This window comes from Anaerostipes sp. AF04-45 (assembly GCF_003461725.1).
Classification (GTDB): domain Bacteria; phylum Bacillota; class Clostridia; order Lachnospirales; family Lachnospiraceae; genus Anaerostipes; species Anaerostipes caccae.
In genome coordinates this window covers 57,672-114,009 of record NZ_QTXQ01000006.1, presented here as the reverse complement: position 1 = coordinate 114,009, position 56,338 = coordinate 57,672, and the positions used below count along the sequence as shown (strand labels likewise).

64 protein-coding genes (2 of these 64 only partly in view) are annotated in these 56,338 nt (G+C 45.2%); 50 read left to right on the top strand and 14 right to left on the bottom strand.

The genetic code is table 11. The annotated features are described in order from the left end of the window. Positions 1-2,552: the 3' portion of a DNA polymerase I gene (gene polA / locus DWV34_RS10640; protein ID WP_118476211.1), read on the top strand. 91 nt of this gene lie to the left of the window's left edge; the window shows 2,552 of its 2,643 coding nt (coding positions 92-2,643); its start codon lies beyond the left edge, outside the window; its stop codon occupies positions 2,550-2,552. Beyond that, on the top strand, positions 2,553-3,152 hold the full coding sequence (gene coaE, locus DWV34_RS10635) for a dephospho-CoA kinase (protein ID WP_006567301.1): 600 nt from the start codon (positions 2,553-2,555) through the stop codon (positions 3,150-3,152). On the opposite strand, the gene DWV34_RS10630 is transcribed toward coaE, so the two are convergent. From DWV34_RS10630 to DWV34_RS10620, 3 genes are all read right to left on the bottom strand, one after another. Continuing rightward, positions 3,149-3,913 carry an N-acetyltransferase gene (locus DWV34_RS10630; protein WP_006567300.1) on the bottom strand — a complete coding sequence of 255 codons (765 nt, stop codon included), beginning with the start codon at positions 3,911-3,913 and terminating at the stop codon, positions 3,149-3,151. The genes coaE and DWV34_RS10630 overlap by 4 nt on opposite strands. A 73-nt stretch (positions 3,914-3,986) precedes the next feature. Further along, a complete protein-coding gene (locus tag DWV34_RS10625) occupies positions 3,987-4,877 on the bottom strand; it encodes a DUF3298 and DUF4163 domain-containing protein (protein WP_009289877.1) in 891 nt (296 codons plus the stop codon). Then, positions 4,870-5,361: an RNA polymerase sigma factor gene (locus tag DWV34_RS10620; RefSeq protein ID WP_009289876.1), complete on the bottom strand. Its 492-nt coding sequence runs from the start codon at positions 5,359-5,361 to the stop codon at positions 4,870-4,872. Before DWV34_RS10620 ends, DWV34_RS10625 begins: the two co-directional genes overlap by 8 nt. Before the next feature lie 185 nt (positions 5,362-5,546). Here DWV34_RS10620 and DWV34_RS10615 point away from each other — a divergent pair, with 185 nt between their 5' ends. The 6 genes from DWV34_RS10615 (at position 5,547) to DWV34_RS10590 (ending at position 11,141) form a co-directional block, all read left to right on the top strand. After that, complete coding sequence (locus tag DWV34_RS10615) at positions 5,547-6,326, top strand: MBL fold metallo-hydrolase (protein WP_022261407.1); 780 nt, start codon at positions 5,547-5,549, stop codon at positions 6,324-6,326. A 25-nt stretch (positions 6,327-6,351) separates the two neighbouring features. Continuing rightward, entirely contained in the window at positions 6,352-6,624 is a 273-nt protein-coding gene (locus DWV34_RS10610) for an ACT domain-containing protein (RefSeq protein WP_006567296.1), read from the top strand. A 12-nt stretch (positions 6,625-6,636) separates the two neighbouring features. Continuing rightward, complete coding sequence (locus tag DWV34_RS10605) at positions 6,637-8,001, top strand: PFL family protein (protein ID WP_006567295.1); 1,365 nt, start codon at positions 6,637-6,639, stop codon at positions 7,999-8,001. Positions 8,002-8,003: 2 nt separating this feature from the next. Continuing rightward, positions 8,004-9,452 carry an aminoacyl-histidine dipeptidase gene (locus DWV34_RS10600; protein ID WP_009289873.1) on the top strand — a complete coding sequence of 483 codons (1,449 nt, stop codon included), beginning with the start codon at positions 8,004-8,006 and terminating at the stop codon, positions 9,450-9,452. 62 nt (positions 9,453-9,514) lie between these two features. Then, positions 9,515-10,747, top strand: coding sequence for a tyrosine--tRNA ligase (tyrS, locus tag DWV34_RS10595; protein WP_006567293.1), 1,233 nt, complete (start codon positions 9,515-9,517; stop codon positions 10,745-10,747). 76 nt (positions 10,748-10,823) lie between these two features. Beyond that, positions 10,824-11,141, top strand: a complete 318-nt coding sequence (locus DWV34_RS10590; protein WP_022261409.1) for a TfoX/Sxy family protein — start codon at positions 10,824-10,826, stop codon at positions 11,139-11,141. A 48-nt stretch (positions 11,142-11,189) separates the two neighbouring features. On the opposite strand, the gene DWV34_RS10585 is transcribed toward DWV34_RS10590, so the two are convergent. Further along, positions 11,190-11,480, bottom strand: coding sequence for a hypothetical protein (locus tag DWV34_RS10585; protein WP_022261410.1), 291 nt, complete (start codon positions 11,478-11,480; stop codon positions 11,190-11,192). A 214-nt stretch (positions 11,481-11,694) separates the two neighbouring features. On the opposite strand from DWV34_RS10585, the gene DWV34_RS10580 reads away from it, so the two are divergent. The 8 genes from DWV34_RS10580 to dnaJ all read left to right on the top strand — a co-directional run bounded on the left by DWV34_RS10580 (position 11,695) and on the right by dnaJ (position 20,278). After that, a complete protein-coding gene (locus DWV34_RS10580) occupies positions 11,695-12,123 on the top strand; it encodes a hypothetical protein (RefSeq protein WP_009289871.1) in 429 nt (142 codons plus the stop codon). Between the two features lie 12 nt (positions 12,124-12,135). Further along, positions 12,136-12,972, top strand: a complete 837-nt coding sequence (locus DWV34_RS10575; RefSeq protein ID WP_006567288.1) for a DUF5685 family protein — start codon at positions 12,136-12,138, stop codon at positions 12,970-12,972. Position 12,973: 1 nt separating this feature from the next. Then, the gene (locus DWV34_RS17875; RefSeq protein WP_022261411.1) at positions 12,974-13,591 is read left to right on the top strand and encodes a J domain-containing protein; all 618 of its coding nucleotides are present in this window, start codon (positions 12,974-12,976) and stop codon (positions 13,589-13,591) included. Positions 13,592-13,616: 25 nt separating this feature from the next. Further along, positions 13,617-15,350, top strand: a complete 1,734-nt coding sequence (dnaK, locus tag DWV34_RS10565; RefSeq protein WP_022261412.1) for a molecular chaperone DnaK — start codon at positions 13,617-13,619, stop codon at positions 15,348-15,350. A gap of 204 nt (positions 15,351-15,554) precedes the next feature. Continuing rightward, on the top strand, positions 15,555-16,583 hold the full coding sequence (hrcA, locus tag DWV34_RS10560) for a heat-inducible transcriptional repressor HrcA (RefSeq protein ID WP_009289868.1): 1,029 nt from the start codon (positions 15,555-15,557) through the stop codon (positions 16,581-16,583). Between the two features lie 15 nt (positions 16,584-16,598). Continuing rightward, on the top strand, positions 16,599-17,174 hold the full coding sequence (gene grpE / locus DWV34_RS10555) for a nucleotide exchange factor GrpE (RefSeq protein WP_009289867.1): 576 nt from the start codon (positions 16,599-16,601) through the stop codon (positions 17,172-17,174). Positions 17,175-17,247: 73 nt separating this feature from the next. Further along, positions 17,248-19,107 carry a molecular chaperone DnaK gene (gene dnaK, locus DWV34_RS10550; RefSeq protein ID WP_006567283.1) on the top strand — a complete coding sequence of 620 codons (1,860 nt, stop codon included), beginning with the start codon at positions 17,248-17,250 and terminating at the stop codon, positions 19,105-19,107. Positions 19,108-19,129: 22 nt separating this feature from the next. After that, complete coding sequence (dnaJ, locus tag DWV34_RS10545) at positions 19,130-20,278, top strand: molecular chaperone DnaJ (RefSeq protein ID WP_006567282.1); 1,149 nt, start codon at positions 19,130-19,132, stop codon at positions 20,276-20,278. A gap of 316 nt (positions 20,279-20,594) precedes the next feature. Here dnaJ and DWV34_RS10540 read toward each other — a convergent pair whose 3' ends face one another. Beyond that, entirely contained in the window at positions 20,595-21,398 is an 804-nt protein-coding gene (locus tag DWV34_RS10540) for a Cof-type HAD-IIB family hydrolase (protein WP_009289866.1), read from the bottom strand. Positions 21,399-21,612: 214 nt separating this feature from the next. Here DWV34_RS10540 and asrA point away from each other — a divergent pair, with 214 nt between their 5' ends. The 11 genes from asrA to thiI all read left to right on the top strand — a co-directional run bounded on the left by asrA (position 21,613) and on the right by thiI (position 32,860). Further along, positions 21,613-22,656, top strand: a complete 1,044-nt coding sequence (gene asrA / locus DWV34_RS10535; RefSeq protein WP_009289865.1) for an anaerobic sulfite reductase subunit AsrA — start codon at positions 21,613-21,615, stop codon at positions 22,654-22,656. Positions 22,657-22,660: 4 nt separating this feature from the next. Beyond that, positions 22,661-23,452 (top strand): anaerobic sulfite reductase subunit AsrB, encoded by a 792-nt coding sequence (gene asrB, locus DWV34_RS10530; protein ID WP_006567278.1) that lies wholly within the window; start codon positions 22,661-22,663, stop codon positions 23,450-23,452. Between the two features lie 17 nt (positions 23,453-23,469). After that, a complete protein-coding gene (gene asrC, locus DWV34_RS10525; protein ID WP_118476208.1) occupies positions 23,470-24,540 on the top strand; it encodes a sulfite reductase subunit C in 1,071 nt (356 codons plus the stop codon). Positions 24,541-24,607: 67 nt separating this feature from the next. After that, positions 24,608-25,405 carry a histidine phosphatase family protein gene (locus tag DWV34_RS10520; RefSeq protein ID WP_022261464.1) on the top strand — a complete coding sequence of 266 codons (798 nt, stop codon included), beginning with the start codon at positions 24,608-24,610 and terminating at the stop codon, positions 25,403-25,405. A 49-nt stretch (positions 25,406-25,454) separates the two neighbouring features. After that, a complete protein-coding gene (locus DWV34_RS10515; RefSeq protein ID WP_009289862.1) occupies positions 25,455-26,351 on the top strand; it encodes an AraC family transcriptional regulator in 897 nt (298 codons plus the stop codon). A 151-nt stretch (positions 26,352-26,502) separates the two neighbouring features. Next, positions 26,503-28,092, top strand: a complete 1,590-nt coding sequence (locus DWV34_RS10510; RefSeq protein ID WP_022261466.1) for a potassium/proton antiporter — start codon at positions 26,503-26,505, stop codon at positions 28,090-28,092. Between the two features lie 10 nt (positions 28,093-28,102). Then, positions 28,103-28,753: an HAD family hydrolase gene (locus DWV34_RS10505; protein WP_009289860.1), complete on the top strand. Its 651-nt coding sequence runs from the start codon at positions 28,103-28,105 to the stop codon at positions 28,751-28,753. Between the two features lie 69 nt (positions 28,754-28,822). Further along, positions 28,823-29,788: a 50S ribosomal protein L11 methyltransferase gene (prmA, locus tag DWV34_RS10500; RefSeq protein WP_009289859.1), complete on the top strand. Its 966-nt coding sequence runs from the start codon at positions 28,823-28,825 to the stop codon at positions 29,786-29,788. Beyond that, positions 29,788-30,525, top strand: a complete 738-nt coding sequence (locus tag DWV34_RS10495; protein WP_006567271.1) for a 16S rRNA (uracil(1498)-N(3))-methyltransferase — start codon at positions 29,788-29,790, stop codon at positions 30,523-30,525. Before prmA ends, DWV34_RS10495 begins: the two co-directional genes overlap by 1 nt. A 1-nt stretch (position 30,526) precedes the next feature. After that, the gene (locus DWV34_RS10490) at positions 30,527-31,669 is read left to right on the top strand and encodes a cysteine desulfurase family protein (protein WP_006567270.1); all 1,143 of its coding nucleotides are present in this window, start codon (positions 30,527-30,529) and stop codon (positions 31,667-31,669) included. A gap of 12 nt (positions 31,670-31,681) precedes the next feature. Further along, entirely contained in the window at positions 31,682-32,860 is a 1,179-nt protein-coding gene (gene thiI, locus DWV34_RS10485) for a tRNA uracil 4-sulfurtransferase ThiI (RefSeq protein ID WP_006567269.1), read from the top strand. Positions 32,861-32,868: 8 nt separating this feature from the next. On the opposite strand, the gene DWV34_RS10480 is transcribed toward thiI, so the two are convergent. Beyond that, a complete protein-coding gene (locus tag DWV34_RS10480) occupies positions 32,869-33,111 on the bottom strand; it encodes a hypothetical protein (protein WP_006567268.1) in 243 nt (80 codons plus the stop codon). Between the two features lie 77 nt (positions 33,112-33,188). On the opposite strand from DWV34_RS10480, the gene mtaB reads away from it, so the two are divergent. The 10 genes from mtaB (at position 33,189) to DWV34_RS10430 (ending at position 41,030) form a co-directional block, all read left to right on the top strand. Continuing rightward, the gene (gene mtaB, locus DWV34_RS10475; RefSeq protein WP_009289858.1) at positions 33,189-34,508 is read left to right on the top strand and encodes a tRNA (N(6)-L-threonylcarbamoyladenosine(37)-C(2))-methylthiotransferase MtaB; all 1,320 of its coding nucleotides are present in this window, start codon (positions 33,189-33,191) and stop codon (positions 34,506-34,508) included. 68 nt (positions 34,509-34,576) lie between these two features. Then, positions 34,577-34,831, top strand: a complete 255-nt coding sequence (locus tag DWV34_RS10470) for an IreB family regulatory phosphoprotein (RefSeq protein WP_006567266.1) — start codon at positions 34,577-34,579, stop codon at positions 34,829-34,831. Between the two features lie 5 nt (positions 34,832-34,836). Beyond that, positions 34,837-35,253, top strand: coding sequence for a Holliday junction resolvase RuvX (gene ruvX, locus DWV34_RS10465; RefSeq protein WP_009289857.1), 417 nt, complete (start codon positions 34,837-34,839; stop codon positions 35,251-35,253). 16 nt (positions 35,254-35,269) lie between these two features. Further along, complete coding sequence (locus DWV34_RS10460; RefSeq protein ID WP_006567264.1) at positions 35,270-35,536, top strand: DUF1292 domain-containing protein; 267 nt, start codon at positions 35,270-35,272, stop codon at positions 35,534-35,536. A 26-nt stretch (positions 35,537-35,562) separates the two neighbouring features. Continuing rightward, on the top strand, positions 35,563-36,012 hold the full coding sequence (locus DWV34_RS10455) for a Fur family transcriptional regulator (RefSeq protein ID WP_006567263.1): 450 nt from the start codon (positions 35,563-35,565) through the stop codon (positions 36,010-36,012). A 19-nt stretch (positions 36,013-36,031) separates the two neighbouring features. Beyond that, complete coding sequence (locus tag DWV34_RS10450; RefSeq protein ID WP_009289856.1) at positions 36,032-37,978, top strand: ribonuclease J; 1,947 nt, start codon at positions 36,032-36,034, stop codon at positions 37,976-37,978. A 21-nt stretch (positions 37,979-37,999) separates the two neighbouring features. Beyond that, positions 38,000-38,413, top strand: coding sequence for a hypothetical protein (locus DWV34_RS10445; protein ID WP_233444307.1), 414 nt, complete (start codon positions 38,000-38,002; stop codon positions 38,411-38,413). Continuing rightward, a complete protein-coding gene (locus DWV34_RS10440) occupies positions 38,410-39,057 on the top strand; it encodes an O-methyltransferase (RefSeq protein WP_006567260.1) in 648 nt (215 codons plus the stop codon). The genes DWV34_RS10445 and DWV34_RS10440 overlap by 4 nt, the downstream gene beginning before the upstream one ends. 1 nt (position 39,058) lies before the next feature. Beyond that, positions 39,059-40,285 (top strand): peptidase U32 family protein, encoded by a 1,227-nt coding sequence (locus tag DWV34_RS10435; RefSeq protein WP_009289855.1) that lies wholly within the window; start codon positions 39,059-39,061, stop codon positions 40,283-40,285. A 112-nt stretch (positions 40,286-40,397) separates the two neighbouring features. Further along, entirely contained in the window at positions 40,398-41,030 is a 633-nt protein-coding gene (locus tag DWV34_RS10430; protein ID WP_009289854.1) for a GyrI-like domain-containing protein, read from the top strand. Between the two features lie 46 nt (positions 41,031-41,076). Here DWV34_RS10430 and DWV34_RS10425 read toward each other — a convergent pair whose 3' ends face one another. Beyond that, entirely contained in the window at positions 41,077-42,657 is a 1,581-nt protein-coding gene (locus DWV34_RS10425; RefSeq protein WP_009289853.1) for an ABC1 kinase family protein, read from the bottom strand. Further along, complete coding sequence (locus tag DWV34_RS10420) at positions 42,647-42,994, bottom strand: phasin family protein (RefSeq protein WP_009289852.1); 348 nt, start codon at positions 42,992-42,994, stop codon at positions 42,647-42,649. The genes DWV34_RS10425 and DWV34_RS10420 overlap by 11 nt, the downstream gene beginning before the upstream one ends. Before the next feature lie 325 nt (positions 42,995-43,319). On the opposite strand from DWV34_RS10420, the gene DWV34_RS10415 reads away from it, so the two are divergent. From DWV34_RS10415 to DWV34_RS10385, 7 genes are all read left to right on the top strand, one after another. Further along, positions 43,320-43,904 carry a TetR/AcrR family transcriptional regulator gene (locus tag DWV34_RS10415; RefSeq protein ID WP_118476239.1) on the top strand — a complete coding sequence of 195 codons (585 nt, stop codon included), beginning with the start codon at positions 43,320-43,322 and terminating at the stop codon, positions 43,902-43,904. A 5-nt stretch (positions 43,905-43,909) separates the two neighbouring features. Continuing rightward, entirely contained in the window at positions 43,910-44,674 is a 765-nt protein-coding gene (locus DWV34_RS10410) for a nucleoside phosphorylase (protein WP_009289850.1), read from the top strand. Positions 44,675-44,765: 91 nt separating this feature from the next. Further along, positions 44,766-45,374 carry an NUDIX hydrolase gene (locus DWV34_RS10405; RefSeq protein WP_006567252.1) on the top strand — a complete coding sequence of 203 codons (609 nt, stop codon included), beginning with the start codon at positions 44,766-44,768 and terminating at the stop codon, positions 45,372-45,374. A gap of 85 nt (positions 45,375-45,459) precedes the next feature. Further along, positions 45,460-46,119: a response regulator transcription factor gene (locus DWV34_RS10400; RefSeq protein ID WP_009289849.1), complete on the top strand. Its 660-nt coding sequence runs from the start codon at positions 45,460-45,462 to the stop codon at positions 46,117-46,119. Beyond that, the gene (locus tag DWV34_RS10395) at positions 46,116-47,534 is read left to right on the top strand and encodes a sensor histidine kinase (protein ID WP_009289848.1); all 1,419 of its coding nucleotides are present in this window, start codon (positions 46,116-46,118) and stop codon (positions 47,532-47,534) included. The genes DWV34_RS10400 and DWV34_RS10395 overlap by 4 nt, the downstream gene beginning before the upstream one ends. Beyond that, positions 47,524-48,267, top strand: coding sequence for a hypothetical protein (locus tag DWV34_RS10390; protein ID WP_006567249.1), 744 nt, complete (start codon positions 47,524-47,526; stop codon positions 48,265-48,267). The genes DWV34_RS10395 and DWV34_RS10390 overlap by 11 nt, the downstream gene beginning before the upstream one ends. A 95-nt stretch (positions 48,268-48,362) precedes the next feature. Then, entirely contained in the window at positions 48,363-49,124 is a 762-nt protein-coding gene (locus DWV34_RS10385) for a M15 family metallopeptidase (protein WP_009289847.1), read from the top strand. A gap of 386 nt (positions 49,125-49,510) precedes the next feature. Here the strand turns inward: DWV34_RS10385 and DWV34_RS10375 are convergent, their stop codons facing one another. From DWV34_RS10375 to DWV34_RS10365, 4 genes are all read right to left on the bottom strand, one after another. Further along, the gene (locus DWV34_RS10375; protein WP_009289845.1) at positions 49,511-50,164 is read right to left on the bottom strand and encodes an MORN protein; all 654 of its coding nucleotides are present in this window, start codon (positions 50,162-50,164) and stop codon (positions 49,511-49,513) included. 308 nt (positions 50,165-50,472) lie between these two features. Then, the gene (locus DWV34_RS10370; RefSeq protein WP_227031929.1) at positions 50,473-51,042 is read right to left on the bottom strand and encodes a hypothetical protein; all 570 of its coding nucleotides are present in this window, start codon (positions 51,040-51,042) and stop codon (positions 50,473-50,475) included. After that, entirely contained in the window at positions 51,017-51,139 is a 123-nt protein-coding gene (locus DWV34_RS17870) for a hypothetical protein (protein ID WP_022261470.1), read from the bottom strand. The genes DWV34_RS10370 and DWV34_RS17870 overlap by 26 nt, the downstream gene beginning before the upstream one ends. A gap of 77 nt (positions 51,140-51,216) precedes the next feature. Continuing rightward, positions 51,217-51,564, bottom strand: a complete 348-nt coding sequence (locus tag DWV34_RS10365; RefSeq protein ID WP_022261471.1) for a DsrE family protein — start codon at positions 51,562-51,564, stop codon at positions 51,217-51,219. Between the two features lie 147 nt (positions 51,565-51,711). Between DWV34_RS10365 and sigK the strand changes: the two genes are divergently transcribed. From sigK to DWV34_RS10340, 5 genes are all read left to right on the top strand, one after another. Then, a complete protein-coding gene (gene sigK / locus DWV34_RS10360) occupies positions 51,712-52,335 on the top strand; it encodes an RNA polymerase sporulation sigma factor SigK (protein ID WP_009289842.1) in 624 nt (207 codons plus the stop codon). A 133-nt stretch (positions 52,336-52,468) separates the two neighbouring features. Next, positions 52,469-52,903, top strand: a complete 435-nt coding sequence (locus DWV34_RS10355; RefSeq protein WP_009289841.1) for a GNAT family N-acetyltransferase — start codon at positions 52,469-52,471, stop codon at positions 52,901-52,903. A 36-nt stretch (positions 52,904-52,939) separates the two neighbouring features. Beyond that, positions 52,940-53,554, top strand: a complete 615-nt coding sequence (locus DWV34_RS10350; RefSeq protein ID WP_009289840.1) for a GNAT family N-acetyltransferase — start codon at positions 52,940-52,942, stop codon at positions 53,552-53,554. A 39-nt stretch (positions 53,555-53,593) separates the two neighbouring features. Then, the gene (locus DWV34_RS10345) at positions 53,594-54,385 is read left to right on the top strand and encodes a class I SAM-dependent methyltransferase (RefSeq protein ID WP_009289839.1); all 792 of its coding nucleotides are present in this window, start codon (positions 53,594-53,596) and stop codon (positions 54,383-54,385) included. Positions 54,386-54,405: 20 nt separating this feature from the next. Then, on the top strand, positions 54,406-54,738 hold the full coding sequence (locus tag DWV34_RS10340; protein WP_009289838.1) for a DUF3784 domain-containing protein: 333 nt from the start codon (positions 54,406-54,408) through the stop codon (positions 54,736-54,738). 76 nt (positions 54,739-54,814) lie between these two features. On the opposite strand, the gene DWV34_RS10335 is transcribed toward DWV34_RS10340, so the two are convergent. Then, positions 54,815-55,276 carry a hypothetical protein gene (locus DWV34_RS10335; protein WP_009289837.1) on the bottom strand — a complete coding sequence of 154 codons (462 nt, stop codon included), beginning with the start codon at positions 55,274-55,276 and terminating at the stop codon, positions 54,815-54,817. Positions 55,277-55,388: 112 nt separating this feature from the next. Between DWV34_RS10335 and gloA2 the strand changes: the two genes are divergently transcribed. Continuing rightward, the gene (gene gloA2, locus DWV34_RS10330; protein ID WP_009289836.1) at positions 55,389-55,769 is read left to right on the top strand and encodes an SMU1112c/YaeR family gloxylase I-like metalloprotein; all 381 of its coding nucleotides are present in this window, start codon (positions 55,389-55,391) and stop codon (positions 55,767-55,769) included. Positions 55,770-55,867: 98 nt separating this feature from the next. Here gloA2 and DWV34_RS10325 read toward each other — a convergent pair whose 3' ends face one another. Beyond that, positions 55,868-56,338, bottom strand: the 3' end of a protein-coding gene (locus DWV34_RS10325) for an oxidoreductase (protein WP_009289835.1). The gene runs 1,527 nt beyond the window's last position; 471 of the gene's 1,998 nt are visible here — the last part of the coding sequence; its start codon lies off the right edge, out of view; it ends in the stop codon at positions 55,868-55,870.

Genomic DNA, 56,338 nt, shown 5'->3' with positions numbered 1-56,338 from the left:
AGGGCCTCCATACCAATGCGATCCTTGGATTTTTAAATATCATGTTTAAATTTCTGGATGAGGAGAAGCCGACCCATTTTGCGGTGGCTTTCGACTTGAGTGCGCCTACTTTCCGGCATGAAATGTTCAAGGAATATAAAGGAACCAGAAAACCTATGCCCGAAGAATTGAGGGAACAGGTGCCTGTGATCAAAGAGGTTTTAAAAGCCATGGATATACCGCTGATGATGGAAGAAGGCTATGAGGCAGATGATTTGCTTGGCACTATGTCTGTGATCGGAGAAAAAGAGGGTTATCAGGTTCGGATCATTTCCGGAGACAGAGATCTTCTGCAGCTGGCCACAGAAAATGTTCAGATTCGTATTCCAAAGACCAAGGGCGGCGGAAATGTAGTAGAAGATTATTTTGCAAAAGATGTCATGGAAACTTACGGTGTGACACCGAAAGAATTCATTGACATGAAGGCTTTGATGGGAGATGCTTCCGACAATATTCCGGGTATTCCCGGAATCGGAGAAAAGACTGCGTCCAAGATCATCAAAGAGTTTAAGAGTATAGAAAATGCTTATGAGCACATTGAGGAAGTGATGCCGAAGCGGGCTAAAAATAAGCTGGAGGAATTTTATGACCAGGGAGTGCTGAGCAAAGAACTGGCGACGATTAAATTAGACTGTCCGATCGAGCTTTCTTTTGAAGATGCCAAGTTCAATGATATTTTTACAGGGGAGGCTTATCAGCTTTTAAAACAGCTGGAGTTTAAGTCAGTTTTAAAGAAATTTGACGGGGAACACGGAGAAGAATTTTCGGTAAATCTCAAAAAGGTTTTTGAGCTGGATGAGGCAGATCAGATATTTTCCAGAGCAAAAAAATGTGAGGCGGCAGGGCTTGCAGTCTATCATGAGCAGGAAAATACGTTTTTTGGGCTGTGTATAGAAGGAAAAGAGACATTTCTGTTTCAGACAGAGGGCTTTCTGACCAGGGATTATCTGATGGGGCAGGCAGGAGAACTTTACCGCACCGTACCAAGAGTCAGCATGCTGAATGTAAAGGAATTTCTGGACGAGTTGTCATTGAGTGAAGATGACAAGAGCATCTTTGACGCGGCTCTGGCGGCGTATCTTATCAATCCGTTAAAGAGCACTTATGAGTACGATGATATTTCCAGAGACTATCTGGGGATCATGCTGCCTTCCAAAAAAGAACTGCTGGACAAGAGGAAAAGTATTTTTGAAGAGGGGAAACTGCTGCCGGAAGGAGAGCAGATCATCGGCTATGAGGCCTATGTGGCATGCGCGTGCATCGAGCCTTTAAGAAAAAAACTTACAGAAACCGGGATGCTTTCCCTGTATGAGGAGATAGAGATCCCGACGATGGTAGCCCTCCACGACATGGAAGTCAGGGGCATCCACGTGGACCGGAAAGCATTAAAGGAATATGGGGATCAGCTGATCGGGCGTATTGAGGAACTCAGGGAACTGATTTATAAAGAAGCCGGGGAGGAGTTCAATATCAACTCTCCGAAACAGCTTGGTGTCGTTCTGTTCGAGCATATGAAGCTGGAGGGCGGGAAGAAGACCAAGACCGGTTACTCCACCAGTGTGGATGTTCTGGAAAAGATTGAGCATTTATATCCGATTATTTCCTACATTCTTGAGTACAGACAGCTCACCAAGCTGAAATCGACGTATGCGGACGGGCTGGCTAACTATATCGGCGATGACGAAAGAATCCACGGAAAATTCAACCAAACCATCACAGCTACCGGAAGGATCAGCAGCACCGAGCCTAACTTACAGAACATTCCTGCCAGAGTGGAACTCGGCCGGGCTATCCGGAAGGTGTTTCTGCCGGAGGAAGGATATACATTCGTGGATGCGGATTACTCTCAGATCGAACTGCGGGTGCTGGCCCATCTTTCCAGAGACAAGAATCTGATCCACGCCTATGAGATGGAACAGGACATTCATGCCAGAACAGCTTCCGAAGTGTTCGGTGTGCCGATTGATCAGGTGAGCAGTATCCAGAGGCGGGACGCCAAGGCGGTCAACTTCGGGATTGTCTATGGACTCAGCGCTTTTGGCCTGAGTCAGGATTTAAAGATCACCAGGAAACAGGCACAGGAATATATCGACAAATATTTTGAGACTTATCCTAAAGTAAAAAAATACCTGAACAGGGAAGTGGAAAAAGGAAAAGAAGAAGGCTTTGTCACTACGATGTTCCAAAGAATCCGGCCGATACCGGAATTAAAGTCCAGCAATTTTATGCAGAGAAATTTTGGCGAAAGAGTAGCCATGAACTCTCCGATCCAGGGATCAGCGGCTGATATTATAAAGATCGCCATGATCCGGGTCAATATGGAACTGAAGAAAAGAAAATTAAAATCCCGGCTGATCCTGCAGATCCATGATGAACTGCTCATAGAAGCCCATGACAGCGAAGTGGAAGAAGTGAAAGGAATACTAACCAGAGAAATGATGAGTGCCGCAAAGCTCTCTGTGCCGCTGAGCATTGACATTCACACCGGAAACAGCTGGTATGAGGCAAAATAAATGAAGAAAGTCATTGGAATCACCGGAGGCGTAGGCTCCGGGAAGAGTGAAGTATTGAACATTTTAAAAAAAGAATACGGGGCCGGTCTCATCGAGGCGGACCGGGTGGCCCATGAGCTCATGGAGCCGGGAGCCGAAAGTTATGAGGCTGTTGTGAAGAAATTTGGAAACAGCATTTTAACGGATGAGGGAACGATCGACCGTGCGGCTCTGGGTGCCATTGTGTTCAGGGACAAAGAAAAACTCGCGGTTTTAAACAGCCTTACCCATCCAAATGTGGAGAGAGAGATCCTGTGCCGGATGGACAGGATGGAGAGTGATCCGGATATCCGGCTGATCGTCTACGAGGCAGCCCTGCTCACAGGGGCAGAATTTGAACAGAGATTTGACCAGCTCTGGTATGTATTTGCCAGAGAAGATCTGAGATTTCAGAGACTGAAAGAGGGAAGAGGCTACTCGGATGAGAAGACGGCTTCTATGATCAAAAGCCAGCCGGGAGAAGAAAGCTTCCGAAAAGCGGCGACGCATATCATTGATAATTCCGGGAGCCTGAATGAGACAAAACAGCAGATTGCAGAAATATTGGGAGCAGAAGTTTAAAAGTTCTGCTCTATGAATTTTTCAAATTTTTTCTCGGACAGTATTTCATTTGTAATAAAACGGCCCTGATAAAACAGGCTGAAAGCAGTAAACGGAGCAGGAGCATTTTGTGCCTGCTCCGTTGTTTGAATTTTGTGGACGGAGAGGGGCAGGCTGTGGCTCTCTGCGATTTTTTGAAGCAGAGGGACATATTTTGCAGTGTGCGGACACTGACTGCTGTAATAAATAACCATTCCATCCTCCGGAATTCTCTCCTGTTTGACACAGTCTTTGAATGCCGGGACCGGTGCGTCATCGGAGAACGGAAGATATAACAGCTCGTAAAACGGATCTGCGGTATCGGCAGTCTTAAACCCTCTGTGCTTCAAGTATCCGGGATCAGACAAAAACGGTTTCTTCTTTGCGGAGGACAGGGCTGTGAGACCGGATTTTCCTGCCTTTTTTGCATCGTCAATGCACTGGTTTAAAAGCTGGTCAGAATAACCCTGGCCTTTATACTTTCCGGAGACCCAGAGACAGTTGATGTGCATATATTGTTCGGCCAGTATGGGAATCCATGCGTGTTCGGCAGGAATATACTCGATAAATACTTTTCCGCGGACATTTAGCTTTCTGAACACCAGCCCGTCCGGAAAACGTTCCTGCATCCAGGCTTTCTTGGAAGATACGCAGGTTTCACCTTTCTTGTCGGTGATAGCGCAGCAGATGTGTTCTTGATCAATATTGCTTTGGTCTACAGCGATTATTTTTAATTCATCCATTAATAAAACTCCTTTCCTGATAGTTCCATTATAGCAGAAAAAACCTGACAGCACTGTGTCAGGTTTTTGTTCCTTATTCCAAGATAGAAGAAAGCAGTTTCTTTGAAATTGTAAATTCAGGGGCGCCCATATATCCCGGAGCAACTTCATATTTATCAAATACGATCACCAGGTCCCCGGAAGATGTTAGATAGAAATTCTGTGAGCCGGAGATTTTTTTGAATTCATCTACCGGCACATCGTCTTTTTTCGTATCGATGAAATAAGACTTGGAGGAATCTGCTTTCATCTGCTGTCTCATCTGTCTGCGGATTTCTTTGGATATGACAGCCCGGTAGTCCGCTTTCTCCTGAAACAGGCTGCCAAGCTTCATGATCCTGCCGGTCTTCTTGCTGATATTATAAATACGGCTGAAAGAATCGGAGCTTGCCTCGGAAGTCTCGGTGCGGATTCGGATAGAAAGGAAAGAGTCATTGTTCAGAAGCACTTGGTAGTCTGTCGTGACACTCTTATGTCCGCCGCCGTTCTTTCGCAGATCTTTTGAAAATTCTTTTTTTATCATATCCGTATAACGGGCCATTTCCCTGTTTAATTCTTTCTGTGTTTTTTTGTCCTTAAGACCTGTCACTTTCGGAGTCTTGATCTCTGCTTCCATGTAATTTTTCTTCTCCTCATAAGAATGGAAGGTGACCACTCTGACGATGTTTTTTAACACGGGAACCTTTGTCATGGCGTAGGCCATGTTTTGATTGGCATTTGCCGCGACGGTGATGACAAAAAGTGCTGCTGCGGCAGATATTCCAAGCTTTGCGGCAATGCCTGTGAACCGCGCTTTTTTCCTGCGGCTTTCGTTTTCAGATTTTCCTGCTTCGATTGAGCTTTTTACCTTTTGTTTCAGATCTTTCGGAATTTGAATGTCCTCATACTGCTGTTTGAGATGATCCAATTTCTTTTTTTTATTCATAATGTTCTTCTCCTTCTGCCAATTCAGTTTTTAATTTTTTGAGACTGCGGTAAAGCACTGATTTTACTGAGTTTAAGTTTTCGTTTAGTATCTCAGCGATTTCAGCAAGCTTCATGTCCTCGAAGAAACGGAGGACGATGACCTGCTTTTCCCTGGGACTCAATACATTTAATGCGTCCAGCGTATCAAAATCCTGGTAGGAATCCTCGGCACCGTATTCGTAGTCTTCGATTCCGATGACTTCCTTCTTATTTTTTCTGATCAGATCAATGGCCGTGTTGATGGTAATCCGGTAAATCCAGGTTTTCAGATACCGGGGCTTTACCGTCTGACATTTGGTGATAGCCTTGTATGCGCTTTCCTGAACGATGTCCATGGCATCGCTCTCATTATGGACATAGGTGTAGGCCATACGGTACAGGCTTTCATATTCATCGAGAATGATACCGGCTGTCAGATCTTCCATCTTCTGTGTCTTTTTCATGAATGGAACCTCCTTGTTTTGCAGCTACAAAAGTTAGACGGAGCAGGAAGAAAAATAGTTTCAAATTTTAAAGCGTGACGGAAATAGTGGCAAAAAACCTATACAATTTTTATTACCTTATGATATAATGGCAGATAGATTCGGCGCAAGTGTTTATGCGGACGAAGATGAATTGAGGTAGAAGAATGGAATTAACAAGTATTGCAAGCAGCAGCGAAGGCAACTCTATATTCGTAGGTTCAAAGGAAACCAAGCTTTTGGTGGACTGCGGCATCAGTGCCAAGAGGATTGAAAAGTCTCTGGATGAACTGGATACCAGGGCGTCTGAGCTTTCCGGCATACTGATCACCCATGAGCACTCCGACCACATCAAGGGGCTGGGAGTGATGCTGAGAAGATATGGACTTCCGGTCTTCGCCACGGCAAAGACCATCGACGCGGTTTTGGACAGCAGGTACATCGGAAAGGTAGACAAGGACTTGTTTCATCCGATTGAGGCGGATCACCCGTTTCAGCTCGACGATATCACAGTGGAGGCGTCCCATGTCTGGCATGATGCGGCAGATCCGGTCTGCTATTCCTTCTGTTCAGAAGGGTTTAAGGCCAGTATTGCCACGGATCTTGGGGACTACGATGAATATCTGGTGGAAAAAATCAGAGATTCCCATATCCTGTTTGTGGAGGCAAACCATGATGTGAATATGCTCCAGGTGGGAAGTTATCCCTATTATCTGAAGAGGCGCATACTGGGAGACCACGGACACCTGTCCAACGAACGGTGCGCCCAGCTTATAGAAGACACAGTGACAGAAAAGACCCAGAAGGTTTATCTGGGACATTTAAGTAAGGAGAACAACTTTGCCGAGCTGGCCTATGAAACCGTTAAGGTTGCATTAGAGAAGCCGGATTTTCTGATGGAAGTAGCAAAAAGAGACTGCATTTCATCCATCACAAAAGTCAGTTAAGATACATATTTTAGGAGGATTAAAAATGGATAAGACAGTAATTACAGTGGTAGGGAAAGATAATGTTGGTATTATCGCAAAGGTCTGTACCTATCTGGCCAACAATCACGTGAACATTCTGGATATTTCCCAGACGATCACAGGAGGATTTTTCAACATGATGATGGTTGTGGATTCTTCCGAGGCGACAAAAGATATCACCATATTCTCAGAGGAATTAAAACAGATCGGAGAAGAGTTAGGCGTTGTCATTCAGGCACAGAACGAAAAAATTTTTAATGTAATGCACAGGATTTAACGGGGGTCTGAAATGATAAATATTAATGAAGTAATCGAAACAAATAAGATGATTTCAGAGATGAATCTGGACGTCAGAACCATCACCATCGGGATCAGCCTGCTGGACTGTGTCGGCTCCACCCTCTCTGAAGTAAAAGAAAATATTTATAATAAAATCACAACAGTGGCGAAAGATCTTGTGAAAACCGGGAAGGATATTGAAAAGGAGTTTGGGATTCCTATCGTAAATAAAAGGATTTCCATTACTCCGATCGCACTGGTGGCGGGGAATGTCTGCAAGACTTCGGATGACTTCGTAGAGCTTGCAAAGGTGCTTGACAAGGCCGCAAAGCAGGTGGGCGTCAATTTCCTCGGAGGATATTCTGCACTGGTGAGCAAAGGCATGACGAAAGCGGATGAACTGCTGATCCGTTCCATACCGAAAGCCATGGCAGAAACGGATTTTGTCTGCTCTTCTGTCAATGTCGGAAGCACAAAGACCGGCATCAACATGGACGCCGTAAAGCTGATCGGCGAGATGATCAAAGAGACTGCCGAACTGACCAAAGACAATGACTGTTTAGGATGCGGAAAGTTTGTCGTATTCTGCAACGCTCCGGATGACAATCCGTTTATGGCGGGCGCCTTCCACGGCGTGACAGAGACAGATTCCGTGATCAATGTGGGAGTCAGCGGCCCCGGCGTTGTGAAGCGTGCCATCGAGCTGGTGCACGGGGAGAATTTTGAAGTTCTCTGTGAGACTATCAAGAAGACAGCGTTTAAGATTACCCGAGTGGGACAGCTGGTTGCCAAGGAAGCATCCAAACGCCTTGGAATTCCGTTCGGCATCATCGACCTTTCCCTTGCGCCGACCCCGGCAGTGGGTGACAGCGTTGGAGAGATTTTAGAGGAGATCGGTCTGGAGTACACAGGTGCACCGGGAACTACGGCGGCTCTTGCCATGTTAAATGACCAGGTGAAGAAGGGCGGTGTCATGGCATCTTCTTACGTGGGAGGTTTAAGCGGAGCTTTTATTCCGGTCAGCGAAGACCAGAGGATGATCGATGCGGTCAATGCAGGCGCCCTGACTCTGGAGAAATTAGAGGCTATGACCTGTGTCTGCTCCGTGGGACTTGATATGATCGCTATTCCGGGAAAGACAAAAGCATCAACGATTGCGGGACTCATCGCCGATGAGATGGCTCTCGGAATGATCAACCAGAAGACTACCGCAGTCAGGATCATCCCGGCCATCGGAAAAGATGTGGGAGACCAGGTGGAATTCGGAGGTCTTTTGGGATATGCTCCGGTCATGCCGGTCAATGAATTTTCCTGTGATGATTTTATTAACCGCGGCGGAAGGATTCCTGCGCCGATCCACAGTTTTAAAAATTAGAGGTGAAGACTTTTGGGGTATTAGACCATTTAGAACCAAAAAAAGTATTTAAATATTTTGAAATCCTGACAAAGATTCCTCATGGCTCTTACAACTGTAAGGCCGTGAGTGATTTCTGCGTGGACTTTGCCAAAAAGAGAGGCCTTTTTGTGATTCAGGACGATCACTATAACGTGATCATCAAAAAGGAGGCCTCTCCTTCTTGTGCCCATAAACCTGCCCTGATCCTTCAGGGACATCTGGATATGGTATGCCAGAAGGACCAGGGCAGTCCGGTGGATTTTACAAAAGACGCGCTGGAGCTTCAGATCGACGGGGACTTTGTCTCTGCCAAGGGAACGACGCTGGGAGGAGACGACGGTATCGCGGTGGCCTACTGCCTGGCGCTCCTGGATGATGATTCGATTCTGCACCCTCCTCTGGAAGTGGTGTTTACCACAGAGGAAGAGGTGGGCATGGAGGGAGCTACAGCCCTCGACACATCGGTCCTTGAGGGAAAGTACCTTTTGAATATTGACTCGGAAGAAGAAGGAATCCTGCTGGCGGGATGTGCCGGGGGAACGACAGTCAAGGTTTCTCTCACGCTTAAATATAAAGAGATGCAGGGAAGCCTGTGCAGAGTCTCCATTACCGGTCTTTTAGGCGGGCATTCGGGAACCGAGATCGATAAAAACCGTGCGAATGCCCATATTCTGATGGGGCGGCTGCTCTGCTGCGTAAAGGGGATTCATATAAGCCGAATCTATGGGGCTTTGGAGCAGAAAGACAATGCCATTCCCAACGAGTGTTATGCAGAATTGATCTGTGAGGACAGAGAAGCGATAGAAGAGGCGGCGGCAAAGCTGCTTCAGAACTTTAAAGAGCAGGTTCAGGGTACAGATGACGGCATGGAAGTGAGACTGGAATTCTCTGAAATGGAAAAGAGGGACTGCCTGACTCAGGATGCGCAGGATGCAGTGCTTTATTTTCTTAACCATACTCCAAACGGCATTCACACGATGAGCCGGGATATCGAAGGTCTGGTGGAAAGTTCATTAAACCTGGGGATTCTTAAGATGGACGGAGAAGAAATCTCATTTTCTTTCGGTGTGCGCAGTTCGGCGCCTTTTTATAAAGAGGAGCTGGCAGGCTGCCTTGAGTCTCTGGCCCGGAAGCTTAACGGCAGTTATGAGCGGGTCAACGATTACCCTGCATGGGAATACAAGAAGGATTCGGTTTTAAGAGACGTATTTTTGAAGGCTTACCGGCAGATGTACGGAAAGGAAATGAAAGTGGAGATGATTCACGCAGGACTGGAGTGCGGCATTTTTGCATCCAGAATCGAGGGACTGGATATCGTGTCTTTCGGACCGGATATCTTTGATATTCACACGACTGGTGAGAGGCTTTCTGTTCCTTCCGTTAAAAGGACATGGGAACTGCTGTTAAAGATCATCGAAGAGTTTCCGTAAAAGCCAGAATCTATTACACGGCTGAAATTGAAAATGAACAATTTAGATAAAGGAGTAGACCAATGAGTGAAAATGTATACGATATTTTGCAGGAAAGAGGATTTATCGCTCAGACGACCCACGAGGAACTGCGCGATCTGCTTGGAAAGGAAAAAGTAACGTTCTATATCGGGTTTGACGCTACCGCAGACAGCCTTACCGCAGGACATTTCCTCACGGTCATGGCCATGATGCATATGCAGAGAGCGGGGCACAGACCGATTGCCCTTTTAGGGGGCGGAACGACGATGATCGGAGACCCTTCCGGCAAGTCTGACATGCGCAATATCATGACAAAAGAAACCATTGAACACAATGCCATGCGTTTTAAGGAGCAGCTGTCCCGGTTCATCTCATTCGACAATGACAAAGCAATCCTTGAGAACAACGCTGACTGGCTTTTAGATTTAAATTATGTAGACTTTTTAAGAGAGATCGGAGTCCATTTTTCTGTCAACAAGATGCTGACAGCTGAGTGCTACAAACAGCGCATGGAGAAGGGACTTACGTTTTTTGAATTCAACTATATGCTCATGCAGGCATATGATTTCTTAGAGTTGAACCGCAGATACGGTTGTACTCTGGAAATGGGCGGAAACGACCAGTGGAGCAATATTCTTGCGGGTGCGGATCTGATCCGCCGCAAGGAGCAGAAAAATGCGTTTGGGCTGACACTTACCCTGCTTACCAGAAGCGACGGCGTGAAGATGGGCAAAACTATGTCGGGAGCCGTCTGGCTGGACCCTGAAAAGACTTCTCCATATGAGTTTTATCAATACTGGAGAAATATCGAAGATGTGAAGGTAGAAGAGTGCCTCGGACTCTTAACGTTCCTTCCGATGGAAGAAGTGAGAAGACTTGGAGCGCTTCAGGATGCCGAGATCAATAAGGCAAAAGAAGTGCTGGCATATGAAGTGACAAAGATCGTTCATGGTGAAGAAGAGGCGAAGAAGGCACAGGCCGGAGCAAAAGCCTTGTTTGTACAGGGTGCGGCCAGTGAGGATGCGCCAGTGCATGAGTATTCCAAGGCACAGCTTGAGGAGGGACTTGATATCCTGACTCTGCTGGTAGATACGAAACTCTGTTCTACAAGATCTGATGCCAGAAGGACTGTGACCCAGGGCGGTGTATCCGTCAACGGGGAGAAAGTGACAGACTTTAAACAGGTGTTTACTTCGGCAGATTTTGACGACAAAGAACGTCTGCTCCTGAAAAAGGGAAAGAAGAAGTTCTGCCAGGTCAAAGAAGGAAATTAAAGAGAAGATTTGGAACAGGACATACAGCTGTCCTGTTCCTTTTGCTATTCTAAGGATAATGACAGGAGGTGAAGATATGGCTTCAAGCGTTGAATTCGCAGAATATGTATGCGGTCAGGCAGAGGGTGCCGGAGAGGTTTCTTACAGAAAAATGTTTGGAGAGTACGGTATTTATCTGGACGGAAAATTTATAGGTGTCGTCTGTGACAACCAATTTTTTGTCAAGATCACAAAGGCCGGAGAAGAAATCCTGCCTGAGTGTCCGAAAGAACCGCCCTATGACGGGGCAAAACCCTATTTTCTCATAGAAGAGCTGGAAGACCGGGAGCTGCTCTGCCGTTTTCTGAGAGCTTCTTTTGAAGAACTTCCGGTGCCGAAACCAAAGAAAAGATAATCAGCAGACAGCCGCTTCCACATGAAAGAGGAAGCGGCTGTCTGAGGGTTAATGGAAATTTTTTTGGATTTCATTGAGAGCTTTTTGTGTATAAGGGTCTCTCTGGTCGATGTGCTGAATGACGGACTTGATCTTTTCTGCATCCCTGGAGCCTGCTGTTTTAGAAAGGGACAGGACAAACAGCAGCAGGATGATAGAAAAAATCGTGCGAAGCTTCAGAAAAGACCAGTAGCTGGCGCTCTCTTCCGGTTCTGTGTGAAACGGATCGGAATGGGAGGCATATTTTTGATTTAATTTCAGTTTTTCCTGCTCCATGCGAAGCCTTGTTAAATCTGTCATCTCATCATCTCCTTTGTTCATTATATGAGGCATGTATGTTTCTATGACACAAAAAGTTCAAAGATTTTATAATTTCTTTATGTTTTCCATCAAACGAAAATGCTATAATGTTATCTATGACATTTTCCACATGATTTCCGTTCGGCTCTTAGAATGCCTCACTCCAATCATGTGGAAAATGGACGTAATATCTGCTGGAGCAGGCTGCTTAGAGGTGCATTTGAATGTTAAGAAAGGTGAGATGATGAGAGATAAGATTCAGAATTTTTTAAGAGGGCGTTACGGCACAGATTCTCTTTCAAAATTTTTGCTGATTTTGGCTTTGGCGGGGATGTTTCTTCCTATTTTTATAAAGAAGGCGTTTGTGTTTTATTATGCGGGACTTCTTTTGCTGATCTATTCCTATTTCAGGATTTTTTCCAGGAATATTGCGAAGAGATCGGCTGAAAATGCGGCATTCCTCAGGAAGACCAGCAAGATTACCGGGTTTTTCAGGAAGAAGAAGCTTCATTTTGAACAGCGGAAAACGAACAAGTTTTTCCGGTGTCCGGGCTGCGGTCAGGATATCAGAGTGCCGAAGGGTAAGGGGAATATCGTGATCACCTGTCCGAAATGCCGGAAAGAATTCCAGGCGAGATCGTAAAAGGAGGTTTGCATGTTTGGATATTTGATTGTCAATAAGCCTGAGATGAAGATCAAAGATTATGAACGGTACCGTGCCTATTACTGCGGACTGTGCCGGAGGCTCTATAAGCATTACGGAAAGAAAGGCCAGCTGACACTGAGCTTTGACATGACGTTTCTTACCATTTTATTAAACGGGCTTTATGAGCCGAAGCTTCATTCCGGCAAGCATTTCTGCGGACTCCATCCAGCAAAGAGGCAGAAGGTTATGTGCAATCAGCTGAGTGACTATGCGGCGGATATGGGAATTCTTCTTACTTATTATAATCTGCTGGATGACTGGCAGGACGAGAAGAAGCTTAAAAGTCTTCTGCTGGCGGATAGCCTCAGGAAATCATGTATGGAGATCACTCGGAGATATCCGAGACAGAGCCGGGCTGTCAGAGATTATATAAAGAAGCTTTCAGTCTGTGAGAAGGAAAACACGGATCAGCTGGATCGTGTGGCAGGCCTCACGGGAACGATGCTCGGAGAGATTTTTGTCTTCCGGGAGGATGAGTGGTCTGATGATCTGAGAACGATGGGATTCTTTCTTGGAAAGTTCATTTATCTGATGGATGCCTACGAAGATTTATCCGATGATCTGAAGAATGGACGGTACAATCCATGGAGTTTATATGCGGAGGGCAAAGAGTTTGATCAGAGAGCAGAGACGGTCCTGACCATGATGATGACGGAGTGTGCCGCTGTGTTTGAACGACTGCCGATCTTGAAGGATATTGAAATTCTCAGGAATATCATTTATTCTGGAGTATGGACGAAATTTGAGATCGCAAAGAACAGAAGAAAAGGCAGTGAGGAAGAATGAGATGGATGAAGCATATACAATCTTAGGCGTATCCCAGGATGCGACCGATGAGGAAATAAAAAAAGCATACCGGAGGCTGAGCAAGAAATATCATCCGGATGCTAACTTAAATCAGCCGGAATACGCAGAGCGGAAATTTAAAGAAATCCAGGAGGCCTATAAAAAGATCATGGACTTCAGAAAGTACGGAGCGTCCGGCGGAAACCCATATGGAAATCCATATCAGGGAGGACAGTCCTCCTACGGGGGATACGGCAATGCCGGAACCGGTTCGGCAGAGATGACGGCCGCCTATAATTATCTGCGGGCAGGTCATTACCGGGAGGCTCTTCAGGTGCTCGGAAGTATATCCGAGAGAAATGCACAGTGGTTTTATTTCAGCGCTGTGGCAAACATGGGCATCGGCAACAACGTAACCGCGCTGGAACATGCGCAGACAGCTGTGCAGATGGACCCTTCCAACATGGAATACCAGATGCTTTTAAAGCAGATTCAGCAGAGCGGAAGCTGGTATCAGAACATGGGCTCCGGATATGGAAGAAGTACGATGGGAAGCAGCTGCTGCATGCAGCTTATTATGCTGAATTGTTTTATCAATTTCTGCTGCAGGCCTTGTTAACAACGGAACATAAACAGGAGGACTTATGGGTAAGATCATAGGGATTGATTTAGGGACGACCAACAGCTGTACTGCCGTGATGGAAGGCGGAAAAGCCGTTGTCATACATAATGCAGAAGGTTCAAGGACGACGCCGTCGGTCATGGCTTTGACCAAAAACGGAGAAAGACTGATCGGAGATGCGGCCAAAAGGCAGTCTGCGGCGAACCCGGAACGGACAGTGTCATCTATTAAACGGCATATGGGGACGGATTACAGGGTGAAGATCGACGGAAAGAAATATCTCCCACAGGAGATTTCCGCCCAGATCCTGATGAAGTTAAAGCAGGATGCCGAGAGCTATCTGGGTATGGAAGTGACGGAGGCAGTGATCACCGTGCCTGCATATTTTAATGACGCCCAGAGACAGGCTACCAAGGATGCGGGAAGGATCGCAGGTCTTGAGGTAAAGCGCATCATAAATGAACCTACCGCTGCGGCGCTGGCCTACGGTCTGGATAACGGGACGGAGCAAAAGATCATGGTCTATGACCTGGGAGGCGGTACTTTCGATGTGTCGGTCATTCAGATCGAAGACGGCGTGATCGAGGTGCTGGCAACTTCAGGAAACAATCACCTGGGAGGTGATGATTTTGATGAGGCAGTGGCAGCGTATCTGGTGGAAACTTTTAAGAAGACAGATGGAATTGATTTGAAAAAAGATGTCCAGGCAATGCAGCGGATCATGGAAGCCGCAGAGAAAGCTAAGATCGAACTTTCCAGCATGTCTGAGACAAATATCAACCTGCCGTTCATCGTCGTGGACCGGGGTGAGACACACCACATGGACATTCAGCTTACGAGGACAAAGTTTGATGAGCTGACTTACAGCCTTGTATCAAAAACCGAAGAACCGGTCAGAAACGCGCTGAAGGATGCGGGACTGTCCGCAGGAGAAATCAACAGGGTGCTGATGGTGGGAGGATCTACAAGAATTCCGTCCGTACAGCGGAAGGTGGCAGAGATCACCGGAAAGCGCCCGGACCAGTCTTTAAATCCCGATGAGTGTGTCGCGCTGGGGGCCGCCATCCAGGGAGGGAAACTGGCAGGAGAGGCCGGAACCAATGAAGTGCTGCTCATGGACGTAACCCCGCTTTCCCTGTCTATAGAGACAATGGGAGGAATGGCTACAAGGATTATTGAGCGCAACTCGACAATTCCGACCCGTCACAGCCAGATCTTTACTACAGGCGCTAATTTCCAGACAGCCGTGGATATCAAGGTTCTCCAGGGAGAGCGGATGATGGCCAATGAAAACAAGGTCATCGGCAATTTCCGGCTCAAGGGGATCAAACGGGCCGTGAGAGGGGTGCCTCAGATTGAAGTGACTTTCGATATCGATGTCAATGGTATCCTGAAGGTATCGGCAAAAGACCTGGGGACCGGAAAGGAACAGAGCGTTGTGATCACCTCAAGTTCCAATATGTCGGAGGAAGAGATCGAACAGGCAATCCGGAATGCAAAAGAAAATGCAGCATTTGATGAGGAACACAAAGAAGCGGTTCAGTCCTATCATGAGGCGGAAGAGACACTTGTCAGGGCGGAACAGTATCTTGCAGAGCACAAGAAAGAGATCGAAAAAGAAAAGAAGAAAGCCATCAAAGATGCAGCGGCAGATTTAAAAAAAGCGCTCAAACGTGTGAAGCTTGAAAAGATTACGAGGGAACAGGCCGGTGAACTGAACAGAGCGAAAGAAGAACTGCTTTCAGTTTTGCCGTAAGATGAAAAAATCAGAATAAAGATTGGATATAGTAGGAACCATGTTCAGAAAAACAGGTTCCTACTATATTTTATTTGGAAAGCCAGGAGACAATTTTAAAAAAAATAATAGGAGGGGTTGACAATGAAATTTAAAAGTGATAACTTATGTTATAGATATTAGCACTCGTTTAAGATGAGTGCTAATAATGAAAGGAAAGATACCATGGATTTAAATGATCGTAAAAGACTAATACTAAAAGCGATTATAGCAAATTATCTGGAGACCGGGGAACCCGTTGGTTCCAGGACGATTTCCAAGATGGAGGGACTGAACTTAAGTTCCGCAACGATCCGCAATGAAATGGCGGACCTTGAGGATCTGGGATTCATTCTGCAGCCGCACACGTCGGCCGGGCGGATACCTTCGGATCTGGGATATCGTTTTTATGTGGACCAGCTGATGCAGGATCGGGAGTCGGACGAAGAAGAACGGCTGGAGCTTGTCAAGAAAGTTGACAAGATGGAAGTGATGCTGAAGCAGGTTGCCAATGTCCTGGCGTCCAGTACGAATTATGCGACGATGGTATCTGCCCCTCAGTACAAAAATACAAAGCTCAAGTTTGTGCAGCTTTCCCAGGTGGATGAGTACAGTCTGCTGGCGGTTATCGTGGCAGACGGCAATGTCGTAAAAAACCAGATCATGGACGTGGAAAAACCACTGGCAAATGACGAAGTCCTGAAACTGAACGTATTATTAAACTCCTTTCTCCAGGGGCTGACTCTGAAGGAAATCAACCTGGAGCTGATCCAGACGATGAAGGATCAGGCCGGAATCCACAGCCAGATACTGGAAAAGATTTTGGAGGAGATCGCAGTCGTTATCCACAATGCGGACCAGCTGGAGATTTATACGGGAGGTGCTTCCAATATCTTAAAGTATCCCGAGCTTGGCTCGCCGGAGACAGCTACCGAGCTTTTAGATGCTTTAGTGGAAAAGAAGGCACTGAACAAGCTGGTGGGCGACACATTGGAAAGTGATGACCACCACGGAATTCAGGTTTACATCGGAGATGAGGCGCCGGTGAAGAACATGAGGGACTGCAGCATTGTGACAGCCACTTATGAACTGGAGGAAGGCGGAACCGGAACAATCGGGATTATTGGTCCGAAACGGATGGATTACAAGAGGGTTGTGAAGACACTCCAGAATCTGACGGATGAGATCAACGATCTGTTCAAGAAAAAACCATAGGAGGGAAGGTGCATTATGGGAGAAGAGAAAAAAGTTCAGGAAGAAGAAATGAAAGAAAATACAGCCACAGAAGAAAAAGAGACCCAAAAAACAAAAGAGGCTAAGAAGACAGACAAGAAGGCATCGAAAAAGCAGAAAGCGGATGATCTGATAAAGGAAAAAGACCAGCAGATCGGTGAGCTGACCGATAAGTATCAGCGTCTCATGGCAGAGTTTGAGAATGTTAGAAAGCGGACGGCCAAAGAGTTTGTCCAGAGATATGACATGGGAGCCATGGGAGTTTTAGAAAAGCTTCTGCCGGTAGTCGACAACTTTGAGAGGGGACTTCAGGCCGTGGCAGAGGAAGAAAAAGATTCTCCATTTGTTCAGGGCATCGAACAGATTTATAAGCAGCTTATGGGAACTCTCGATGAACTGGGAGTAAAGGCCATGGATGCCGAGGGCAAAGAGTTCGACGCCAATCTCCACAATGCGGTGATGCACGTGGAAGACGAAGAAGCCGGAGAAAATGTAGTGGTCGAAGAGCTTCAAAAAGGATATATGTATAAAGAAAGCGTACTTCGGCACAGTATGGTAAAAGTAGCGAACTAAATGTAAGACACTTGAGGAAATCAAGCGAAAGCATTGGAAATATAGAAAGATTTATTTTAGGAGGAAATTTATCATGGGTAAAATTATTGGTATTGACTTAGGAACAACAAACAGCTGTGTAGCAGTTATGGAAGGCGGAAAGCCAACCGTTATCACAAATGCAGAAGGTGTGAGAACAACTCCGTCCGTTGTGGCATTCACGAAAACAGATGAGCGTATCGTCGGAGAACCTGCAAAACGTCAGGCTGTTACGAATGCAGAGAAGACAATTTCTTCTATCAAACGCCACATGGGAACTGATTATAAAGTAAAAATTGACGACAAGAATTATACACCGCAGGAAATTTCAGCAATGGTGCTTCAGAAATTGAAAGCAGATGCAGAAAACTATCTCGGAGAAAAAGTAACAGAGGCTGTCATCACAGTACCGGCTTACTTTAACGATGCTCAGAGACAGGCAACAAAAGATGCGGGTAAGATTGCAGGACTCGATGTAAAACGTATCATCAACGAGCCTACAGCAGCAGCTTTATCTTACGGACTGGACAATGAGAATGAACAGAAGATCATGGTTTATGATCTTGGAGGAGGTACCTTCGATGTATCCATCATCGAGATCGGAGACGGTGTCATCGAAGTTCTCTCAACAGCCGGTGACAATAAACTGGGCGGAGATGATTTCGACAATGTGATCACAAACTACATGTTAGACGAGTTCAAAAAACAGGAAGGCGTTGACTTATCCGGAGACAAGATGGCAATGCAGAGACTGAAAGAAGCTGCCGAGAAAGCGAAAAAAGAACTTTCTTCTGCGACAACAACCAACATCAACCTTCCGTTTATCACAGCGACAAATGAAGGACCAAAACATTTTGATATGAACCTTACAAGAGCAAAGTTTGATGAACTGACCTTATCTCTTGTAGAGAGAACAGCAACTCCTGTTAACACAGCGTTAAAAGACGCAGGAATTGCGGCATCAGAACTGAGCAAGGTTCTCCTTGTAGGAGGTTCCACAAGAATTCCTGCCGTACAGGATAAAGTAAAACAGCTCACAGGCAAAGAACCATTTAAGGGAATCAACCCGGACGAATGTGTTGCCATCGGTGCTTCCATCCAGGGCGGTAAATTAGCCGGAGACGCAGGAGCAGGCGATATCCTTCTTCTGGACGTAACACCATTGTCCTTATCTATCGAGACGATGGGAGGCGTGGCAACCAGACTGATCGAGAGAAATACAACGATTCCTACAAAGAAGAGCCAGATCTTCTCTACAGCGGAAGACAACCAGACAGCCGTAGATATCAATGTAGTACAGGGTGAGCGCCAGTTTGCAAAAGATAACAAATCACTGGGAAGATTCCGTCTGGACGGCATCGCACCTGCGAGAAGAGGCGTGCCTCAGATCGAAGTAACCTTTGATATCGATGCCAATGGTATCGTAAAAGTATCTGCCAAAGACCTTGGAACAGGTGCAGAACAGCATATCACGATCACAGGCGGTTCCAACATGTCCGACGAAGATATCGATAAGGCAGTAAAAGAAGCGGCAGAATTTGAAAATCAGGATAAGAAGAGAAAAGAAGCGATCGATACAAGAAACGAAGCTGATTCTATGGTATTCCAGACAGAAAAAGCCCTGGAAGAAGCAGGAGACAAGGTAGACGCAACAGAGAAAGTGAAAGTGGAAGAAGACCTGAAAGCATTGAAAGACTTGTTGGAGCAGACAAAAGACGCTGAACTTACAGAAGCTCAGGTAGAAGACATTAAGAATAAAAAAGATCAGCTCATGAACAGTGCTCAGGGATTGTTCACCAAGATGTATGAAGCTGCCGCAGCCAATGCCCAGGGAGCTCAGGAGACTGCAGGAGATACTGCCGGAGCAGCAGGTGCAGCAGACGATGTCGTAGATGGAGATTACAAAGAAGTATAAGGGAAAAAGAAGGTAGACGATTATGGCAGATAAACGAGATTACTATGAAGTGCTGGGGGTATCCCGCAGTGCTTCAGAATCAGAAATAAAGAAAGCCTACCGTAAACTTGCGAAACAGTATCATCCAGATACGAACCCGGGAGACAAAGTGGCCGAGGCAAAGTTTAAAGAAGCTTCCGAGGCTTATGAAGTTTTAAGTGATCCTGAAAAGAAAGCGCAGTATGACCAGTTTGGTCATGCTGCCTTTGAACAGGGCGGACCCGGAGGATTCAACGGAGGAGGGTTTGGCGGTTTTGATTTCGGCGGAGATATGGGAGATATTTTCGGAGATATCTTCGGCGGTATGTTCGGCGGCGGAGGCAGAAGCCAGCGCGCGGCCAATACGCCGACCCAGGGTGCCCACGTGCGTGCAAGGATACATGTGACCTTTGAGGAAGCGGTTTTTGGAACAACCAAAAAGCTGGAAATTTCTCTGAAAGAGGAGTGTGCTTCCTGTCACGGAAGCGGTGCCAAAGCCGGCACCCATCCGGAGACATGTCCGAAGTGCGGCGGTAAAGGCCAGGTAGTATATACCCAGCAGTCTATGTTCGGAACGGTGAGAAATGTCCAGACATGTCCGGACTGCCAGGGAACCGGTCAGGTGATCAAGGAAAAATGTCCGGACTGCCACGGAAGCGGCTATGTGAGCCAGAGAAAAACGATCGAGGTCACTGTGCCGGCCGGCATCAACAACGGACAGAGTATCAGAATCCGCGGAAAAGGAGAGCCCGGAACAAACGGAGGACCGAGGGGAGATCTCCTCGTGGTTGTTTCCGTGGACCGGCATCCGAAATTCCAGAGACAGGAATACGATATTATATCCACGGAGCCGATCTCCTTTACCCAGGCAGCACTTGGCGCGACGATCAAGATCAATACGGTAGACGGTCCTTATGACTATACGATCAAGGCAGGAACCCAGACAGACACCCGTGTGCGCCTGAAAGGCAAGGGTGTGCCAACCTTACGGAACAAGAATGTCCGGGGCGACCACTATGTGACCCTTGTTGTCCAGGTGCCGGAGCATCTGAACGAAGAGCAGAAGAATGCCCTTAAAAAGTTCCAGGAATCCATGGGGGAAGTGCCGAAGAAAGAAGAACATAAAGGATTTTTCGGGAAACATAAAAAATAAAGAGACAGGATTATGATGAAGAATATAACATCATAGTCCTGTTTTTTCTAAGGAGGAGGCCGATAAAACAGTTGAGAACATGATAAAGCTGTGTCCGAACGTACTTTTGAGCGTCATTGTGAAAGGAAAAGTTCCCGATGTGAATCAAAGTGTGAAATTTAAAAGAATAAATCTCATTATAAATATCTTGTGTTGTCTGTTGTGATATGCTCTCAACCGGGTAAACAAGTTGTTTTTCACTTGTCTGCCTGGAAGGGAGCATTTTATTGAAGTGGGATTGTCTGCCTAATTCTTATGACAGTGGCTGTTCATATTTTTACAAAAGATGTTCCAGGCTATGTGCAATTCCGTCTTCATTGTTGGTCAGAGTGATTTCATCGGCTGCCTCTTTCAGGGCATCACAGGCATTTCCCATGGCAACGCCCCGACCGGAAAATCTGATCATCTCCAGGTCGTTTTCTGCGTCCCCAAAGGCGATGACTTCTTCGGGAGAGATGTGGAGAAGTTCACATGTACGGCGCAGGCCCTCTGCTTTATTGAGACCCTTTGGCATGGCTTCGATGTAAAAAGGGGCGGTCCTTACGAAGACCAGATCATCTTCAAATGGTTTGCTGACTTCTGGGAGTATGTCCCAAAGTTCTTCCGGCCGTACGGACATTAAAATCTTTACCAGGTCAAAATCGAGACAGTTCGTTAATGATGGGACTTCCATACATTCCATTTGATTGTTCCAACATTCGTGCTGAACTTTATATCCATTTTTATTTGTCACATAAAAACGTTCTCCGTCGTCTATGATCGGGGTGACCGGATAATGTTTCAGATGTTTTAAAACTTCTATGGCCAGACCGCGGGGAAACATCTGCTGGTGAAGAATCTCTTTATCTTCGGCCCGCAGAATTTTACCTCCATTATAGGCGATCAGGATTCCATGGTGTTTTTCCAGTTCCAGTGTTTTCATATCTTTATAGAGTCCCGGCACCGGGCGTGCGGAGCAGAGAGCTATGATAAGTCCCTGCTGCTGTGCTCTGAGAAGGGCATCCCGGGTTTTCGGGGTGATTGTTTTTTCATCGGTGTTTAAGGTACCATCTAAATCCAGGGCGATTAGTTTATATTTCATCTGATGCAGTGTCCTTTCTGTATAGAAAAAGTTATTAAATACACATGTTAATTATAGCATTAAGGAAGTATGTCTGCATATATGGATAATAAATTCTTATATTGTGATAACAAACTATAATTATTTATAATTATAGTACGGCAGTATAATGAGAGTAATGAAACATGAAAATTTTTAGGCAGAACACCGGAATAAGAAATGGAGGGACAAGAAGATGGAATATTCACTTGACATTGCCCAGGCTGACCGGGTCTTGGAGGCACTGAGAAAAGACTACCGTGTCTATGCTCCGAAGCGTTTTCCGAAACAGGGGCGTTATTCTGACACGGATATCATACGCTATGATGAGGTGAAAAATTTTGAAGAGATTGTCTGGAAGGAAAAGTCCGACTATCCTGTGAAGGAGGTTGTCATGCCCATTCAGCAGACACTCTTTTATTACACGGAGGATGAGTATAAACCGAGCAGAAATCCGGCAAAATCTGTTTTGATCTTTGCCAGGCCGTGCGACATCAATGCACAGCATATACAGGATGAAATATATGCGGGCAACGGGGGATATACGGATTTTTACTATGAGCGGATGCGCAGCCTTGTAACATTTGCCATGATGGAATGTAATGGCGGGGACGACGCCTGCTTCTGTGTTTCTATGGGGAGCAATGAGACAGAGGACTATGCCCTGGCAGTCCGGTTTCGGGAAGACGGAGCCGATGTCCGGGTCGAAGATGCTTCGTTCAATACATATTTTAACGATATGCCGAAAGGCAGCTACACACCTGCTTTTGTGAAGGAAAATGAGCTGAAAGTAACTCTGCCGGATCTGTCTGACAAACAGGTGCGGATGGAATTAAAAAAGCATCCCATGTGGAGAGAGTTTGACAAGAGGTGTATCTCCTGCGGCAGCTGTACGGTAGCCTGTTCCACATGTACCTGCTTTTCCACAAGAGATCTGAGTTACGGAGATAACCCGGAGGCCGGAGAGCGGCGCAGAGTCACCGCGTCCTGCCAGATCGAAGGATTTGACCAGATGGCGGGACAGAGGGAATTCAGAAACAATGCAGGCGACAGGATGCGCTATAAGATTCTTCATAAATTTCATGATTATAAGGCCCGATTTGGAAAACGCCATATGTGTGTCGGGTGCGGCAGGTGCGCCCACCGCTGTCCGGAATTGATATCAATTTCAGCGACAGTCTCCAAAGTAAACGATGCGGTAAACGAGATCAAAGCCGAGATGGCACAGCAGGGGAGGTAAGAGTATGGAAAATTTTGTTCAGCCCAAGCCATGTACGATTCTGAATGTGAAGCGGGAAAGCGAACACGAGTGGACCTTCCGGGTTGCCTCCGAAGCCAAACCGGACCACGGACAGTTCATGCAGCTTTCTATTCCTAAAATAGGGGAGGCACCGATTTCAGTTTCCGCCCAGGGAGATGGCTGGCTGGAATTTACGATTCGCTCTGTGGGCAGGGTGACCAACTGTATCTTCAGCAAAGAGAAAGGGGATACCCTGTTCCTGCGGGGCCCATATGGAAAAGGATGGCCGTCTGAAGAATTCAGGGGAAAACATCTGGTGGTTATCACTGGAGGAACAGGTCTGGCTCCGGTCCGTTCTCTCCTTCATAAATGTGCCGGGGAAAAGGATTTTGTGAAAGATGTACATTTGATCTCTGGTTTTAAAGATGAAGCCGGGATCGTCTTTCACAGAGAATTGAAAGAGTGGAAAGAAAAATTTCATACGGTATATGCTCTTGATAATGATGAAAAAGAGGGGTGGAGGACCGGTATGGTCACTGCGTTCGTAAAAGAAATCCCATTTGGCAGTTTCGGGGATGATTATGCGGTTGTTGTCGTAGGGCCTCCTCCGATGATGAAGTTTACAGGACTGGAACTGTTAAACTGCGGTGCGGACCCGGAAAAAATATGGATGAGTTTTGAGAGAAAGATGTCCTGTGCCATCGGAAAGTGCGGCCACTGCCGCATCGATGAAGTCTATGTCTGCCTGGACGGACCGGTATTCCCTTACACAACGGCCAGAGATCTAGTGGATTAAGGAAGGAGTGTGCAGCAATGAATCATGATATCAATGTGGGCAAAGTACGGCTGAATTGTTTCCGCCAGTCCAAAGAACCGGGGGTGTTTATGCTCCAGATGAGAGTTCCCGGAGGAACGGTAGATGCAAAATATCTCTCTTATGTGGAACACATTTCCCGGACCTGGGGTGACGGCAACTTCCATTTCGGAACACGTCAGACCTTTGACATTCCAGGAATTAAATATGAAAATATTCCGGCAGTCAATGCCTATTTGGAACAGTATATCAAAGAGGTGGACGGAACTCTCTGCAACGCCGATATGGATACGGTGGCCCATGAGCCGGAGCCGTGGGACCCCAAGGCGGGTTATCCGACCATCGGGGCCAGAAATATCACCGCCTGTATCGGAAATTACCACTGTGTCTGCGGCAATTCCAATACGTTTGAACTGGCAAGGAAGATCGAACCGATCATCTTCCCAAGTCATTACCATATCAAGATCAATATATCCGGCTGCCCCAATGACTGCAATAAAGCTCATATGTGTGATTTCGGCATCATTGGAACTGCAAGGATGACGTACCATCCGGAGCGGTGTATCGGCTGCGGAGCCTGTGTAAAGGCATGTGAACAGAGAGCCACACGGGTGTTAAGCAAAAATGAAGAGACACAGAAGATAGAAAAAGACGCATGCTGCTGTGTGGGGTGCGGAGAATGTGTGAGGGCCTGTCCGGCCAGCGAATGGACCAGACAGCCGGCGAAGTTTTACCGGGTGATCCTGGGAGGAAGAACAGGACGTCAGACTCCGAGAGCCGGAAAGATGTTTCTTAACTGGGCCGCGGAAGAAGTGATTTTAGGGGTCTTGGGCAACTGGCAGAAGTTTTCTGCATGGGTCATGGATTATAAGCCGGAGTACCTGCACGGAGGCCATCTGATCGACCGGGCCGGTTATAAGAAGTTTAAGGAAATCATGCTGGAAGGTGTGAAACTGAATCCGGAATGTCTGGTGGCCGAGGATATTTTTTGGAGCGAGACGGAATATCGGTCAAATTTCAATGTGAAGCCGGTTTCCATGCATCATACGGCAGGTCCCCAGGCAGAATAGCCGGGTGTTGTTTAACTTCTCATGTTCACATGTTATGATAAAACAAAAAGACTGAGGAGGGACTGCCATGAAGCTGAAACAAATTATATCAATTTTTATCATGTTATCTTGTGTTTTTCTTGTTGGAGGATGCGCCGGGAAGACAGAGGTGCCGGAAGTGAGACAGGAAAAAGCGGCAGAGAAAACAGGGAAAGACACAATGATTTATGTGGTCAGGCACGGGAAGACTATGCTGAATGAAGCAAAGCGCGCCCAGGGATGGGCTGACGCTCCTTTGACTGATGAAGGAGTGAAGGTGACAAAAAAGCTGGCCCACGGGTTTAAAAAGAGGGGGATCGAGTTTGACTATGCTTATTCCAGTGATCTGGGCAGGACCCGGCAGACAACGGGTATTATTCTGAAGGGATTGGGTCAGTCTGAACTTCCCCTGAGAGAACAACAAGGGCTCAGAGAGGTCTGCTTCGGAACCTATGAAGGTGAGAAATTTTCCAAAATGATGGAGGATGTCTCCAGAAATCTTGGGTATGAAAACCTGAAACAATTTAAGCAATCCGGAACTTATCATATCAGGAAAAGGATAGACGGCGTAAAAAGTCTGGATAAAACCGGATATGCGGAAAGTTTTAAGGCTGTTAAGGCACGGATGCAAAAGTCGCTCAGAAGCATTGCAGAGGATACAGAGAAAAAGGGTGGGGGAAACGTCCTGGTTGTCTCTCATGGAATGGCGATTATAACGATGCTTTCTGACATGACAGAGCAAAAAGTACCCGGACATCTTGAAAATTCCAGTGTCACTAAAATTATATATAAGGACGGGAAATTTCATGTTCAAAGTATTGGGGATACAGCCTATTTGGAACAGTAAATTCAGATAGGCAAAAATAGTCGAGAGTTTTTCTTTTGATCCATCTATAATGACAGATGTAAAGGAGGTGAAAGGTATGAGGGAACAGATTCTGGCAGTTCAGCGCATGCAGGAATTCATAGAAGAACATCTGGCAGAAAACATCACGCTGGCCGACCTGGCGAGAGTATCTTTGTATTCTCCGTGGTATTCTTACCGGCTGTTTACACGGCATGCGGGAGCGACACCTGCTGATTATATCCGGCGGCTCCGTCTGTCTAAATCAGCGTTGAAGCTGAGAGACAGTGCCTGTAAAATAGCGGACGTGGCTTTCGAGATGGGATTTGACAGTGTGGATGGGTATCAGCGCGCGTTTCAGCGTGAATTCGGATGCAATCCCCGTGAATATGCCATGAACCCTGTACCGTTATATCTTTTTACCCCGTATGGCGTAAAATTCAGGGAGATCGAAAGGAGACCAATTATGGAAAACTTGAGAAATGTATTCATTCAAGTGATGGAGAAGCCGGAACGAAAGGTGATCATTAAGAGGGGAAAAGAAGCCTCAGACTATTTCGCATATTGTGAGGAAGTAGGATGCGACGTATGGGGACTTTTATTAAGTGTCAAATCGATCAGCGGAGAGCCTGTGTGCCTCTGGCTGCCGCCTGCCTGCCGGAAACCGGATACATCAGAATATGTTCAGGGTGTGGAGGTATCCAAAGATTATGACGGTGAGGTGCCGGAAGGCTTTGATGTGATCGAACTGCCTGCTGCCAAGTATTTGATGTTCCAGAGTGAACCATTTGAAGAAGAAAACTACTGTCAGGCCATCGAAGAAGTGTGGGATGCTATGAAAAAATATGACCCATCTGTTATCGGCTGTCAGTGGGATGAAAGCAATCCAAGAATTCAGCTGGAGCCGATTGGGACAAGAGGCTATATAGAATTGGCTGCAATTAAATAAGGAATCATACAATAAGCCCTGGCAGTTGACCAGGGCTTTAAAAATGTCTGTATAGATTGATGGAAAGCTCTGTTCTTGACAGAATGGAAGAATTTGTTACAATTAAAGCTACTACTTATTAATATGTGTTATCATGACTGGAGAGGTTTCTATGGAATTATACCTGCTGCTCTGTGCTGTTGTTTTGCTGCTCTGTATCTTTTCTAATAAGATTTCGGATAAAATCGGGGTGCCAAGCCTCCTGATTTTTATGTTCCTGGGTATGGTGTTCGGATCTGAGGGCATCTTTAAAATTGAATTCAGTGATTTTCAGGCGGCAGAAAATATATGTACCGCTGCGCTGATCTTTATCATGTTTTACGGAGGATATTCCACAAACTGGGAACGTGCAAAACCTGCTGCCGGGAGAGCGGCAGTACTTTCTACCTTAGGTGTTGCCATGACGGCGGCATTGGTAGGTGCCTTCTGCCATTTCATCTTAAAGCTGTCTCTGCCGGAAAGCTTTTTGATCGGTTCTGTGGTCAGCTGCACGGATGCGGCCTCTGTCTTTTCCATCTTCCGTTCTAAAAATCTGAATCTGGAAGGAAATCTGGCTCCTCTCCTCGAAATCGAGAGCGGAAGCAACGATCCGTTTTCTTATATGCTCACGGTGATCGCACTGACTGTGATGAAAGGGGGAGAACTGGATTTTATCTGGAAAATGGTTTTCCTACAGCTGGCAGTGGGTGCTGGCGTTGGCGCGGCAGTGGGGATTGCCGGACCAAAGATTATCCGAAAGTTTAAGTTTTGCACCGATGGATTTGATGCGGTTTTTGTACTGGCAGCGGCTCTGATCTCGTATGCTCTGGCTGGAATTATGGGAGGTAATGGATTTCTGTCGGTTTACCTGACCGGGATCCTTATGGGAAATGCGAAGACGAAAAACAAGGCCAATGTTGTCCGCTTTTTTGACAATGTAACCATTCTTGCCCAGATAGCAACATTTTTTCTCATTGGACTGCTCTCCTATCCGTCTCAGATGGTTTCTTCACTTCCGGCGACCCTTGTGATTATTCTGTTTCTCACACTGGCAGCAAGGCCCGTGATGGTTTTTATATTGACGGGAAGATATCTGAAATTTCGTGAAAAGATATTTGTCTCATTTGCAGGATTAAGAGGGGCGTCGTCTATTGTGTTTGCAATCTTTGCCTCAGCCGGCGGAGTATATATGCAGAGCAATGTGTTTCACATTGTTTTTGGCCTGGCACTGATTTCAGTGGCTGTGCAGGGGACCTTTCTTCCATGGGCGGCCCGGAGGCTTGATTTGATCGATGAAGAAAATGACGTGAGGAAAACATTTAACGATTATCAGGAAGAGTCGGCCATGACACTGATGCAGCTTCACATCTCACCCGGACACCGCTGGGAGAATCAGAAGCTTAAGGATGTCACCCTGCCGGAGGGATCTCTTGCTATGGTAATCCGGAGGGAGGATGACATCATCATTCCAAAGGGAGATACAGTGATGATGGCCGGGGATGATATCGCGGTGAATGTTCCGTCATTTGAAGCTGCAAATGAGATTTCTCTCAAGGAAATCACGATTGAGGAAGATCATCCATGGAGAGATAAAAAAATTAAAGAGCTGGATCTAAAGGAGCATATCCTCGTGGCGATGATCAGAAGAAAAGATCAGGACATCATTCCAAACGGGGAGACGAAGATTTACAAAGATGACATACTGGTGATTTACGACGAATAGGAGATAGAAAATGGAAACATATGAAGGTGTAATTTTTGACTTTAACGGGACACTGTTTTTTGATGATGATAAGCATGTGCTGGCATGGGGAGAGATTTCCAGACTGCTGCGGGGAAGAGATATCACGGATGAAGAACTGCACACGAAGCTGAACGGAACTCCGAACATTATGAATATCCAGTATATGATGGACGGGAAAGCAACAGAGGAGGAACAAGACAGATATTCTCAGCTGAAAGAAGAATACTACCGGAGATTCTGCAGAGAGGATCAGGAACATTTACATCTGGTGTCAGGCGCAGAAAGATATTTTGACTATTTAAAACAGCATAAAATACCTTTTACGATCGCCAGTGCCTCCATCAAAGAAAATATAGATTTCTTTATCGAATCTTTCCGGCTGGACCGCTGGTTTGAGCCGTCTGAGATCATCTATGACGATGGGACTTATGAAAACAAAATCGCCATGTTTCAAGAGGCGGCGGATCTTATCGGAGTGGATATGGGGCGAATCCGCATCTATGAAGATTCCCTGTCAGGGATCAGAAGTGCATATGAGGCGGGGTGCAGGGATATCGCGGTGATTTGTCCAAAGGAAAAAGAGGAAGAGCTAAGAAAGTATCCCGGAGTTACAAAAACCATGCGCGACTTCTTGTTCTGAGCCTGTTTCTGTGATACACTAATTAACTGGTATAGTGAAACGGATAAGAAGTTTAAAGGAGCAGATTTCATGGGATGGAACAGAATTACGATCCGTACAGTCACCTCGGCAGAGGATATGATCAGTTATGAACTTACGGAACTTGGAGCAGCAGGTGTGGAAGTGGAAGATCATGTGCCGCTCTCCAAGGAAGAAATTGACGAGATGTTTATAGAAGTCCTTCCGGACCATGAGGAGCCGGATGACGGAAAAGCAGTTTTGCACTGTTATTTTGATGAGTCGGAAAATCTTGAGGATGTGACTATAAAGATCCAGACAATGCTCGGCCGGCTGAAAAGTTTTATGGACATCGGAGAAGGCAGAATAGAATATGGATTTACCAAAGAAGAAGACTGGATCAACAACTGGAAGAAGTTTTTTAAACCGATAAGGCTGGATGATACGATTGTGATTAAACCTACATGGGAGACGCTGACCGAACACAAAGACGGGGATGTGGTCATTGAGATCGATCCCGGAACTGCATTCGGCACAGGGTCCCATGAGACGACCAGACTTTGCATTGAAGGGCTGAAAGAGGAGATCCATCCGGAAACGGTTATGCTGGATGTGGGCTGCGGCAGCGGGATTTTATCCATCATTGCCCTGAAGCTGGGAGCAAAAAAGACCGTGATGACAGATATTGATCCCAGGGCGGTAAAAGCAGCCGAAGAAAATATGGACGTCAACCATCTGAGCCGGGAACAGTATGAAACCCATTTTGGAAATGTATTGGAAGACGAGGAGTTTGCCCGCTCACTGGGAGAAAAGAAATACAATATTGTGGCAGCCAATATTCTTGCTGACGTAATCCTGCCCCTCACTTCGATTGTAGATTTATTCTTAAAAGAGGACGGTGCTTTTGTGATTTCCGGAATCATTGAAACAAAAGAGCAGGAGGTGCTCTCACAGCTTAAAAAGTATGGATTTTTCGCTGAAAAGACCCGGCGGATGAAGGAATGGGTGTCCATCACTGCAAGGAGAAGAAGAAAATAATGTATCGTTTTTTTATAGAAGAGTGTCAGGTGGACGGAGCGTATATCTGGGTGGAAGGTGATGACGTAAATCATATACGGAATGTTCTCAGGATGAAAGCAGGGGAACGGGTTCTGCTCTGCAGCGAAAGCGGCATGGAGTATGAATCTGAACTGGTTTCTCTTGAAGGGGATAAGATTCAGGCAAGGATTTTGGACATTCATGGTGCCGAATCTGAACTGAAAACAAGGATCGTGCTGTTTCAGGGGCTTCCCAAAGGAGATAAGATGGACCTGGTTATCCAGAAAGCCATAGAGCTTGGAGCCAGTGAGATTGTGCCGGTAAAAATGAAGCGGTGTGTGGTGAAGCTGGATGAGAAAAAAGCAAGAAAAAAGACAGAACGGTGGAATGCGGTGGCTTTAAGTGCGGCAAAACAGTCCAAAAGGGGCATGATACCGCGAGTAAGCCGAGTTTACAGTTTTCATGAGGCAGCAGAAATGGCCCGGGGACTTTCCATGGTTCTCGTCCCGTATGAAGCGGCAGAGGGAATGGAATATTCCAGACAGTTGGTAAAAGAAGTGAAAGGCAGGGAATCTGTGGGCATTTTTATCGGCCCCGAGGGCGGATTTGAGCCGGCAGAGATAGAAGAACTGCGGGAATCAGGAGGACAGATCTTAAGTCTCGGAAAGAGGATTTTACGGACGGAAACGGCAGGCATGGCCATGCTGTCGGTTTTAATGTTTGAATTGGAGGAGTGACATGGCGGTATATTTAGATAATGCGGCGACAACAAAAGTCTTTCCTGAGGTACTGGAGGCTATGAATGAGGCGATGGAAGTATCCTACGGAAATCCCTCTGCCAAGCACACAAAAGGGATCGAGGCGGAAAATATTGTGAAAAAGGCCCGGCAGATCATCGCAGGGACGCTGAAGGCAAAGGAAAAAGAGATCGTTTTTACTTCCGGGGGCACGGAGTCCAATAACTTTGCGATCCTAGGAACGGCGATGGCCAATAAAAGGCGGGGAAAACACATCATCACCACGAAGATTGAACACGCCTCTGTGTATGAACCGATGTTTTTTTTAGAAAATGAAGGATTTGAAGTCACCTATCTGGACGTGGATGAAAAAGGGATCATCGATTTAAAACAGCTTAAAGACTGCATCAGAGAGGATACAATTCTTGTGTCCTGTATGCTGGTCAACAATGAAATCGGCGCAGTGGAACCTATTGAAGTAATCGGGAAGATGATAAAAAGCAGAAATCCTGCAGTGGTCTTTCATGTTGATGCGATCCAGGGATATGGGAAAATCCCGGTAGTTCCGAAGAATGAAGGAATCGATCTGCTTTCCATGAGCGGCCATAAAATCCATGGTCCAAAAGGCGTCGGATTTTTGTATGTGAAAGAGAAGACAAAAATACAGCCGTTGATCTTAGGCGGAGGACAGCAGAAAGGAATGCGTTCGGGCACCGAAAACGTGCCGGGGATTGCGGGACTCTCAAAGGCCTGCCAGATTATGGCCGGGCATCTGAAAGAGAATGCAGACAAGATCGGGGAAGTCAGAGATTATTTCAGAAGCCGGGTCACGGAAATTCCCGAGATCAAAGACAACTCCGGCGATGCGCCTCACGTGGCAAGCATCAGTTTTAAAAACATCAGAAGTGAGGTTCTGCTGCACGCACTGGAAGACCGGGAAATTTATGTTTCTTCCGGATCGGCCTGTTCTTCCAACCGTCCCCATGTAAGCGGCACCCTGTCTGCCATCGGACTCAGCCCTGAGTACCGGGACGGAACATTGAGGTTTAGTTTTTCTGTCTATAACACAAAGGAAGAAGTGGACCAGGTCATAGCGGCACTGGAAGAATTAGTTCCGATGCTGCGGAAATTCGTAAGAAGATAAGAAGGAGAGAAGATGAAAGTACAAGCTTTTTTAATAAAATATGCCGAGATCGGCATCAAAGGAAAAAACCGCTACATGTTTGAGGATGCACTGGTTAGACAGATCAAGTATGCCATGAAGCCGGTGGGAGAATTTAAGGTGAGAAAAGAGTCCGGGCGTGTCTTTGTGGAAGGACAGGAGGACTTTGACTATGAGGAAGCCGTGGAAGCGTTAAAAACTGTCTTCGGGATCACGGGCATCTGTCCGATGGTGATCGAGCAGACAAAGGATGTGGAGCATCTGACGGATGCGGCAGTACGTTACGTTGACAGCCAGTATGACAGGAAGCATTTTACGTTTAAGGTCAATGCAAGGCGGGGCGATAAGGAATTCCCGATGAATTCTATGGACATCAACTGTCTGGTGGGAGAAAAACTTTTGGATGCATGGCCGGACTTAAAGGTAGACGTGCACCGTCCGGAAGTGCTTTTAAACATCGAGGTAAGACAGCAGATCTATATTTATTCTGTGGAGATCCCCGGACCGGGAGGCATGCCGGTGGGAACAAACGGAAAAGCCATGCTGCTTTTGTCAGGAGGAATCGACAGCCCTGTGGCAGGATATATGATTGCCAAAAGAGGAGTGCGCATCGATGCGACTTACTTCCATGCACCTCCATATACGAGCGAGCGGGCAAAACAGAAAGTCGTGGATCTGGCAAAGATTGTCTCTAAGTATGCGGGGCCGATCCATCTTCATGTGGTAAACTTTACGGATATTCAGCTTGCTATTTATGAGAAATGTCCGCACGACCAGCTTACGATCATCATGCGCCGTTATATGATGAAGATCGCAGAACATTTTGCACAGGAAAATGATGCGCTGGCGCTGATCACCGGCGAAAGCATCGGACAGGTTGCCAGCCAGACGATCCATAACCTGGCGATCACAAACGACGTATGCCATATGCCTGTGTTTCGTCCGCTGATTGGGATGGACAAGCAGGAAATCGTAAATATCGCAGAGAGGATCGACACCTTTGAGACTTCGATCCAGCCGTTTGAGGACTGCTGTACAATCTTTGTGGCAAAACATCCTGTGACCAAAGGAAACTTAAAGAAAATTGAGAAATCAGAAGAAAATCTTGCTGATGTCATAGAGGAACTGATGGAAAAAGCGATCGAAACTACGGAAGTGATCGTTGTAAAATAAAGAATGATTTACTGAGGGGAAGAACAGAGAAAGGGTTCCAGCCTTTGAAGAATCTCATCCCTTTTTTCGGGAATCTGAAAGGCGAGAAGAATTGGTTCGTTTAAGTTTAAGCTGAACAGGTCCATGACACTTGCGGCGTCCAAAAGGTAGGAACCCGAGATTATGTAAAAACCGCCGTCATATTCTTTGATAATATTGATAAAGTCGTTGACCTTTTTTATGGAATTCAGCATTAATTGTACTTCGCACATGATTCATCCTCCAATGACGATAGTGTACAAGCTAAGATTTGAATTGTCAATAACAACGAAAGGAAAAGAGAAACTCCATGAGTTTAAAAAATGTGAAAGCCGCAGTCGTGACTTTGGGCTGCAAGGTCAACCAATATGAATCCGATGCCATGTTTGACATGCTGACGGATGCAGGGGCTGAAATCGTCAGTCCCAAAGAAGGTGCGGATATTTATATCGTCAACACATGTTCTGTGACGAATATAGCGGAGCGGAAGTCCAGACAGATGCTGCACCGGGCAAAGAAGCTGAATCCGGATACCGTGGTGGCAGCTGTTGGATGCTATGCCCAGGTGGGAAAAGAAGAATTGAAAAAAGATCCGCTGATCGATCTGATCATTGGGAACAATAAAAAGAAAGATTTGATTCCGATCCTTGAAAAATATTTTGAGGGTCACCGCCGGGATGCCGAGGTGTTGGACCTGTCTTCGGGAAGCGAATACGAAGCCCTGCATGTGAGGCATTTAAATGAACATACGAGAGCCTATATCAAGGTTCAGGACGGGTGCAACCAGTTTTGTTCCTACTGTATTATTCCCTATGCCAGAGGAAGAGTCCGGAGCCGGGATATGGAAGATGTCCTCTCTGAGATCAGAGGCCTTGCCCGAAACGGATGCAGGGAATTTGTCATTACAGGGATTCATGTATGTTCCTACGGGACGGATCTTGACGGGGACAAAGGACTGATTGATCTGCTCGAAGAAATAGGAAAGGTTGGAGGAGTGGACCGAATCCGTTTAGGTTCTCTGGAACCGGGGATCATCACAGAAGATTTTGTAAAAAGGCTTCAAAGTATAGAGCAGTTCTGTCCGCATTTTCATCTGTCCCTTCAGAGCGGATGTGATGCTACCCTGAAACGGATGAACCGGAAATATACGACGGACGAGATAAGAGAAAAAGCAGAGATTCTGAGGAAAGCTTACGAAGATCCCGCACTGACAACGGATATTATCGTAGGATTTCCGGGAGAGACTGAAGAAGAATTCGAGGCAACGAGAAAATTTCTGGAAGAGATCGGACTGTATGAAATGCATGTTTTCAAATATTCAAAGAGAGCAGGCACCAGGGCTGCCGTCATGGAAGATCAGGTAAATGATCAGGAAAAAGCCAGAAGGAGCGCAGTCCTGATCGCCATGAATGAGGAACATAAAAATGCGTTTGAAAACAGGCAGATCGGGACACGAAGAACAGTTCTGATCGAAGAAAAATTAAGAAACAGCTCCGGAAATTTCTATGTGGGGCACACAAAAGAATACGTCAAAGTGGCGGTGGAAAGTGAAGAGCCGCTGGAAAATCAGATCGTGGAAGTTGAACTCACCGGTATCACCGGGGAAGGATATGTGGCAGGAAATGTGTAGAAAATCCATTGCTATTTTTTCGGATATATATTAGAATAAAAAAAAGATACGAAAAAGGACGTGATAATATGGATAAGAATCAGACACAGCATTTTTCTGTGGTGAAAGATGAACTGGACGTGCACAGAATTTTAGAGCATGTCTATGAAGCACTGGAGGAAAAAGGATATAACCCGGTGAACCAGATGGTAGGCTACATTATGTCAGGTGATCCCACCTACATTACCAGCCATAAGAATGCACGAAGCATGATCAATAAAGTAGAGAGGGACGAGATCATCGAGGCCCTGTTTTTAAATTATATTGATACAAGGCTGAAGTAGGGATTATGAGAATACTTGGGCTTGATTATGGGACAAAGACAGTGGGCGTTGCCCTGAGCGATGAGCTGGGGATCACAGCGCAGCCGTTTGAAACCATTACGAGAAAAGATGAAAATAAGTTAAGAAAGACTTATGCAAGGATCGAGGAGATCGTCGCCGAATATAAGGTTGAAAAGATTGTCCTCGGATATCCGAAGAATATGAATAATACGATCGGAGAACGCGGAATGGCAACGGAAGCTTTCCGCGATAGTTTAGTGCGCAGAACCGGACTGGATGTGATCTTGTGGGACGAGCGCCTTTCTACTGTTGCGTCCAATAAAGTATTGATGGAAAGCGGCGTCCGGAGGGAACATCGGAAAAAGGTCATTGATCAGGTTGCTGCATCGATGATTTTACAGGGATATCTGGATTCTCTGTAAAGAAAGGATTGATAAAATGAAAGACAAAGAGAGCAGAATTCTCTTTTTAGATGACCAGGGCCGGGAGATTGAATTTATGGTTCTGGAGCAGACGACACTGGCAGGGACAAATTACCTGCTTGTTGCGGATTCCGTGGAGGAAGACGGGACAGTTTTGATTATGAAAGAAATCTCACTGGAGGAGGACTATGTCTCCTATGAGATCGTAGAAGATGAAGAAGAACTTGAGATCATATCCAAGATATTCAATGAATTAATCGAGGATTTTGATTTGACAGTATAAATGTAACAGGATTTCGAGGTGGTTTGATGGGCTATAATGAAGAAGCTTTTATAAAAATTTTAAAGAGCAAGGGTTTAAAAGTGACGAATCAGAGAAAAGCTGTATTAAAGGCACTTTCATCAAAACCGGACCAGCACCTGACCGCGGAAGAAATCTATGAATTGGTTAGAGTAGACACTCCCGAAATCGGGATTGCGACAATTTATCGTACCATACAGTTACTTTGTGAATTAGGATTAATTGATAAATTGAATTTAGATGATGGATACGTTCGCTATGAAATCGGAAAAGAAGATAAAAATGAGCACCACCATCATCATTTGATATGCGTGAATTGCGGAAAAGTTTTAAAGTTCGACGATGATTTATTAGATGAATTAGAAAAACAGGTTGAGAAAACGACCGGATTCATCGTCCATGATCATGAATTAAAGATGTACGGATATTGTCGTGATTGTCAAAATAACCGGAAGTAATAATAATGGAGGAATTATTTTGAAATCAGACAACACAAGTGTAAGTAACAAGACAGAAGGACAACAGCAAAAGAAACAGTCAAAAAACTTTTGGCCGAAAAAGTACAGCCAGCCGAAGACTCCGGCAGTGATACCGAATGAGTCGAAGGAACTCACGGTTAAGGCAAAGCCGCAGAAGAAAGAGGCGGCACCGAAAAAGACGGCGCCTGCAAAGGCGAAAGCAGCGCCGAAGACACAGGCAGCAGCGAAGAAGACTCAGACGAAGACAGCTGCACCAAAAGCACAGGGACGTCCGAGGACAACTCAGAGAAGGAATACGGGAACGGTAAAGATCATTCCTCTCGGCGGACTCGGTCAGATCGGTATGAATATTACGGCTTTTGAGTATAACAATAATATTTTGATCGTTGACTGCGGGGTAGCTTTCCCGGATGATGAGATGCTCGGAATTGATTTAGTCATCCCGGATGTAACCTATTTGAAGGAAAACGCGAAGAAGATCAAGGGACTGGTCATCACCCACGGGCATGAGGACCATATCGGAGCGATCCCTTATATTGAGAAACAGCTCAATATTCCAGTTTATGCGACAAAGCTTACAATGGGACTGATCGATAATAAATTAAAAGAGCATGGACTGTTAAAACAGGTGAAGAAGACAGTCGTAAAACACGGCGATGTGATAAAACTGGGAGTCTTTACGGTAGAATTTATCAAGACCAACCACAGTATTGCGGATGCTGCGGCACTTGCTATCCACACTCCGGCAGGGCTGATCATTCATACTGGTGACTTTAAAATCGACCATACTCCTCTTTTCGGAGAGGCAATCGATCTGGCAAGGTTTGCGGAGCTGGGAAGAGAGGGTGTCCTTGCGCTGATGGCGGACAGCACCAATGCGGAGAGACCCGGGTATACTCAGTCTGAGAAGAACGTTGGAAAGACGTTGGACAGCTTGTTTGCGGCCCATCCAAAAGGAAGGATTCTTGTTGCCACCTTTGCTTCCAATGTAGACCGTGTACAGCAGATTATCAATTCCGCTTATAAGCATGGAAGAAAGGTAGCGGTAGAAGGCCGGAGCATGGTAAATATCATTGCGACTGCTTCAGAGCTGGGATATATCAAGATCCCTAAGAATACTCTGATTGAGACAGATCAGATGAGAAATGTACCGGACGATCAGATCGTTATGATCACCACGGGAAGCCAGGGTGAAACAATGGCAGCCTTATCCAGGATGGCAAACGGCACCCACCGGAAGGTTTCCATCAAACCGACAGATACCATCGTGTTCAGTTCCAGCCCGATTCCGGGAAATGAGAAAAATGTTTCAAACATTATGAACGAGCTGGCTATGAAGGGAGCAAAAGTCGTGTTCCAGGATACTCATGTATCCGGGCATGCGTGCAGAGAAGAGATCCGCCTGATCTATGCCCTCACGAAGCCCCAGTATGCAATACCGGTACACGGAGAGTACCGCCATCTGGTGCGTCACAGTGAGCTGGCTTTGGAAATGGGAATTCCGAAAGAGAATGTTTTTGTTATGGAAGAGGGAGACGTTCTGGAACTAAACAAGAAAGCCGGAAAAGTCACCGGAAAAGTCCCTGCCCAGGGAATCCTCGTAGACGGACTGGGCATCGGGGATGTAGGAAATATTGTGCTGAACGACAGAAGACAGCTGTCACAAAATGGCCTGATCATTGTGACTGTGACTTTGGAAAAACACGGAAACAGCATTTTGGCAGGTCCGGATATCGTATCCCGCGGTTTTGTCTACGTGAGAGAATCTGAAAGCCTCATGGAAGGAGCCAGACAGGTTGTGGAAGATGCGGTGGAAGGCTGTCTTACAAAGAACATTACCGACTGGGGCAAGTTAAAGTCCTGTATCCGGGACACGCTGAGCAATTATATCTGGAAGAAGACGAAGAGGGATCCGATGATCCTTCCGATCATTACAGAAGTATAAAGCTTTACGCGGGGAAGGAAAGTGCAAAGACAGATGATGACAAAGGATGAAGAGAGAAAAAACAATAGAGATGACCTGTTCCGGCTTTTTTGGAAGGTGGTCCATCAGATCCTGATTATAGGTCTGATCGTTGGATTATTTTTCGGCATGTATTCTTTTGCTTATCATGCTTTCTCAAACGAGGCATATGACGCTTCCAGCACCAGGAAGATTCAGGTGGTAATCTCTAAGGGAGACGGGACCGGACAGGTGGCCGATCAGCTTTATGAGAAGCATCTGATCATCGGTAAAAACAGATTTAAAGTAAGAAAATTTTTCTCGAAATATAGTGAAACGGAGTTTGTTCCCGGAAAGTACAGCCTGTCACAGTCTCAGGGAATTGATGAGATTATGGCTGTGCTGTGCGGGGATGTCCGTGAAAGGGAGAAAAAATGATTGTAGATGAAAATGTAACAGATTATCTCCGCTCATTGATCCGGGAGGAGGACGCTTTTCTTGAGAGGATTGAACGCGAAGCCAGGAAGAATCATGTGCCGATCGTGAAGCCCGAGACAAAAGAGTTTCTGAAATTATTAGTGCTGATGAAGCAGCCGATGAAAATCCTGGAGGTCGGAACGGCTGTGGGATTTTCATCTCTTTATATGCACAAGTTTCAGCCGGAGGGCGGGACTGTCGTAACCATTGAACGAAACGAAGGAAGGATACTGAAAGCTGAGGCAAATTTTGCCGAAGCGGGAGTGCAGAACGCAGTGACTCTTTTAAAAGGGGATGCCGTCCAGATCTTAAAAGAACTATCCGGAACCTTTGATTTTATTTTTATGGATGCGGCCAAAGGCCAGTATATCCGTTTTTTTGAGCACATTTTACGTCTGCTTCCTGCGGGAGGCATTTTAGTTTCCGACAATGTGCTTCAGGATGGGGATATCGTAAGATCCAGGTATGCGGTGGAACGCAGAGACCGGACCATTCACAAGCGGATGCGGGAGTACTTATATACACTGAAAAACCATCCTTTGCTGGAGACATCTGTGCTTCCTGTGGGAGACGGGGTGGCAGTGAGTATGAAAACAGGAGAGTAACATGAGAAAAACAGAACTGCTGATACCAGCAAGCAATTTGGAAGTACTGAAAGTAGCTGTGCTCTACGGAGCAGATGCGGTTTATATCGGAGGAGAAATGTACGGGCTCAGGGCAAAAGCCAAAAATTTCTCTATGGACGATGTAAGGGAAGGAATCTGTTTTGCCCATGAGCACGGAGTCAGAGTTTATATAACAGCCAACATCGTGGCTCATAACGGAGACCTTAGCGGTATCCGGGAATATTTCAGGGAGCTTAGGAACATAAAGCCGGACGGACTGATCATTTCCGATCCCGGTGTTTTCATGATCGCCAAAGAGGAATGTCCGGAGATTGAACGCCACATCAGCACACAGGCCAACAGCACCAACTATGCCACTTATAAATTTTGGCAGGAACAGGGCGCATCCCGTGTGGTGGCTGCCAGAGAGCTTTCTCTTCGGGAGATCAAAGAGATCAGGGAGCATATCCCGGATGATCTTGAGATTGAGGCATTTGTCCATGGGGCCATGTGTATTTCCCATTCGGGGCGCTGTCTTTTAAGCAATTATTTTACCGGACAGAATGCCAACAAAGGGGCGTGCACCCATCCGTGCAGGTGGAAGTATTCTGTGGTGGAGGAGACCAGGCCGGGCGAATATATGCCGGTGTATGAGAATGAACGGGGGACTTATATTTTTAATTCCAAGGATCTATGCATGATCGAACACATAGATGACCTGATCGGCGCAGGAATCGACAGCCTGAAGATCGAAGGAAGAATGAAGACTGCCCTCTATGTGGCGGCGGTTGCGAGAACTTACCGAAAAGCGATTGACGATTACAGGGAGTCACCGGAGAAATATTTTGCCAATATGGATTATTACAGGCAGGAGATTTCCAAGTGCACTTACCGGCAGTTTACAACCGGATTCTATTATGGGAAGACAGATGAACATGCTCAGATTTATGACAGCAATACTTATGTGAAAGAATATACCTATATCGGCATCGTGCAGGGACACAATGAAAAGGGATTTGCGCTGCTGGAACAGAAAAATAAGTTCCTCACAGGCGAGACCATCGAGGTCATGATACCGGGAGGAGAAAACCTCCAGGTGACCGTAAAAGCGATCGAGGATGAGGATGGCGTTTCCATGGAGAGTGCGCCTCACCCGAGACAGATGATCTATGTGGATTTCGGAGAAGAAATTCCGGAAGGATATCTGCTCAGACGAAAAGAAGAATAAAGTGAAGTTTCAAAACATCGGCAAAAAATATTGCCGATGTTTTTTTAACATGACATGGGATGACAAGTTCAAGGTGATATTATTCCTATTAGGAAGGGAGATGAAATTTCTTATGAAATATGAATGGAGAAAACAGGAGAAAGAGATTTACAGCGCAAAGCAGGAGCCGTCTCTGATCAGGATGCCGGTGCAGAACTATATTATGATCTGCGGGGAAGGTGATCCGAATAAAGAAGATTTTTCTGAGAGAGTCGGAGTTTTATATTCACTTGCATATCAGATCAAGAACGGATATAAAAAAGCCTGTCTTGACGGTTCGGCAGACAGGATAGACGGTTTATATGATGACTATGTAGTTTATCCGCTGGAAGGAGTATGGACGACTTCTGATCCAGAGCATCCTTTGGACAAAGACCGCTTTGTCTACCGGATTATGCTGAAGCAGCCGGACGTGATGACAGAGCAGATGTTTAAAAAAGCGTATGATGCAGTTGCCCGAAAGAAGCCTCATCAGCTGCTTAAAGAGGTGGAGTTTTTCTCTCAGGAGGAAGGGCTGTGTGCTCAGATCATGCATAAGGGGCCATTCGGCGATGAACCGGAATCCTTTGCGAAGATGGATGAGTTTATCAAAGAGAAGGGATATGAAAGACGGAATCACTGGCACCGGGAAATCTATGTGGCAGGGGCCAGACAGGCCGATTCAAAGAATAAAAAGACGATCCTCAGATACACTTTGAAGGTATAAAGAAATGCTGTAAAATAGATGCAGGTTCATCTGTTTTACAGCATTTTCAGTATTTTGGACGAAATAATATTCGGTACAGCAAGTATACAATGATCAGCCCGGACAGAACAAATCCGATAAAACTGATCCAGGGGATACCGAAGATCAGAGGTCTCAGCTCTGTCATACAAAGCAGGACTGCACCAAGAAATAGAGCGGATGAGACGATCCCGAGCACAAGGTAACCGACAGATTGACGAAAAGTTTTCATAAAATCATTTGCGTCTGTAAGTTCCATATTTAATTTTGTCTGCCCGTTTTTTGTAATATTTAACAGGTCAGAAAGCTGGGACGGGATCTCCATGGATTTATCAAGGGATGCATAAGCTGTCCGGCCCCGGTGGATTAATTCCTTCTTCCAGTTAAAATGATCATATATCATAGAAGACATATGCATGGAAAGAATGGAGAGCATGTTGACTTCAGGGGAGCAGGCGGCCAGAGTGCCCTCCATAGTGATCATACTCCTGCCGAGAAGTGTGATATCCGGGCTGATGGCGATCTTATGCTTTTTTACAAGATCCAGGAGCTTCTCGATCAAATCGCCCAGGCGCATCTCGCCGAAGTCTAAAGTCATATAACGGCTGACGATGTCATCCACGTCCGTATAGAGCCTGGCATGATTGATGCGGTCTTTTGGCTCTCCCAGGGTGAGGAGGACATTTTTCAGTGTATAGATGTCGTGCATTAACAGTGCTGTAATAGCTTTTCGCAGCAGCTGTTTATAGTGTTCAGACAGATGTCCTGTCATGCCAAGGTCCAGCCAGGCAATCTTTCCTCCCGCAATCCACAGATTACCCGGATGAGGGTCCGCGTGGAAAAAACCATCTTCCAGGATCTGCTTACAATAATTTTCCGCAGCTTTTTCGCCAATCTCCGTCATGTCATATCCGGCCTTTCGGAGTGCATCAATATGATCGATCTGGATGCCGTCGATATAGGTCATAGTGAGCAGACGGGGTGTAGTAAACTCGGTGAGCACCTGCGGGCAGGTGACATAGGCAATGTCTTTTTGATGTTCATAAAACCGCACCAGATTGTCCGCTTCTCTTATAAAATCCATCTCTTCCTGAGAAGTTTTCCAAAGTTCATCCAGTATCGTATGAAAATCGATCAGGTCACCGGTACCCATGGCGATTTTCATGATTTTGGCGGCTTTTTTCAGCAGATGAATATCATTTTCCATGGTTTCCCGGATATGAGGCCGCTGGACTTTGATCACAACTCGTCCGCCGTCTGCAAGCACCGCTAAGTGAACCTGTGCAATAGAAGCAGAGCCTAACGGATCTGGCTGGATCTCAGAAAATACAGATTCCAGGGGACGGCAGAGTTCCTGTTCGACCACCTGTTTCACCAGAGAAAAGTCCAGTGGTTTTACTTCAGTCCTGAGTTTTTTTAATTCTGTACAGTATGCTTCTGGAAGCATGTCAGAGCGCATGGACATAATCTGTCCCAGCTTGACATATGTGGGCCCCAGGTCTTCCAGAATCTCTTTCAGCTTTTGAGGGGTCATCCCCCTTGAGAGATGATGCCTTTTTAATACTGTGAGAATATCGAGAAGCCGCCGGTTAGAGACATCACTGCTCATCTTCTTTTGATTCCTCCGGGGTATCTTCCGGAGTATTTTCAGATGCCTGCTTTTTTGCCTCGATTCTATCCATTAAACGGTCCAGATCTTCCTCAGACATATCATCCACCGCATCTATCAAGTCTCCATAGTCTTTCACAACATTTACAGTCACATGATCTTTCAGTTTTTGTTTTGCTTTATGCTTTAGCTCTTCATTTACGACCTTCCCCTGTTCTACGGTGAGTTCCCCTTTCTTTACAAGATCCTCGACGATATCTTTGGCGGAATCCGCGGTTGCAGCCATAGCACCGATACCGGCCAGCAGAACCTTCTTCATACCTTCTCCAAAATCCATAAAAACCATCCTTTCTGCAAAAAAACAAAGAGATAAACACGTTTCAAACTATATAATAAGTATACCTTATCGCGCGAAGCGCGTCCACCCGAGAGACATTTTCTGCATGATTTCCGTTCTGCTCTTAGAATGCCTCATTCCAATCACGCAAAAAATGGACGTAATGCCTGCTGGATATGTGTTTTTTAACGAAAAAAGAGATTGCTGAACAGACTTTTTTGTTTCGAAGGAATTTTTATATGGCTCGCAGATGTACACTATTGACTTTCCGACATATGTGTCGTATATTGAAGTTATAGACACATATGTCGGAAAGGAGGGTTCCGTGAATAAGAGAGGTGAAGCGACGAGGAGACGGATCAGGGAGAAAGCCTGTCTTTTGTTCGCAGAGAAGGGTTTTAAAGAAGTTACAATGAAAGATATTTGTGAGATCACGGGGTTAAGCCGGGGAGGCTTGTATGGGCATTATGAGAACACAAAACAGATTTTTAAAGAAATCGTGGATGAAATGATGAATTCCCAGGATGAAGAATTTCGTTCAAAAATGAGACTGGGACTTTCTGCGGTTCATATTCTGGATGATATCCTGAAACGCTACCAGGAGGAAATGATCGACAGGGAAGGCTCTTTGAGCACTGCGATTTATGAATATTTCAGCATAAAGGAAAATGCCGCCGGGGAGAATGCCTTGTACCGTCAGTATTTAGCGTCATTTGATACATGGAAGAGTTTTCTTCAATATGGAATTGACCGGAAGGAATTCTATCCTGTCGATATACCGGCAGTGTTTGACCTGATCATTTTTTCCTATCAGGGAGTAAGAATGTACAGCAGACTCATGCCGGTCAACAGAGAAGTACCGGAAAGAATGATGAAGGAAATCCGAAATTTATTAGTGAGAAAGGAATAAAAGATATGGCAACGATATTTGAACGCTGGGACAGTGCAAAAACGGCTCTGATAAATCCATGGAATGTTATAGAAGAAAAACCGGATTTTCCGGAGGTATGCATTACCACTTTTTCGGCGAATATGATCGATCGGCTGGCTGAATCAAGAGATGGAAAAAAGATCGCAGAATTGTGCAGTGCAAACGGGAATCTTCCGGTCTATGAAATACGTTATGGCGGAAAGCGTATTGCGGTTTTTTTATCAAGAGTGGGGGCCCCTGCCTGTGCGGCCGGTTTAGAAGAAATCATAGCAATGGGAGCGAAAAAGATCGTGATGTTTGGATGCTGCGGGGTCCTGAACCAGTCCGCTGTCCAGGATAAAATCATTGTCCCTGTTTCCGCGGTAAGAGATGAGGGAACCAGCTATCATTATATGCCGGCCAGTGAGGAGATCCATGCGGAGACATCGTCTGTAAATATATTAAAGAATAGTTTAAAAAAATGCGGAATGTCTTATGTGACCGGCAAGACATGGACCACGGATGCGGTTTACAGGGAAACCCAGAGTGTAATAGAAGAGCGCAGAGAACAGGGATGCCTTGCAGTTGAGATGGAATGTTCTGCTGCTTTGGCGGTCACCCAGTTTCGGAAGATTCCATTTGTTCAATTTTTATACGGTGCGGATCATCTGCATGCAGACAGATGGGAGCAAAGAGATCTGGCAGAGTACGGTATCAGAAATTTTAAGAAATACATGCAACTTGCGTTTGAATGTGCCTTAGCCCTGTAACAGAAAGGCTTTCCCGGGGACGGCATTTCCGATATAATATATAAAAACAGACAGAACAAAAAGAAGCATCGTTAGAAAAGGAGCATTCGTCATGAAAAAAATTAGTGAAGTCAGCAGACTGACAGATAATCCACATCTGAATCTGTATCATTTAAAAGGCACAAACCGGGTTGGAAAACCGTTGAATTACTATATCGCTTCCAGGGTGAAAAATATGGAACGGCTGAAATTAAAGACAAAGCGCAATGATCCGGACGGCATTATTGTTTACAGCCTCTACGGTGAAAAACGGGACAGGGTCGTGCTGGTCAGGCAGTACCGGTATTCGATCGATGATTATATCTATGAATTTCCGGCAGGTCTGGTGGAAGAAGGAGAAGACTACCGGGAGGCAGGAATCAGGGAGCTGAAGGAAGAAACAGGACTTTCTCTGGAGCTGATCGATGCAGACCCGATGTTTGAAAAGCCCGGATTCATGTCTGTCGGCATGACAGATGAGTCCTGTGCCACCATTTATGGATACGCCAGCGGGACACCGAGTAAGAAGGGACAGGAAGACTCCGAAGAGATTGAGATCGTATTGGCAGACAGAGAAGAAGTAAAAAGGATTCTTAAAGAAGAACATGTGGCCATCATGTGTGCCTATATGCTTATGCACTTTTTACAGGATAAGGAGCCTTTTGATTTTCTGAATTTATAATGGACATTAGCAGCTGAGGATACAAAAATGATACAAGGATCTGTTATATTTTTCGACAAATAAATGAAAAGCAGAGGAGAGGAATATGAACCGTATTTTAATCGTCGAGGATGAGCCGGCTATATCTAATTTAATCCAGATGAATCTTGCGGCAGCGGGATACTGCTGTGACTGTGCCTTTGACGGGGCTGAGGCGGCCGACCGGCTGGAACAGGAGGGATTTGATCTGATTCTTTTGGATATCATGCTGCCGGAGATAGACGGCTATGAGCTGATGGACTACATCAGGCCGCTTGAGATTCCGGTCATATTTCTTACGGCCAAGGCCAATACAGAAGATAAAGTAAAGGGACTGAAGGCAGGGGCAGACGATTATCTGACCAAGCCATTTGAAATTGCGGAACTGCTGGCCAGGGTAGAGACGGTCCTCAGGCGCTGTCAGAAGACAGAAAGCCGTCTGAAGGAAGGAGACCTGGAGATTGATATGTCCGCAAGAATTGTAAAAAAACAGGGGCAGCCTGTAAATCTGACAGTCAAAGAATATGAACTGCTGCTGCTCCTGATACAGAATAAAAACATTGCCTTATTCAGGGACTTTATCTATGAGAAGATCTGGGGCAGCGGATACATGGGGGACAGCAGGACAGTCGATCTGCACGTGCAGCGACTGAGAAAAAAGATCGGATGGGAACACAAAATAAAAACGGTCTATAAGGTAGGCTACCGCCTGGAGGATTCGCAATGAAGTTTTCCTGGAAAGTATTTTTAAGCATTATTTCACTTACTATGCTCACATTCAGTGTTGGCGGGTATTTTTTGATCCAGTCTTCTTTTCAGTCATCTCTGCGCCAGACCGCAGAGATGTCATATCAGGAAAACAATATTTTCCGGGCAACTTTGGGGGCTTCTATTGCCGTATCTCCTCCGGACAGCGGTTCACCTAAAAACACGGTTAAAAAGCTGGCCGGATCAATCAGTCTCTCGTCACCGGGAAAAGAAAGAAAATTTCGGATATGTGACAGTTCCTTCCGGGAGCTGTTTTCGGATCTGAGTTTTCGTGTACCAGATCAAGTAATGAAGGCGCTGGACGAAAAACATACAGGATACTCCATTCTTAAACAGGACGGCAGGTATTATCTGCAGTCGGCATGCCGCTTCACCGTAGATGAAGAAGTATTTTACCTGGAAAATGTACGAGATATTACCCCGATTTATGAATTAAAAGAAAATCAGATGAAGCTGTATCAGAAGATTTCCGTTATTCTGGTCGTAACTTTGGGAATTGCTGTCTTTTGCCTGTCCAGATGGCTGACCCAGCCTTTGCGGATCCTTTCCCGGGCAGTCAGAAACTTCGCAGCAGGTGATTTAAAGATTCGATCGGAGGTGGTGTCCGAGGATGAGATCGGTTCTCTCGCCGGAGATTTTAACACAATGGCAGAGCAGCTGGAACAAAAGATCTGTGAACTTGAAGATTCTGCGCTGCGCCAGGAGATGTTTATGGGAAGCTTTGCACATGAACTGAAAACGCCTATGACTTCTATCATAGGATACGCAGATACCCTGCGGTCCAGAGGACTCAGTGAGGAGCAGAGATTTCAGGCGGCGAATTATATTTTTGAGGAGGGGAAGCGTCTGGAGGCTTTGTCTCTGAAGCTGATGGACCTGATCGTTCTGGACAAGCAGAAAATTTCCATGAGACCGGTCCCGGCAGCTGAGCTGTCTGAAAGAGTCATTCATCTCACAGAGCCTCTTTTAAAAGCATCAGGTATCCAGCTTGAAACTTCTTTTGAAGAGGGGATCATATGGGGAGAACCGGATCTGCTGCAGAGTCTCTGTGTGAATCTTTTGGATAATGCCAGGAAAGCAGTGGATGCCGACGGACTGATCCGTTTTGAAGGGAGATCAGATGAAAACGGCTATACCCTTGTGATAAAAGACAACGGAAGGGGAATGCTCAGAGAAGATATGAACAGAATAACGGAAGCGTTCTATATGGCAGATAAGTCCAGAGCAAGAAAAGAAGGCGGAGCGGGGCTTGGACTTTCTCTCTGCCGCCGGATCGTGGAACTGCACGGCGGAACGATGGAATTTGAGAGCCGGCTGGAAATAGGAACGGCAGTCACCGTTCAGCTCAGAAAGGAGAGGTCCGATGAAATTTAAGAATATTTTGATCTGCTTTTTTTCAGCGGTCCTGGCAGCCTCCTGTATTCTATGGCCGTCTCTGATATCGGGGTATCAGGATAAGAAAATGAGAGGCCGGGTGGAACTGGACAAGGTGGAAGATACATCGGAAATCCGGACAGATACCTTAACTATAGAGGAAAAATTATCACTCATTGCGGAAGCAGATAACTCAGCGGAGGAGATTGCCGTGACGAACCAGACTTATGAGTGGGGATCGGCAGAGATAGACGAACTCAAAAACGTTTGTATGAAAGAATTAAAACAACTAAAAGAAATGGGAATGTTTCCAAAGCTTGCTTTGAATAAGAATACAATGATGTTTTATGAAACCACAACGACTTGTCTGGATACAAAAAATTATGCAAGACGTCTGAGAATTCACAGCGTGACGGTACAATCAGGGGATCAGAGTTTAGTGGCGGTCATTGATGATTCTTCACATAAGATTTTGAGTATCGACAGTGTAAAAGGAGCCGGAATCAAGCCTTCGGATGCTGAGAAGATCATAGGGATCTGGGGCCGGTATCTTGGTTTGAAAGAAACAAACAAAATGGCTGCGGTAAAAAACAACTATTTTGTAACATACAGGTCAGGCAGTGAAAAAGTATACTATTTATTTATATTCTTCAGCAAAAAGTTTGCGGAAGAAGGGGAATTTTATATTCATCCTGAGGGAAATGGCGGAGATCAAAACAGTGTCAGCAGATGATACAACTTCGATGGAATTTTGACTGAATTGTGATACAAGGTCCGGGTATGATAATACCAGAGATCATATTCTCTGGAAAGAAGGATGACGGACTAATGAGAAAGAAACAATATATACGGAGGAGACATAAGTATTTTGTACTGCTTATATTAGAGATCATAGGCACCTGGTTCCTGACGGTCCTCGTGATACAGTACTGTACTTCTACGCAGCAGCCGGTAAAGAATACCATACCGGTCAGCAGATTTGTAAGGCCAAAACAAAAAGAACAAACAGTTCATATTCCCTGGAACCTAATCTTAATAAATCATGAAAATTATGTGCCGGATGGTTTTCAGCCTGACCTGACTACATTAAATAATGGGTGCCAGGTAGACCGGAGGATACTGCCGGATCTGCAGAAAATGATGAATGCGGCCAGAAAAAGAGGGCTTTATCCCTCCGTCTGTTCTGCATACCGGACAGAAGAGCGCCAGACATATCTTCTGGAGCGCGATATCAATAAGTATTTGAATCAGGGATGTACGGAGGCTGAGGCCAGGAAGAAGGCATCCAGATGGGTTGCGCTTCCGGGCCGGAGTGAACATCAGACGGGGCTGGCAGTGGATATCGTTGCAGTTGATTATCCAGTGCTTGATGAGACACAGGAAAAGAGGGAAGAACAGCAGTGGCTTATGGAAAACAGCTGGAAATACGGTTTTATTCTCAGGTATCCAAAGAATAAAACAAATATTACAAAAATCGGATATGAGCCGTGGCATTACCGGTATGTGGGCAGGAAAGCCGCAAAGGAAATGAAAAAGAATAACATGTGCCTTGAGGAATATATAAAACATGTGTCTGGGGGGAATGTATAAAATACGGTTTGCCCTGTGGGTATGAGAAAAAGGTCATTCTCTGTCACTACAAGGAGAATGGCCTTTTTATAATGATTTTTCTTTCAGATTTACTTCACCTTTTTGAAATAATTTCCTGCGAGGATACAAGTTTTTATAGTTTTTCCGCTCTTGCTTTCATAGGACGATGTATCAATTGGGATACCATATACATCCACAAAGTCAGATTCAAAAATATTCTCTAATTCATCCAGATAATACACGATGCATACATGTTTTCCGGAACGATCTATCAGAAGAATCTCATTGTAATCATATCCGAATGCAGAGTAAGAATCCATTTGCACAATATAATAATCGGATAACCGTACAATTTTATCTCCGTATTGATCCGGATGTTTGAAGATCTACTGATACTTGATCGAAGTATCTGTATATTTTTTTGTCTGTTTTAAATTCTTTGCAGGGAATAGTTCCTCATGGCCGGAAATAAATTCCTGTGCCTTGTAGGAAATAGAAAAGGGCATACTGGAGAGTGAACCAAGCGTATTAAAAAATTCCAGTACATTTGGTGTAAAATAACCTTTGGTAAAAGTGCCTGCCTGTTTGGGATAATCTTTGTCGTCAAACACTAATTCTCCGGTTCCTTCCGGCAGATTGTTTTTCCAGAGGCCGGTATAGGTAGATTTTAGATTGGCCGGACTCTGAACTTTGTATTTGCCGCTGCCATGAAATTTTCCGTTCAATGTCTCTCCATCATATACACCGGTTGTATCTGTGGCGCTGAGTTTGACTTTGGCAAGGTTTGTTTTTACAGAACCTTTGCCTTCCGGACGGCCTTTAGAGAAATTTCCCTTGTAGGTGAGATATTGTTTGTTCTTTTTAAAGACAAAAGTGCCTTTGCCTTCTGGTTTTTTGTCTTTCAGAGTTCCCGAAAACTTTCCTTTCAAATCTTTGTCAAAAAAAGATAGGGTCATTTCTTCATTTTCTACACGGTTGGAACATCCGGTGAGACAGAAGACCAATAAGATAAAAACAGCTGTAAACTTTAAATTTTTCATAGTTTTCCCCTCCGTATTGCTACTGGTGTTTTAAGAAACTGCCTGCTACAATCAGTACTTTTATTTTTTGCCGGACTGCATTGTATACTCTGCAGAGGAAAGAGGAAGTCAATATACGGTCTGAGTGCTGTTGAAAGAAACATCCTTTAAAGGGTCCAGGCAGATAACGTATATGTATGCATTCTCAGAGGGCAGACCAAGAAGAACCAGAGATAGATTTCTGCCAAAGACTTTTTCATTCAGCTCGGTATTCAGAACTGTATAGTCAGAAAATTTCATAAGTTCATCGCCGTAATCACCGGATTTTTTTAAAACATCATGGTGACTGAGCGAAGAATCCACATAAGGTGCCAGATCAGTTTCTTTTTTTGCCATAAATAAGGAATCATTTTTTCTATAAATGTTTTTGCTTTTGGAGAAATTTTATATTCGATCTCTTCAAAAGTCCCCATCGTTTGATAGATTTTAAAAGTGGTGGGATCAAAATAACCGGTGTCAAAATGGCCGGTCATAGCCCATTTTCCTCCGACAGAGAAGTCAAGACGTCCTTTGCCGTTTGCCATGTTCGCATGCCAGCTTCCTTGATAGACGGCGTTTTTGAAGTCTTTTGGAGACACAAATTCAAATCTTCCTTTTTTACTGGCTTTGCCGCCGGAGACAATGCCTTTGTAGCGCCCTTCACATTTTTTTTCAATAAAATAGGCTGTCATCAGGTTTGTATCAAGGGTTCCTTCTCCGGACATTTTACCATTTGAGATTATGCCTTTGTAGGCGAGGTAATCATCTCCCTTTTTATAGGAAAAAGTTCCTTTCGTTGGCTTGTCATTTTTCATGAGACCGGTATACTGGCCCTCATATTTCTTGTTCTGGTATTCCAATGTGACCGTCTTGTTTTTGACTTTTTTCTTTTTTTGCACACCCTGCGGTCAGAAGGCACAAAAGGCATAATAATGCTGCGATTTTTAATTTCTTCATATTCTCTCATCTCCTGTATTGTTTTTACATTATCATACCACAGATCAGAGAATTTGTTTATGTTCCCGAGGGTTGTTTTAAGGTTTAATATATGAAAAACCTTCCGTCTGCCGAAGAGCAATTTCCACTACACCTGCCGGGACAATTTCAACAAACGGCAGCAGAAGTTCAGGAGAAATATGGTTTCCGCGCAGTGCATTGCGGCAGGCACAGATCCGAATGTTTGAGGAAAGAGAAAGCAGAGCATTTTTAAAACCCATCTTTTCTGAGACGGCATCCTGAAGTTCACAGACAGCCGGGCCGTTTGCCACCAGCTCGATTCGGTAATGCATGGCTTCCTGATCAAAATATTGAATCATATTTTGTATATTTCCCAGAACCATTGCCCACTTTAAACTCTCATCAATATGAAATAAAACATTCATAGCATACCTCCTGAATAAAATATATGATATTGTAAGTTTAACACATTTGAGAGAACCCTTACAGCAGATGAAATATCTTTTAGAGGGAAAAGCACTATTGGACAGAGGAAGGCATACAATGTTAAAAAGGCTTGGAGGTTGCTTTACTTGCAGGCATTTTTAGAACCGCTGTCACAGGAAGAGGAACAATATTACTTGAAGAAAAGCCGCCTGGGGGACATGGAGGCCAGGAACATATTAGTAGAACACAATCTCCGTCTGGTTGCCCATATTGTTAAAAAATATAATAACTTTGACAGGGATAAGGACGATCTGATATCCGTGGGAACGATTGGGCTGATTAAAGCGATCAATACCTATAACATGGAGAAAGGGCACCGGCTGGTGACCTATGCTTCCCGATGCATTGAAAATGAACTGCTCATGATGCTGAGACAGGAAAGAAAAAGTGCAAAGGACACTTCGTTATATGAGCCGATTGGGATTGACAAAGAGGGGAATGAAATTAATCTTTTGGATGTACTGGGGGCGGATGAAAACGATATCGTAGATGAACTGGACCTGAAGGAGAAAATCAGAGACTTGTATAAAATGGTGGATGAGATGGAACCGTCCAGAGAGAAAACGACTCTGATTATGAGATACGGATTATATGGCAAAAAACCCATGACTCAGAAAGAGGTGGCAAAAGAACTTCATATATCGAGATCTTATGTGAGCCGTATTGAAAAAAAAGCTGTTGAGAAGATAAAAAGAAGGTTAAAATTATAATTAGGTTATCTGCCGGAATTGTAAGTTAGATTCCGGCAGTTTCCATTATCTGAAAGTAAACTTAAGTTGATAGAACCCCGAGAAACAGATATAATTGAAAAAACAGAAACAGCCAAAGCCGGGGAGAAAATAAATGAGTATGGAAATTGCAAGACTGTATCGTTCAAGGATTCAGGAGGCCGTGGATCTGGTGTGGGAAACCTTTTTGAAATTTGAAGCACCGGAGTATTCGGAAGAAGGAATCCTTACATTTCATGATTTTATCCGCAATGAGAGAGAATTAGAAAGATTAGAGATCTTTGGAGCGGAAATTGACGGAGCTGTCGTAGGTGTATTAGCGATGAGGGGAAATCATATCAGTCTCTTTTTTGTAGAAGAAAAGATACAAAAACAGGGAATCGGACGAGCCCTTTGGAACTATTTTTTGGCACAGAGCCGGACCGAGCAAATAACAGTGAATGCTTCTCCTTATGCTGTACCAGTCTATGAAAAGCTGGGTTTTCAGGCTGTGGATGACGAACAGCTTACAGATGGGATACGGTATACGCCTATGACACTGAATAGATGAGGGATATAGAAACCAAAATTTATGGAGAAGAATTTCATGAAGTTAGAAATCAGAGAACTGGATAAAAGAGACCATAAAAAAGCAGTTCAATTTGCGGTGAAAGGGATGCATTTTGACTGGTACATGGATAGTAAACTCTTGCTGAATTTATACGGCAGATATTTTTGGTATTTGTCGCTTGCCCGTGCAACTCAGGTGATTGCAGCATATGCGGGGGATATGTTTGCAGGAGTACTGCTTGCTGAAATCAAAGGTGAGGATAAGAAATACCGTTCTTTTTGGAAATCGTTTTACGTGAAAGTATTTGATGTTTTGCAGAACCTTTTTGCGAGAGGAGGTTCCGGCGTCTATGATGAGGCAAACAGGGAAATGTTTACATGTTACTGTAAACAAACTTCGCCGGACGGAGAGATTTTGTTCCTGGCCGCCAATCCTGAGATGAAAGCCAAAGGAACTGGAAGTTTCCTGCTTAATGAATTTGCACGAAGAGAAAAGGGAAAGAATATATATTTATATACGGATAACGCATGTACTTATCAGTTTTATGAGCGCAGGGGCTTTCAGCGTGCCGGTGAAAAAGATGTCATACTGAAGATAGGACATAAAAAGATTGATCTCCAGTGTTTTTTGTACAGCAAAGCAGCCGAGTAAAGCAAACAGTAATTTGATTATAAATAGAGGAGACATAGTATGGAAACAAACCAATATCTGATAAACCATTACAGCAGTTTCAATGAGGATGCCCGTCTTATGTCAAAGCATGGATCAGTTGAATTCCTTACTACTATGCGTTACATAGACAAGTATATAAAACCCGATGACCGTGTACTGGAAATCGGAGCGGGAACCGGCCGCTATTCACATGCACTGGCGCATCAGGGATATGCAGTTGATGCGGTGGAGCTGGTGGAACATAACATTGAAATGTTCCGGAAAAATATTCAGCCGGATGAGACGATCACGGTTACTCAGGGGAATGCCCTTGATTTATCCGATTTTTCGGACAGCCAATATGATATAACGCTGCTGTTAGGTCCACTGTACCATCTTTACACCAAAGAAGACAAGAGACAGGCTCTTTCTGAGGCGATCCGCGTGACAAAACAGGGAGGGGTGATCTTTGCAGCACATGTGATATCCGATGGATGTCTCCTCGACGAAGGATTTAACCGCGGCAATATCAACGTCTCCGAGTATATTGAGAAGGGTCTGATCGATCCGGAAACCTTTGCTTCCAGATCCCAGCCAAAAGATTTATTTGAACTTGTCCGAAAGGAGGACATTGACGAACTGATGTCTGTATTTCCTGTATCCAGACTGCATTATGCTGCGTCAGACGGCTGTTCTCTATTTATGCGAGAAGCGGTAGATGCCATGGATGATGAAACTTTTGAGATATATTTAAAATATCACTTTGCCATGTGCGAGCGCGAAGATCTTTTAGGAGTCACGAGCCATGTGATTGATATTTTTCAGAAATAAGCCATTTTGGAAGGTGAAGGATGAATATGACAGAGAAGTTTCTTATTATGATACTGCTTATTATATCGGCAGGTTCATTTGCAGCCAGTTGTTTTTACTTCAAAGAGAAGGGATTTCTATTGAATAATGCCTATCTGTTTGCATCGAAAAAGGAACGGAAAGAAATGGACAAAAAACTACATTACCGGCAGTCAGCAGTCATCTTTCTGCTGATTGGAATTATATTTTTACTGAATACACTTCAAATGATATTTGAAATCGGCTGGCTGTTTTATGCGGCGCTGGCAGTTACAATCGCCGCAGTTATTTATGCCCTTGTATCAACGATTAAGATTGAGAAAAAGAAGAAGTAAAAACGGCGCATTTCTGCCAGATCTCGATTCCATTTTCTGCACGGTTTTTGAATGACCGTGCAGAAAACAGATGGTGTCAATATCTCTGAAGAGGCGTCACCGATACGGCTCCGCTCAGATCAATATTCCTTGTGACAGAGGAATAGGTGAGACGGAATGACAACTGTGCTTCAGAAGAGATGGCCTCATTTGTTGTGAAACTGCCTGAAGCGGAAGTGTTGCGTTCCGTTCCGGCAGGTGCAAAAAATGAATAGAGCAGACGGGGGGAACCGTTGATATAAGGAAGAATCTGCATGTATCCGTCAGCTTCCGCAGTTCCCAGAAAGATAAAATCTATGAGGTAGAGATATCCTGGTTTCAGCGATATCGTTGTATCATTTTCAAGCCGGATTCCATCACCTTCCTGAAAAACAGGAAAAAAGGACACATATGTCCCGGAGGCTCCATTATATGAAGTTCCATACTGGGCATAAAAATCAATCGGTTCCGCAGGAACCGGAGCCGGGCAGCATGGAGTATGACAGCAGCATTTATCCATAAAACAACCCCTTTCTTTTACTTTATAATATGATACCAGGGTCAAAAGGTTATGGGTTTCATGCTTGTTATATAATAAATACAGAATTGTGACAAAAAAGGAGAGAGCCAGAATGAAATTAAACAAAATACATCATATTGCGATGATCGTCAGTGACTACGAGAAGTCAAAAAAGTTCTATACGGAACAGCTTGGATTTCAGATTCTCAGAGAAAATTATCGTGAGGACAGAGGAGATTATAAACTGGATTTGAAGCAGGGTGACTGTGAGCTGGAGATATTTTCAGGAAAAGGACATCCCGAAAGGCCGTCTTATCCGGAAGCATGCGGACTCAGACATCTCACGTTTCATGTTGAAGATATTGGGGAGACAATAAAAGAATTAAATGAGGCGGGAATTGAGACAGAAGATATCAGACGTGATACCTTTACAGGAAAAAAGATGACATTCTTCCATGACCCCGACGGACTTCCGTTAGAACTTCATGAATAATAAGAGAAGATAGATGAAAGAAAGGGAACCATATGATGAAGGTTCCCTTTCTTTCTATTATTATGGAATTGTTATGAAAAGAGTTTGGCGAATATTTTTTATAAGTATTCCATGTCGGAAAGAACTCTTAAAATGTTATGTCCTTCCTGAACACCGTCGATGATACGCCTTGCACGGACGCTGTCACCGATATTGATAATTTCTACGTTGGTATCCGCATATGCCTCACGGATCTCCTCCAGAACCGGAGCGTTGGCACGCATTCCGAGACATACGAATCCATAGTCAAACGGCAGGTCTTTTTCTTCACCGTCTGCCTTTACCAGGAAGGAATCAGCTTTTACTTCACAAAGAGCAGTGTTTGGCATCTGATTGACCTCATATTTTTTCATCAGTGCATTCACACCGGATTTGGAAACAGGGTCTAAATCTTTACCGATGGCAGGCATCATCTCTACGATGCTCACCTCTGCGCCTTTTGGTGCGAAATATTCTACCACATCCAGTCCCACGGCACCACCTCCGATGACAGCAACCTTTTTGCCTGTGCAGTCTTCCGGATAGTCAGC

Excerpts from the sequence above, each read along its gene's own strand:
- DWV34_RS10365 (WP_022261471.1), bottom strand. The coding sequence starts at position 51,564 with ATGAATGTTTTATTTCATATTGATGAGAGTTTAAAGTGGGCAATGGTT.
- DWV34_RS10460 (WP_006567264.1), top strand. The coding sequence starts at position 35,270 with ATGAAAGACAAAGAGAGCAGAATTCTCTTTTTAGATGACCAGGGCCGG.
- hrcA (WP_009289868.1), top strand. The coding sequence starts at position 15,555 with ATGGATTTAAATGATCGTAAAAGACTAATACTAAAAGCGATTATAGCA.
- DWV34_RS10375 (WP_009289845.1), bottom strand. The coding sequence starts at position 50,164 with ATGAAAAATTTAAAGTTTACAGCTGTTTTTATCTTATTGGTCTTCTGT.
- DWV34_RS10455 (WP_006567263.1), top strand. The coding sequence starts at position 35,563 with ATGGGCTATAATGAAGAAGCTTTTATAAAAATTTTAAAGAGCAAGGGT.
- DWV34_RS10540 (WP_009289866.1), bottom strand. The coding sequence starts at position 21,398 with ATGAAATATAAACTAATCGCCCTGGATTTAGATGGTACCTTAAACACC.
- DWV34_RS10575 (WP_006567288.1), top strand. The coding sequence starts at position 12,136 with ATGTTTGGATATTTGATTGTCAATAAGCCTGAGATGAAGATCAAAGAT.
- dnaK (WP_022261412.1), top strand. The coding sequence starts at position 13,617 with ATGGGTAAGATCATAGGGATTGATTTAGGGACGACCAACAGCTGTACT.
- DWV34_RS10490 (WP_006567270.1), top strand. The coding sequence starts at position 30,527 with ATGGCGGTATATTTAGATAATGCGGCGACAACAAAAGTCTTTCCTGAG.
- DWV34_RS10515 (WP_009289862.1), top strand. The coding sequence starts at position 25,455 with ATGACAGATGTAAAGGAGGTGAAAGGTATGAGGGAACAGATTCTGGCA.
- asrB (WP_006567278.1), top strand. The coding sequence starts at position 22,661 with ATGGAAAATTTTGTTCAGCCCAAGCCATGTACGATTCTGAATGTGAAG.
- DWV34_RS10495 (WP_006567271.1), top strand. The coding sequence starts at position 29,788 with ATGTATCGTTTTTTTATAGAAGAGTGTCAGGTGGACGGAGCGTATATC.
- DWV34_RS10390 (WP_006567249.1), top strand. The coding sequence starts at position 47,524 with ATGAAATTTAAGAATATTTTGATCTGCTTTTTTTCAGCGGTCCTGGCA.
- DWV34_RS10405 (WP_006567252.1), top strand. The coding sequence starts at position 44,766 with ATGAAAAAAATTAGTGAAGTCAGCAGACTGACAGATAATCCACATCTG.
- asrA (WP_009289865.1), top strand. The coding sequence starts at position 21,613 with ATGGAATATTCACTTGACATTGCCCAGGCTGACCGGGTCTTGGAGGCA.
- grpE (WP_009289867.1), top strand. The coding sequence starts at position 16,599 with ATGGGAGAAGAGAAAAAAGTTCAGGAAGAAGAAATGAAAGAAAATACA.
- DWV34_RS10350 (WP_009289840.1), top strand. The coding sequence starts at position 52,940 with ATGAAGTTAGAAATCAGAGAACTGGATAAAAGAGACCATAAAAAAGCA.
- DWV34_RS10340 (WP_009289838.1), top strand. The coding sequence starts at position 54,406 with ATGAATATGACAGAGAAGTTTCTTATTATGATACTGCTTATTATATCG.
- DWV34_RS10620 (WP_009289876.1), bottom strand. The coding sequence starts at position 5,361 with ATGAAAAAGACACAGAAGATGGAAGATCTGACAGCCGGTATCATTCTC.
- DWV34_RS10355 (WP_009289841.1), top strand. The coding sequence starts at position 52,469 with ATGAGTATGGAAATTGCAAGACTGTATCGTTCAAGGATTCAGGAGGCC.
- ruvX (WP_009289857.1), top strand. The coding sequence starts at position 34,837 with ATGAGAATACTTGGGCTTGATTATGGGACAAAGACAGTGGGCGTTGCC.
- asrC (WP_118476208.1), top strand. The coding sequence starts at position 23,470 with ATGAATCATGATATCAATGTGGGCAAAGTACGGCTGAATTGTTTCCGC.
- DWV34_RS10505 (WP_009289860.1), top strand. The coding sequence starts at position 28,103 with ATGGAAACATATGAAGGTGTAATTTTTGACTTTAACGGGACACTGTTT.
- DWV34_RS10400 (WP_009289849.1), top strand. The coding sequence starts at position 45,460 with ATGAACCGTATTTTAATCGTCGAGGATGAGCCGGCTATATCTAATTTA.
- DWV34_RS10430 (WP_009289854.1), top strand. The coding sequence starts at position 40,398 with ATGAAATATGAATGGAGAAAACAGGAGAAAGAGATTTACAGCGCAAAG.
- mtaB (WP_009289858.1), top strand. The coding sequence starts at position 33,189 with ATGAGTTTAAAAAATGTGAAAGCCGCAGTCGTGACTTTGGGCTGCAAG.
- DWV34_RS10335 (WP_009289837.1), bottom strand. The coding sequence starts at position 55,276 with ATGGATAAATGCTGCTGTCATACTCCATGCTGCCCGGCTCCGGTTCCT.
- DWV34_RS10610 (WP_006567296.1), top strand. The coding sequence starts at position 6,352 with ATGGATAAGACAGTAATTACAGTGGTAGGGAAAGATAATGTTGGTATT.
- DWV34_RS10395 (WP_009289848.1), top strand. The coding sequence starts at position 46,116 with ATGAAGTTTTCCTGGAAAGTATTTTTAAGCATTATTTCACTTACTATG.
- DWV34_RS10345 (WP_009289839.1), top strand. The coding sequence starts at position 53,594 with ATGGAAACAAACCAATATCTGATAAACCATTACAGCAGTTTCAATGAG.
- DWV34_RS17875 (WP_022261411.1), top strand. The coding sequence starts at position 12,974 with ATGGATGAAGCATATACAATCTTAGGCGTATCCCAGGATGCGACCGAT.
- prmA (WP_009289859.1), top strand. The coding sequence starts at position 28,823 with ATGGGATGGAACAGAATTACGATCCGTACAGTCACCTCGGCAGAGGAT.
- DWV34_RS10410 (WP_009289850.1), top strand. The coding sequence starts at position 43,910 with ATGGCAACGATATTTGAACGCTGGGACAGTGCAAAAACGGCTCTGATA.
- DWV34_RS10385 (WP_009289847.1), top strand. The coding sequence starts at position 48,363 with ATGAGAAAGAAACAATATATACGGAGGAGACATAAGTATTTTGTACTG.
- DWV34_RS10605 (WP_006567295.1), top strand. The coding sequence starts at position 6,637 with ATGATAAATATTAATGAAGTAATCGAAACAAATAAGATGATTTCAGAG.
- dnaK (WP_006567283.1), top strand. The coding sequence starts at position 17,248 with ATGGGTAAAATTATTGGTATTGACTTAGGAACAACAAACAGCTGTGTA.
- DWV34_RS10630 (WP_006567300.1), bottom strand. The coding sequence starts at position 3,913 with ATGGATGAATTAAAAATAATCGCTGTAGACCAAAGCAATATTGATCAA.
- DWV34_RS10585 (WP_022261410.1), bottom strand. The coding sequence starts at position 11,480 with ATGACAGATTTAACAAGGCTTCGCATGGAGCAGGAAAAACTGAAATTA.
- DWV34_RS10590 (WP_022261409.1), top strand. The coding sequence starts at position 10,824 with ATGGCTTCAAGCGTTGAATTCGCAGAATATGTATGCGGTCAGGCAGAG.
- DWV34_RS10440 (WP_006567260.1), top strand. The coding sequence starts at position 38,410 with ATGATTGTAGATGAAAATGTAACAGATTATCTCCGCTCATTGATCCGG.
- thiI (WP_006567269.1), top strand. The coding sequence starts at position 31,682 with ATGAAAGTACAAGCTTTTTTAATAAAATATGCCGAGATCGGCATCAAA.
- DWV34_RS10420 (WP_009289852.1), bottom strand. The coding sequence starts at position 42,994 with ATGGATTTTGGAGAAGGTATGAAGAAGGTTCTGCTGGCCGGTATCGGT.
- DWV34_RS10615 (WP_022261407.1), top strand. The coding sequence starts at position 5,547 with ATGGAATTAACAAGTATTGCAAGCAGCAGCGAAGGCAACTCTATATTC.
- tyrS (WP_006567293.1), top strand. The coding sequence starts at position 9,515 with ATGAGTGAAAATGTATACGATATTTTGCAGGAAAGAGGATTTATCGCT.
- DWV34_RS10435 (WP_009289855.1), top strand. The coding sequence starts at position 39,059 with ATGAGAAAAACAGAACTGCTGATACCAGCAAGCAATTTGGAAGTACTG.
- dnaJ (WP_006567282.1), top strand. The coding sequence starts at position 19,130 with ATGGCAGATAAACGAGATTACTATGAAGTGCTGGGGGTATCCCGCAGT.
- gloA2 (WP_009289836.1), top strand. The coding sequence starts at position 55,389 with ATGAAATTAAACAAAATACATCATATTGCGATGATCGTCAGTGACTAC.
- DWV34_RS17870 (WP_022261470.1), bottom strand. The coding sequence starts at position 51,139 with ATGAAGAAATTAAAAATCGCAGCATTATTATGCCTTTTGTGCCTTCTG.
- DWV34_RS10480 (WP_006567268.1), bottom strand. The coding sequence starts at position 33,111 with ATGTGCGAAGTACAATTAATGCTGAATTCCATAAAAAAGGTCAACGAC.
- DWV34_RS10510 (WP_022261466.1), top strand. The coding sequence starts at position 26,503 with ATGGAATTATACCTGCTGCTCTGTGCTGTTGTTTTGCTGCTCTGTATC.
- DWV34_RS10425 (WP_009289853.1), bottom strand. The coding sequence starts at position 42,657 with ATGAGCAGTGATGTCTCTAACCGGCGGCTTCTCGATATTCTCACAGTA.
- DWV34_RS10520 (WP_022261464.1), top strand. The coding sequence starts at position 24,608 with ATGAAGCTGAAACAAATTATATCAATTTTTATCATGTTATCTTGTGTT.
- DWV34_RS10625 (WP_009289877.1), bottom strand. The coding sequence starts at position 4,877 with ATGAATAAAAAAAAGAAATTGGATCATCTCAAACAGCAGTATGAGGAC.
- DWV34_RS10470 (WP_006567266.1), top strand. The coding sequence starts at position 34,577 with ATGGATAAGAATCAGACACAGCATTTTTCTGTGGTGAAAGATGAACTG.
- coaE (WP_006567301.1), top strand. The coding sequence starts at position 2,553 with ATGAAGAAAGTCATTGGAATCACCGGAGGCGTAGGCTCCGGGAAGAGT.